The organism is Pseudomonas sp. NPDC085632, assembly GCF_044541255.1.
In the GTDB taxonomy this organism is placed as follows: Bacteria; Pseudomonadota; Gammaproteobacteria; order Pseudomonadales; family Pseudomonadaceae; genus Aquipseudomonas.
Window position 1 is genome coordinate 1 of sequence record NZ_JBITSX010000043.1, and the last position, 54,857, is coordinate 54,857.

Annotated in this window: 51 protein-coding genes; 25 read left to right on the plus strand and 26 right to left on the minus strand. The window is 59.1% G+C overall.

The annotated features are described in order from the left end of the window. Nucleotides 1-265: 265 nt before the first annotated feature. Entirely contained in the window at nt 266-1,465 is a 1,200-nt protein-coding gene (gene tyrS, locus ACIF4X_RS22280) for a tyrosine--tRNA ligase (RefSeq protein ID WP_397483755.1), read from the minus strand. A 212-nt stretch (nt 1,466-1,677) separates the two neighbouring features. On the opposite strand from tyrS, the gene ACIF4X_RS22285 reads away from it, so the two are divergent. Together ACIF4X_RS22285 and ACIF4X_RS22290 are read left to right on the plus strand one after the other, a co-directional pair. Then, nucleotides 1,678-3,096, plus strand: coding sequence for a peptidoglycan DD-metalloendopeptidase family protein (locus ACIF4X_RS22285; RefSeq protein WP_397483756.1), 1,419 nt, complete (start codon nt 1,678-1,680; stop codon nt 3,094-3,096). Between the two features lie 3 nt (nt 3,097-3,099). Beyond that, a complete protein-coding gene (locus tag ACIF4X_RS22290) occupies nt 3,100-4,191 on the plus strand; it encodes an anhydro-N-acetylmuramic acid kinase (RefSeq protein ID WP_397483757.1) in 1,092 nt (363 codons plus the stop codon). Nucleotides 4,192-4,261: 70 nt separating this feature from the next. Here the strand turns inward: ACIF4X_RS22290 and erpA are convergent, their stop codons facing one another. Further along, nucleotides 4,262-4,612 carry an iron-sulfur cluster insertion protein ErpA gene (gene erpA, locus ACIF4X_RS22295; protein WP_003176443.1) on the minus strand — a complete coding sequence of 117 codons (351 nt, stop codon included), beginning with the start codon at nt 4,610-4,612 and terminating at the stop codon, nt 4,262-4,264. A gap of 168 nt (nt 4,613-4,780) precedes the next feature. Further along, on the minus strand, nt 4,781-5,815 hold the full coding sequence (gene argC, locus ACIF4X_RS22300) for an N-acetyl-gamma-glutamyl-phosphate reductase (protein ID WP_034155112.1): 1,035 nt from the start codon (nt 5,813-5,815) through the stop codon (nt 4,781-4,783). 133 nt (nt 5,816-5,948) lie between these two features. Between argC and hemJ the strand changes: the two genes are divergently transcribed. The 5 genes from hemJ (at nt 5,949) to ACIF4X_RS22325 (ending at nt 9,654) form a co-directional block, all read left to right on the plus strand. Further along, a complete protein-coding gene (gene hemJ / locus ACIF4X_RS22305; RefSeq protein WP_397483758.1) occupies nt 5,949-6,377 on the plus strand; it encodes a protoporphyrinogen oxidase HemJ in 429 nt (142 codons plus the stop codon). Nucleotides 6,378-6,410: 33 nt separating this feature from the next. Continuing rightward, a complete protein-coding gene (locus ACIF4X_RS22310) occupies nt 6,411-7,379 on the plus strand; it encodes an NAD(P)H-dependent flavin oxidoreductase (protein ID WP_397483759.1) in 969 nt (322 codons plus the stop codon). A 78-nt stretch (nt 7,380-7,457) separates the two neighbouring features. Continuing rightward, entirely contained in the window at nt 7,458-8,408 is a 951-nt protein-coding gene (locus ACIF4X_RS22315; protein ID WP_397483760.1) for a DUF805 domain-containing protein, read from the plus strand. A 61-nt stretch (nt 8,409-8,469) separates the two neighbouring features. Next, on the plus strand, nt 8,470-9,258 hold the full coding sequence (locus ACIF4X_RS22320) for an SDR family NAD(P)-dependent oxidoreductase (protein ID WP_397483761.1): 789 nt from the start codon (nt 8,470-8,472) through the stop codon (nt 9,256-9,258). Nucleotides 9,259-9,315: 57 nt separating this feature from the next. After that, a complete protein-coding gene (locus ACIF4X_RS22325; protein WP_003228789.1) occupies nt 9,316-9,654 on the plus strand; it encodes a histidine triad nucleotide-binding protein in 339 nt (112 codons plus the stop codon). 66 nt (nt 9,655-9,720) lie between these two features. Here ACIF4X_RS22325 and ACIF4X_RS22330 read toward each other — a convergent pair whose 3' ends face one another. Continuing rightward, on the minus strand, nt 9,721-9,891 hold the full coding sequence (locus ACIF4X_RS22330) for a hypothetical protein (RefSeq protein WP_397483762.1): 171 nt from the start codon (nt 9,889-9,891) through the stop codon (nt 9,721-9,723). Here ACIF4X_RS22330 and coq7 point away from each other — a divergent pair. Beyond that, complete coding sequence (gene coq7 / locus ACIF4X_RS22335; RefSeq protein WP_397483763.1) at nt 9,890-10,537, plus strand: 2-polyprenyl-3-methyl-6-methoxy-1,4-benzoquinone monooxygenase; 648 nt, start codon at nt 9,890-9,892, stop codon at nt 10,535-10,537. The genes ACIF4X_RS22330 and coq7 overlap by 2 nt on opposite strands. Nucleotides 10,538-10,656: 119 nt before the next feature. Here coq7 and speD read toward each other — a convergent pair whose 3' ends face one another. Next, nucleotides 10,657-11,451, minus strand: coding sequence for an adenosylmethionine decarboxylase (gene speD, locus ACIF4X_RS22340; RefSeq protein WP_016983471.1), 795 nt, complete (start codon nt 11,449-11,451; stop codon nt 10,657-10,659). 237 nt (nt 11,452-11,688) lie between these two features. Further along, on the minus strand, nt 11,689-12,111 hold the full coding sequence (locus tag ACIF4X_RS22345; protein WP_003228794.1) for an OsmC family protein: 423 nt from the start codon (nt 12,109-12,111) through the stop codon (nt 11,689-11,691). A gap of 235 nt (nt 12,112-12,346) precedes the next feature. On the opposite strand from ACIF4X_RS22345, the gene crp reads away from it, so the two are divergent. Next, complete coding sequence (crp, locus tag ACIF4X_RS22350; RefSeq protein ID WP_008088598.1) at nt 12,347-12,991, plus strand: cAMP-activated global transcriptional regulator CRP; 645 nt, start codon at nt 12,347-12,349, stop codon at nt 12,989-12,991. 9 nt (nt 12,992-13,000) lie between these two features. Here crp and ACIF4X_RS22355 read toward each other — a convergent pair whose 3' ends face one another. From ACIF4X_RS22355 to ACIF4X_RS22370, 4 genes are all read right to left on the minus strand, one after another. Further along, nucleotides 13,001-13,702 carry a biotin/lipoate A/B protein ligase family protein gene (locus ACIF4X_RS22355; protein ID WP_397483764.1) on the minus strand — a complete coding sequence of 234 codons (702 nt, stop codon included), beginning with the start codon at nt 13,700-13,702 and terminating at the stop codon, nt 13,001-13,003. 98 nt (nt 13,703-13,800) lie between these two features. Next, nucleotides 13,801-14,637, minus strand: a complete 837-nt coding sequence (gene trpC, locus ACIF4X_RS22360; RefSeq protein ID WP_397483765.1) for an indole-3-glycerol phosphate synthase TrpC — start codon at nt 14,635-14,637, stop codon at nt 13,801-13,803. Next, entirely contained in the window at nt 14,634-15,683 is a 1,050-nt protein-coding gene (gene trpD, locus ACIF4X_RS22365; RefSeq protein WP_397483766.1) for an anthranilate phosphoribosyltransferase, read from the minus strand. The genes trpC and trpD overlap by 4 nt, the downstream gene beginning before the upstream one ends. A gap of 9 nt (nt 15,684-15,692) precedes the next feature. Then, nucleotides 15,693-16,286, minus strand: a complete 594-nt coding sequence (locus tag ACIF4X_RS22370) for an aminodeoxychorismate/anthranilate synthase component II (protein ID WP_397483767.1) — start codon at nt 16,284-16,286, stop codon at nt 15,693-15,695. Between the two features lie 407 nt (nt 16,287-16,693). Between ACIF4X_RS22370 and estP the strand changes: the two genes are divergently transcribed. Further along, on the plus strand, nt 16,694-18,601 hold the full coding sequence (gene estP, locus ACIF4X_RS22375) for an esterase EstP (RefSeq protein WP_397483768.1): 1,908 nt from the start codon (nt 16,694-16,696) through the stop codon (nt 18,599-18,601). A gap of 171 nt (nt 18,602-18,772) precedes the next feature. Here estP and trpE read toward each other — a convergent pair whose 3' ends face one another. The 10 genes from trpE to ACIF4X_RS22425 all read right to left on the minus strand — a co-directional run bounded on the left by trpE (nt 18,773) and on the right by ACIF4X_RS22425 (nt 31,443). Next, nucleotides 18,773-20,254 (minus strand): anthranilate synthase component I, encoded by a 1,482-nt coding sequence (gene trpE, locus ACIF4X_RS22380; protein WP_397483769.1) that lies wholly within the window; start codon nt 20,252-20,254, stop codon nt 18,773-18,775. A gap of 71 nt (nt 20,255-20,325) precedes the next feature. Continuing rightward, nucleotides 20,326-21,144 (minus strand): phosphoglycolate phosphatase, encoded by an 819-nt coding sequence (locus ACIF4X_RS22385; protein WP_397483770.1) that lies wholly within the window; start codon nt 21,142-21,144, stop codon nt 20,326-20,328. Further along, entirely contained in the window at nt 21,141-21,815 is a 675-nt protein-coding gene (rpe, locus tag ACIF4X_RS22390; RefSeq protein WP_007918813.1) for a ribulose-phosphate 3-epimerase, read from the minus strand. The genes ACIF4X_RS22385 and rpe overlap by 4 nt, the downstream gene beginning before the upstream one ends. A 113-nt stretch (nt 21,816-21,928) precedes the next feature. Beyond that, a complete protein-coding gene (locus ACIF4X_RS22395; protein ID WP_397483771.1) occupies nt 21,929-23,077 on the minus strand; it encodes an iron-containing alcohol dehydrogenase in 1,149 nt (382 codons plus the stop codon). Between the two features lie 393 nt (nt 23,078-23,470). Then, complete coding sequence (locus ACIF4X_RS22400) at nt 23,471-24,295, minus strand: ABC transporter permease (protein ID WP_064119279.1); 825 nt, start codon at nt 24,293-24,295, stop codon at nt 23,471-23,473. A 12-nt stretch (nt 24,296-24,307) separates the two neighbouring features. Further along, entirely contained in the window at nt 24,308-25,555 is a 1,248-nt protein-coding gene (locus ACIF4X_RS22405; protein WP_077574758.1) for an ABC transporter permease, read from the minus strand. A 196-nt stretch (nt 25,556-25,751) separates the two neighbouring features. Further along, nucleotides 25,752-26,795 (minus strand): ABC transporter substrate-binding protein, encoded by a 1,044-nt coding sequence (locus tag ACIF4X_RS22410; RefSeq protein WP_397483772.1) that lies wholly within the window; start codon nt 26,793-26,795, stop codon nt 25,752-25,754. A 48-nt stretch (nt 26,796-26,843) separates the two neighbouring features. Continuing rightward, nucleotides 26,844-27,968 carry an ABC transporter ATP-binding protein gene (locus tag ACIF4X_RS22415; protein ID WP_397483773.1) on the minus strand — a complete coding sequence of 375 codons (1,125 nt, stop codon included), beginning with the start codon at nt 27,966-27,968 and terminating at the stop codon, nt 26,844-26,846. A 348-nt stretch (nt 27,969-28,316) separates the two neighbouring features. Further along, nucleotides 28,317-28,946 carry a response regulator transcription factor gene (locus ACIF4X_RS22420; RefSeq protein ID WP_038363404.1) on the minus strand — a complete coding sequence of 210 codons (630 nt, stop codon included), beginning with the start codon at nt 28,944-28,946 and terminating at the stop codon, nt 28,317-28,319. 103 nt (nt 28,947-29,049) lie between these two features. Then, nucleotides 29,050-31,443, minus strand: a complete 2,394-nt coding sequence (locus ACIF4X_RS22425; protein ID WP_397483774.1) for a PAS domain S-box protein — start codon at nt 31,441-31,443, stop codon at nt 29,050-29,052. A 73-nt stretch (nt 31,444-31,516) separates the two neighbouring features. On the opposite strand from ACIF4X_RS22425, the gene ACIF4X_RS22430 reads away from it, so the two are divergent. Continuing rightward, on the plus strand, nt 31,517-32,506 hold the full coding sequence (locus ACIF4X_RS22430; protein ID WP_397483775.1) for an alpha/beta hydrolase family protein: 990 nt from the start codon (nt 31,517-31,519) through the stop codon (nt 32,504-32,506). 126 nt (nt 32,507-32,632) lie between these two features. Here the strand turns inward: ACIF4X_RS22430 and ACIF4X_RS22435 are convergent, their stop codons facing one another. Genes ACIF4X_RS22435 through ACIF4X_RS22445 form a run of 3 tightly spaced genes read right to left on the minus strand, consistent with a single transcriptional unit; the run spans nt 32,633 to nt 35,089 of the window. Next, nucleotides 32,633-33,400, minus strand: coding sequence for a TerB family tellurite resistance protein (locus ACIF4X_RS22435; RefSeq protein ID WP_397483776.1), 768 nt, complete (start codon nt 33,398-33,400; stop codon nt 32,633-32,635). Nucleotide 33,401: 1 nt separating this feature from the next. Next, the gene (gene murU / locus ACIF4X_RS22440; protein ID WP_397483777.1) at nt 33,402-34,073 is read right to left on the minus strand and encodes an N-acetylmuramate alpha-1-phosphate uridylyltransferase MurU; all 672 of its coding nucleotides are present in this window, start codon (nt 34,071-34,073) and stop codon (nt 33,402-33,404) included. Then, a complete protein-coding gene (locus ACIF4X_RS22445) occupies nt 34,070-35,089 on the minus strand; it encodes an aminoglycoside phosphotransferase family protein (protein WP_397483778.1) in 1,020 nt (339 codons plus the stop codon). The genes murU and ACIF4X_RS22445 overlap by 4 nt, the downstream gene beginning before the upstream one ends. A 130-nt stretch (nt 35,090-35,219) precedes the next feature. On the opposite strand from ACIF4X_RS22445, the gene ACIF4X_RS22450 reads away from it, so the two are divergent. The 11 genes from ACIF4X_RS22450 (at nt 35,220) to ACIF4X_RS22500 (ending at nt 49,331) form a co-directional block, all read left to right on the plus strand. Further along, entirely contained in the window at nt 35,220-38,036 is a 2,817-nt protein-coding gene (locus ACIF4X_RS22450; protein ID WP_397483779.1) for an LPS-assembly protein LptD, read from the plus strand. After that, the gene (gene surA, locus ACIF4X_RS22455; protein WP_397483780.1) at nt 38,011-39,333 is read left to right on the plus strand and encodes a peptidylprolyl isomerase SurA; all 1,323 of its coding nucleotides are present in this window, start codon (nt 38,011-38,013) and stop codon (nt 39,331-39,333) included. Before ACIF4X_RS22450 ends, surA begins: the two co-directional genes overlap by 26 nt. Beyond that, nucleotides 39,330-40,319: a 4-hydroxythreonine-4-phosphate dehydrogenase PdxA gene (gene pdxA / locus ACIF4X_RS22460; protein ID WP_397483781.1), complete on the plus strand. Its 990-nt coding sequence runs from the start codon at nt 39,330-39,332 to the stop codon at nt 40,317-40,319. The genes surA and pdxA overlap by 4 nt, the downstream gene beginning before the upstream one ends. Next, nucleotides 40,316-41,134 (plus strand): 16S rRNA (adenine(1518)-N(6)/adenine(1519)-N(6))-dimethyltransferase RsmA, encoded by an 819-nt coding sequence (rsmA, locus tag ACIF4X_RS22465; protein ID WP_397483782.1) that lies wholly within the window; start codon nt 40,316-40,318, stop codon nt 41,132-41,134. Before pdxA ends, rsmA begins: the two co-directional genes overlap by 4 nt. A 113-nt stretch (nt 41,135-41,247) precedes the next feature. Further along, a complete protein-coding gene (gene apaG / locus ACIF4X_RS22470) occupies nt 41,248-41,628 on the plus strand; it encodes a Co2+/Mg2+ efflux protein ApaG (protein WP_322845015.1) in 381 nt (126 codons plus the stop codon). After that, nucleotides 41,628-42,509: a symmetrical bis(5'-nucleosyl)-tetraphosphatase gene (locus ACIF4X_RS22475; protein WP_397483783.1), complete on the plus strand. Its 882-nt coding sequence runs from the start codon at nt 41,628-41,630 to the stop codon at nt 42,507-42,509. The genes apaG and ACIF4X_RS22475 overlap by 1 nt, the downstream gene beginning before the upstream one ends. 33 nt (nt 42,510-42,542) lie before the next feature. Continuing rightward, complete coding sequence (gene glpE, locus ACIF4X_RS22480; protein WP_397483784.1) at nt 42,543-42,872, plus strand: thiosulfate sulfurtransferase GlpE; 330 nt, start codon at nt 42,543-42,545, stop codon at nt 42,870-42,872. 297 nt (nt 42,873-43,169) lie between these two features. Continuing rightward, nucleotides 43,170-45,092, plus strand: coding sequence for a PrkA family serine protein kinase (locus tag ACIF4X_RS22485; RefSeq protein ID WP_007910115.1), 1,923 nt, complete (start codon nt 43,170-43,172; stop codon nt 45,090-45,092). A gap of 121 nt (nt 45,093-45,213) precedes the next feature. After that, nucleotides 45,214-46,485 (plus strand): YeaH/YhbH family protein, encoded by a 1,272-nt coding sequence (locus ACIF4X_RS22490; RefSeq protein WP_397483785.1) that lies wholly within the window; start codon nt 45,214-45,216, stop codon nt 46,483-46,485. Then, nucleotides 46,482-48,044 (plus strand): SpoVR family protein, encoded by a 1,563-nt coding sequence (locus tag ACIF4X_RS22495; RefSeq protein WP_397483786.1) that lies wholly within the window; start codon nt 46,482-46,484, stop codon nt 48,042-48,044. The genes ACIF4X_RS22490 and ACIF4X_RS22495 overlap by 4 nt, the downstream gene beginning before the upstream one ends. A gap of 63 nt (nt 48,045-48,107) precedes the next feature. After that, nucleotides 48,108-49,331: a multifunctional CCA addition/repair protein gene (locus ACIF4X_RS22500; protein ID WP_397483787.1), complete on the plus strand. Its 1,224-nt coding sequence runs from the start codon at nt 48,108-48,110 to the stop codon at nt 49,329-49,331. A 91-nt stretch (nt 49,332-49,422) separates the two neighbouring features. Here the strand turns inward: ACIF4X_RS22500 and folK are convergent, their stop codons facing one another. Further along, nucleotides 49,423-49,938, minus strand: a complete 516-nt coding sequence (gene folK, locus ACIF4X_RS22505; RefSeq protein WP_397483788.1) for a 2-amino-4-hydroxy-6-hydroxymethyldihydropteridine diphosphokinase — start codon at nt 49,936-49,938, stop codon at nt 49,423-49,425. After that, nucleotides 49,929-50,285 carry a dihydroneopterin aldolase gene (gene folB / locus ACIF4X_RS22510; RefSeq protein WP_034155079.1) on the minus strand — a complete coding sequence of 119 codons (357 nt, stop codon included), beginning with the start codon at nt 50,283-50,285 and terminating at the stop codon, nt 49,929-49,931. The genes folK and folB overlap by 10 nt, the downstream gene beginning before the upstream one ends. A gap of 74 nt (nt 50,286-50,359) precedes the next feature. On the opposite strand from folB, the gene plsY reads away from it, so the two are divergent. Next, the gene (gene plsY, locus ACIF4X_RS22515; protein WP_242208955.1) at nt 50,360-50,929 is read left to right on the plus strand and encodes a glycerol-3-phosphate 1-O-acyltransferase PlsY; all 570 of its coding nucleotides are present in this window, start codon (nt 50,360-50,362) and stop codon (nt 50,927-50,929) included. Between the two features lie 23 nt (nt 50,930-50,952). Here plsY and tsaD read toward each other — a convergent pair whose 3' ends face one another. Beyond that, complete coding sequence (tsaD, locus tag ACIF4X_RS22520) at nt 50,953-51,978, minus strand: tRNA (adenosine(37)-N6)-threonylcarbamoyltransferase complex transferase subunit TsaD (protein ID WP_397483789.1); 1,026 nt, start codon at nt 51,976-51,978, stop codon at nt 50,953-50,955. 199 nt (nt 51,979-52,177) lie between these two features. Between tsaD and rpsU the strand changes: the two genes are divergently transcribed. Both rpsU and dnaG read left to right on the plus strand, forming a co-directional pair. Continuing rightward, nucleotides 52,178-52,393 carry a 30S ribosomal protein S21 gene (rpsU, locus tag ACIF4X_RS22525; RefSeq protein ID WP_002551877.1) on the plus strand — a complete coding sequence of 72 codons (216 nt, stop codon included), beginning with the start codon at nt 52,178-52,180 and terminating at the stop codon, nt 52,391-52,393. 486 nt (nt 52,394-52,879) lie between these two features. After that, nucleotides 52,880-54,844: a DNA primase gene (dnaG, locus tag ACIF4X_RS22530; protein ID WP_397483790.1), complete on the plus strand. Its 1,965-nt coding sequence runs from the start codon at nt 52,880-52,882 to the stop codon at nt 54,842-54,844. Nucleotides 54,845-54,857 lie beyond the last annotated feature (13 nt).

Here is a 54,857-nt window from a genome sequence, read left to right on the forward strand (position 1 = left end):
ATTTTCAGAAGTTTTCGAAGAATTCTTCAACAACTTCAACCACTTGCGCTTCAGATCTCTCCGAAGCGGGAGGCGAATTCTACAGCGTTACACGCCGCTGTCAACACCTCTTTTTCAACTTCCTTTTGGCTTCGATGAACTGAAGCAACCCGCCGCCGAAACCTACATAACTCTTTGAATCTCAAGGAGTTTTCCGTTTCGACTGCGCCGGAAGTGGGGCGAATTATAGACACCTGAAATTCGCCGTCAACACTTATTTTCAGTATCACTCAGATTTCAGAGTGATACGTGCAAATGCCTTCTTGCCTGCCTGGCAAACGTGGGTCGCACCCAGTACATATATAAAGGAGCGATCAACCACCTCACCATCAATGCGCACACCACCGGACGCCAACAGGTCGCGCGCCGCTGCCGAGTTTTTCACCAGGCCTGCTTTATTAAGGACTGCCGCGATCGGCATGTCTTCAGCGGAAACCAGTTCGACCTCCGGCAGATCATCCGGCAACTCACCATCCTTCATACGGTTACCCGCTGCACGATGAGCATTGGCCGCCGCCTCTTCACCATGGAAGCGCGCAACGATCTCTTCAGCCAGCTTGATTTTGACATCGCGCGGATTGGCGCCCGCCTCTACATCGGCACGCAACGCATTGATCTCATCCATCGAGCGGAAGCTCAGCAGCTCGAAGTAACGCCACATCAATGCATCCGGAATAGAAACCAGCTTGCTGTACATGACGCCCGGCGCCTCCTGGATTCCGACGTAGTTGCCCAACGACTTGGACATCTTCTTCACGCCATCCAGACCTTCAAGCAGCGGCATGGTCAGAATGCACTGCGCTTCCTGGCCATAACCACGCTGCAACTCACGCCCCATCAGCAAGTTGAACTTCTGATCAGTACCGCCCAGCTCAACGTCCGCGCGTAAAGCCACCGAGTCGTAACCCTGAACCAGCGGATAGAGGAACTCGTGAATAGCGATCGGCTGATTGGTGGTGTAGCGTTTGTCGAAGTCATCGCGCTCAAGCATACGAGCAACGGTGTACTGCGAAGTCAGGCGAATGAAATCCGCCGGCCCCATCTGATCCATCCAGGTGGAGTTGAAGGCAACTTCAGTTTTCGCCGGATCAAGAATCTTGAAAACCTGAGTCTTGTAGGTCTCGGCGTTTTCCAGAACCTGCTCGCGAGTCAGCGGAGGACGAGTGGCGCTCTTGCCGCTCGGATCACCGATCATCCCGGTGAAGTCACCTATAAGGAAGATCACCTGATGCCCCAGCTCCTGGAACTGACGCAGCTTATTAATAAGCACGGTATGACCCAGGTGCAGATCCGGGGCGGTCGGATCAAAACCAGCCTTGATACGCAGCGGCTGGCCGCGCTTGAGCTTCTCGATCAGCTCGGACTCGACCAATAGTTCTTCCGCACCACGTTTAATCAGCGCTAGCTGCTCTTCAACCGACTTCATAACAGACCCGCAAGGCTCAGATTCAAAGGGAACCAACCATACAAGATCGCGCACCAATTACAAGTTTTGCCCGGCGCACGGACACCAATCCACAGACGCGCTGTCTGTAGACTTGCTTCAGAGATGATTTGGTTATATTTTATACAGTTATTTCATCTTCATCATGTCATTCATCTTTTCCAATTCATCATTTTTCAAAGTCAAAATTACCTATGACCACAGAACCGTCTAAAGCGCCCCCGCTTTACCCGAAGACCCACCTGCTTGCTGCAAGTGGAATCGCCGCCCTTCTCAGCCTGGCTCTCCTGGTATTCCCTTCCAGTGATGTAGAAGCCAAAAAGACGACCCTGAGCCTTGAACTGGAAAGTCCTGCCGAACAACTGACACAAGATCAAGACGCAGCTGACGCGACTCAAGCCACAAATGAGCCGGTAACTTCGCCGTTTGCTCAAATCGAAAACAGTGACGAAAACACCCCGCAAACCGCCGAAGCAGCACCTGCGCCAGCCGCCGAAAAGCCAAAGTCACCTGGCCACCGTGAAGTCATCGTTGCCAAGGGCGATACGCTGTCGACCCTGTTCGAAAAGGTCGGCCTGCCTGCCGCCTCCGTTCATGAAGTTCTGGCCAGCGACAAGCAAGCTAAACAGTTCAGCCAGCTTAAACACGGCCAGAAACTTGAATTCGAATTGAACCCTGAAGGCCAACTGACCAGTTTGCACAGCAAGGTCAGCGACGTCGAAACCATTACTCTGACCAAGAATGACAAGGGTTATGCCTTCAACCGGGTCACCGCAAAACCCACCGTTCGCACCGCTTACGTGCACGGCGTCATCAATAGCTCGCTTTCGCAATCCGCTGCCCGTGCCGGCCTCTCGCACAGCCTGACCATGGATATGGCCAGCGTCTTTGGTTACGACGTCGACTTCGCCCAGGACATCCGCCAAGGCGACGAATTTGATGTGATCTACGAGCAGAAAGTGGTTAACGGCAAATCGGTTGGCAATGGCCCGATCCTGTCTGCCCGTTTTACCAACCGCGGCAAAACCTACACCGCTGTGCGTTACACCAACAAGCAAGGCAACAGCAGTTACTACACGGCTGACGGCAATAGCATGCGCAAGGCGTTTATCCGTACGCCGGTGGATTTCGCCCGCATCAGCTCGAAGTTCTCAATGGGCCGCAAGCACCCGATCCTCAACAAGATCCGCGCCCACAAAGGCGTCGATTACGCAGCGCCACGCGGTACGCCAATCAAGGCTGCCGGTGACGGTAAAGTGCTGCTGGCCGGACGTCGTGGTGGCTATGGCAATACCGTCATCATTCAGCACGGCAACACCTACCGCACGCTCTACGGCCACATGCAAGGCTTCGCCAAAGGCGTGAAGACTGGCGGTACCGTGAAACAGGGCCAAGTCATCGGCTACATCGGCACCACCGGCCTGTCCACCGGCCCGCACTTGCATTATGAATTCCAGGTCAACGGCGTTCACGTCGACCCACTGGGGCAGAAGCTGCCGATGGCTGACCCGATAGCCAAGGCCGAACGCGCTCGCTTCCTCGCACAGAGCCAACCGCTGATGGCACGCATGGATCAAGAGAAGGCCACCATGCTGGCTTCGAGCAAGCGTTAAGTCATGGCCCTGTATATCGGCGTAATGTCCGGAACCAGCCTCGACGGTCTGGACATTGCCCTGATCGAACAGACCTCGGCGATCAACTTGATCGCCACGCACTACATTCCCATGCCTGAGTCCCTGCGCGCCGAGCTGCTCGGCTTGTGCGTCAGCGGTCCTGACGAAATCGCCCGATCGGCGATTGCCCAGCAGAACTGGGTAAAGCTCGCTGCGCAGGGCATTCACACCCTCCTCGCTCAGCAACAACTCAAACCCCAAGACATTCGAGCAATTGGCAGCCACGGCCAGACCATTCGCCACGAACCGGCGCGCGGTTTCACCGTGCAGATCGGCAACCCGGCCCTGCTGACCGAACTGACCGAGATCACTGTCGTCAGCGACTTCCGCAGCCGCGATGTCGCAGCCGGCGGCCAAGGTGCTCCGTTGGTTCCTGCGTTTCATGAAGCTTTGTTCGAAGAGCGTACCGGCAACCAGGCCGTCTTGAATGTCGGCGGTTTCAGCAATTTGAGTCTGATAGAGCCGACCAAGCCTGTAGCCGGTTTCGACTGCGGCCCAGGGAATGTGCTGATGGACGCCTGGATTCAGCAGCAGCGTGGTGAAAACTACGATCGTAATGGCGACTGGGCAAAAACCGGTTCGGTAGAACCGACGTTGCTGGAAGCACTGCTCAGCGATCCGTTCTTCGTTACCAAGGGCCCAAAAAGTACCGGCCGCGAGGTGTTCAACCTGGCCTGGCTGGAGCAACATCTGTCACGGCTCCCAGCCTTCGCTGCGGAAAACGTGCAGGCCACATTGCTTGAGCTGACCGCGCTGACCATCGTCGAGTCGCTGCACAGCGCTCAATCCGATACCCAAGAGTTGTTGGTCTGCGGCGGCGGTGCACACAACAGCACACTGATGAAACGCTTGGCCGACCTGCTACCCGACACGACGGTAGCCAGCACCAAGACCCATGGCGTTGATCCGGACTGGGTAGAAGCCATGGCGTTCGCATGGCTGGCCCATTGCTGCCTCGAAGGGATCGCCGCCAACCGCCCAAGCGTCACAGGCGCACACGGTCTACGGGTACTCGGCGCCATCTATCCAGCCTGATTAACTCGCACACAGCAAAACGCCGCAGAACCGTAAGGCTCTGCGGCGTTTTGTTGTCTGTAACGAGCGATCAGATCGAGAACGAAGACCCGCAACCACACGTCGTGGTGGCGTTCGGGTTCTTGATCACGAAACGCGAACCTTCCAGACCTTCCTGGTAGTCCACTTCAGCACCGGCCAGGTACTGAAAGCTCATTGGATCAACCACCAGACTCACGCCTTCGCGCTCGACGATGGTGTCGTCATCGGCCACATCTTCATCGAAGGTGAAACCGTACTGAAAACCTGAACAACCGCCGCCCGTAACGAATACGCGCAGCTTCAAGCGATCATTCCCCTCTTCATCGACCAGGCTCTTCACCTTGTGCGCAGCACCGTGGGTGAATTGCAAAGCCGTGGGGGTGAAGGATTCGACGCTCATGCTGACTATCTCCCGGCGTTACGCCGCCATAATGCGTGATGACGCGCATTATCCGCTTGTCCGAGAAAATCGGTCAACTATTGTTACGGTATATCAATAAAGCCGACGAGCTGTTCAGAATGTAAAAAGGCCCGTTTAACGGGCCTTTTTGCTATGCAGCTTAAAGTGTTACGGCAGCATACCGGCGTGGGACAAACCGAAGCGCTCGTCCAGACCGAACAGGATGTTCATGTTTTGCACAGCTTGGCCCGACGCGCCTTTGACCAGGTTGTCGATCACCGAAAGCACCACCACCAGATCGCCATCCTGCGGACGGTGAACGGCGATACGGCAAACGTTGGCGCCACGCACGCTACGGGTTTCCGGATGGCTGCCGGCAGGCATTACATCGACGAACGGTTCGTTGGCGTAACGCTTTTCGAACAACGCCTGCAGATCCACCGAACGATCAACCACGGTCGCGTAAAGCGTGGAGTGAATGCCACGAATCATCGGGGTCAGGTGCGGAACGAAAGTCAGACCAACGTCCTTGCCCGCTGCGCGACGCAAACCCTGGCGTATTTCCGGCAGGTGACGGTGACCTTTTACCGCATAGGCCTTCATGCTTTCCGATGTTTCGGAGTACAGAGAGCCGACAGCCGCACCGCGACCGGCACCACTAACACCGGATTTGCAGTCGGCGATCAGACGCGAAGTGTCCGCCAGACCAGCTTCCAGCAACGGCAGAAAACCCAGCTGCGTCGCAGTCGGATAGCAACCCGGCACGGCGATCAGGCGAGCTTTCTTGATCTGCTCGCGATTGACTTCCGGCAGACCGTAAACCGCTTCGTCCAGCAACTCCGGCGCGCCGTGCGGCTGACCGTACCACTTGGCCCACTCTTCAGCGTCTTGCAGGCGGAAGTCGGCCGACAGGTCGATGACCTTGGTGCCCGCCGCCAGCAATTCGCCGGCCAAAGCGTGAGCGACACCGTGCGGGGTGGCGAAGAACACCACGTCGCAAGCGCCCAAGGTCTTGATGTCCGGCACGCTGAAGGCCAGGCCGTCGTAGTGACCGCGCAGGTTCGGGTACATATCAGCCACGGCCAGACCGGCCTCGGATCGGGAAGTGATCACAACCACTTCTGCCTGCGGATGCTGCGCCAACAGACGCAGCAGTTCGACACCGGTGTAACCCGTGCCGCCGACGATACCGACCTTGACCATAACCTGCCCTCAAAGAACCTACTGGAAAGCCGTCGATAATAGGGACCGCGCGCGCCTGCGACAACCGTCAAGGTGACGTGTGGACGCTCAAGCCTCTACTATCCGGCTTACCGTGAATTAGGGAATAACTAAAATGCTCTATCTGTGGATCAAAGCGTTTCACATTGTCAGTGTCGTTTGCTGGTTTGCCGGGCTGTTTTATTTGCCGCGACTGTTCGTTTATCACGCGCAGAGCGACGACACGATCAGCAAAGAGCGCTTCAGCCTCATGGAGCGCAAGCTATACCGCGGCATCATGGGTCCGGCGATGATCGCCACGCTGATCTTCGGCGGCTGGCTGATCTATCTCAACCCGGGCATCTTCAGCATGGGCGGCTGGATTCACGCCAAGCTGACCCTGGTCGTGTTGCTGATCGGCTACCACCACATGTGCGGCGCTCAGGTAAAACGTTTTGCCCGTGGCGAAAACACCCGCAGCCATGTCTTTTATCGCTGGTTCAATGAAGTGCCGGTTCTGATATTGCTGGCTATCGTAATTCTGGTTGTGGTCAAGCCGTTCTAACTTCAACAACTACAGATCTTTGGGGTATCCATAATGTCGCTGCCCGCTTTGCTCGAACAACGTCTGCGTCTGCCTGTAGTCGCGGCGCCGATGTTTCTGATATCCAATCCTGAGCTGGTGCTCGCCTGCTGCCGCAATGGCGTGGTCGGTAGCTTCCCGGCACTGAACCAGCGCGAAAGCAGCGGGTTCAAGGCCTGGCTGGAACAGATCGAAGCGGGACTGGCGACACTGGATAACCCGGCGCCGTACGCGGTGAACCTGATCGTGCACAACAGCAACCCGCGCTTGCAGGCGGATCTGAACATCTGCGTCGAGCACAAAGTGCCAATCGTCATCACCAGCCTCGGCGCGGTGAAGGAACTGGTCGACGCGGTACACAGCTATGGCGGCCTGGTCTTCCATGACGTCACCACTCGCCGGCATGCCGAGAAAGCGGCCGAGGCCGGTGTCGACGGCTTGATCGCCGTTGCAGCCGGCGCCGGGGGCCATGCCGGGACCTGGAGTCCATTCGCGCTGATCGCAGAGATTCGCCAGTTCTTCGATAAAACCCTGCTGCTTGCAGGATGTCTTAACCACGGTCATGAGATTCTCGCCGCGCAATTGCTCGGCGCGGATTTGGCCTACTTCGGTACGCGATTTATCGGTACCACAGAAAGTCATGCGCCTGACGCCTACAAGGAGATGCTGCTGACAGCCAAGGCTGCAGACATCATCCATACTCCAGCGGTGTCGGGAGTACCGGCGAGTTTTATGCGCCAGAGTCTAGAGGCGGCCGGCTTCGATATGGCGGCTTTGCAAGGCAAAGGCGAAGTGAATTTTGGTGACAAGCTCAAGCCGATCAGTGATGAAGCCAAAGCCTGGAAAACCGTTTGGTCCGCCGGTCAAGGCGTAGGGCAGATCAATGATCTGCCGAGCGTGGATCATTTGATCGCACGACTGGACGCCGAGTATCGCCAGGCACAGGAACGCGCGGCACAGTTGCCGAAACGCTGGCCACGCTGAGAAAAATCAGGCCAGCCCCAATGGACTGGCTTTACACTGCTGATCTTTCAATCCATTCGCGACAAGGATGCCTCGGCCATGAGCGAACCCCGTTACAAGATCGTGTTCGACGGTGCTCTACAGCCCGGTGTCGATATCACCACTGCCAAACTCAATCTGGCGGATCTGTTCAAAAGCGATGTGACTGCCATTGAGCGTCTTTTTAACGGCAGCGTCGTCGCGCTCAAGCGCGAACTCTCCCACAGTGATGCTCAAACATACCTGCAGGCACTGAACAAAACCGGGATCGCTGCGCGAATCGAAACGGAAACAGCCATTGAGCTGAATCTGGCCGATGTTCATGAGCATGCGCCGGTTGTCGCGGAACCTGACTCTCCATATGCGCCCCCTCGTGCCAGCGTCGGTGAGAGTCTGCCGGCGTTCGCCACGCTCAAGCCGTTCAGCGTCGAAGGTCGAATCGGACGCCTACGTTTTCTGGCGTGGACGATGGTGCTGAGCCTGGTGACCTTGCCCATTGTCGGCGTATTCGCCCTGCTGGCTCTTGGGCTGGTCAGCGGTGATTCCACTACCGGCCTGATCATCGGCGGGATCTTCGCCTTCTTCCTGTTTATCGCTTTCCTGATTGTCAGCATTCTGTTCAGCGTTCAACGCCTGCACGACATCGGTTGGTCGGGTTGGCTCTGGCTGCTGAACCTGGTGCCTTTCGTGGGCAGTTTCTTTCCGCTGGTGATCATGGCCGTACCGGGCAACACCGGCGCCAATCGCTATGGCCCTCCCCCACCGCCCAACAGCACCGCAGTGAAAGTGCTGTGTTCACTGTGGATCGTGTTCTTCGCGCTGATTTTTGCAGGTGGAATGCTGGGCGGGATCTCGGCGATCCAGCAGGAATACGAAAGCAACCTGGAAAGCAGCTACGAAAGTGGCTCGGTGACCACCGATGAAGTCGAAGTAGAAGTCGAATCACCCGTGGATTCCGCCGACGAAGCCGCCGAAGCGGCGCAGGCCCCTGTAGACTCTGCGAAAGAATGAACAGCGCTCCCCGCCGTGACACCCGCGTCGCTGGCGCGGAGCTGTTGCGATGGAGAATTGCATGACCCGTTACGCTCTGATCACTGGCGCTTCCAGCGGCATTGGCCTGGCCATGGCCGAAGCGCTGGCCCGGCGCGGCCGCAGTTTGATTCTTGTGGCTCGACAGCGTGATCAGCTGGAAAGTATTGCGATCGAGTTGACCCAGCGCTTCGGCGTCGAGGTGTTGTTCCGCGCCTGCGACCTGGGCGAGCCGCTGCGCTTGTCCGGCTTCTTGCTGGAGCTGGAAGAAGGCGACCGGCAGATCGACTTGCTGGTGAATTGCGCGGGCATTGGCACCTGCGGCCCGTTTCTCGCGCAGGACTGGATGACCGAGCAGGACCTGATCGAAGTGAACATCCTCGCCCTCACCCGCCTGTGCCACGCGATCGGCAACAGCATGGCGCTGCAGGGTGGCGGGCAGATTCTCAACGTTGCTTCGGTGGCCGCGTTCAATCCCGGCCCGTGGATGAGCACTTATTACGCCAGCAAGGCCTATGTTCTGCACTTCTCCGAAGCCTTGCGAGTAGAGCTCAAACAGAGTGCAGTGAAGGTTTCGGTGCTTTGCCCCGGCCCGACGCGTACGGCTTTTTTCCGCACGGCGCAACTCAACAGCGACAAACTCAAAGACAGCAAACTGCTGATGAGCCCAGAGGAAGTTGCGCTATACACCGTGCGTGCCCTCGACAAGAACCGGGCGATCATCATCCCGGGGCGCCGCAACCGCTGGCTAGCCTTTTTGCCGCGACTTGGTTCGCGCTGGCTTAATCGCACCATTGTCGGCATGGTCAACAAAGCCTATTGCCCGCGCTGAAGAATCCGGACTCAACGCGGTACACTCGATTCAGCCCAAACAACGGAGAAAACAGCAGTGGATACTCTGTTCACCAAGATCATCAACCGGGAGATCCCGGCCAAGATCATTTACGAAGACGACCAGGTTCTGGCGTTTCACGACATCGCCCCTCAGGCACCGGTGCATTTCCTGGTGATCCCGAAGAAACCGGTGCGCACCCTCAATGACCTGACCGAAGACGACAAGGCACTGGCCGGGCATATTCTGTTCACTGCGCAGCGTCTGGCGCTGGAGCTGGGTTGCGAAGAAGGTTTCCGCGTGGTGATGAACTGCAATGAAAAGGGCGGCCAGACGGTCTATCACATTCATATGCACGTACTCGGTCAGCGCCAGATGAACTGGCCACCGGGTTAAAATTCACCGAGCAGTCCTGCGCTTTGTCACCTGTAGGAGCTGCCGAAGGCTGCGATCTTTTGATCTTTAGAGAATTAACACCAGGATCAAAAGATCGTAGCCTTCGGCAGCTCCTACATAAAGCAGATCAAACAGATCAAGCAGATCAAGCAGATCAAGCGCGGCATGACCCAGCGCAAACCTTCCCCGGCCGATTCGGTTAAACTGGTCGCCGAGATTCTTCCCGGAGGTCAGCATGACTACCCAACGTCACTACTCGCCGATTGACCGTCTTCTGCTGCAAGCCGATGCCGCGATGCGTACCCTGCTGCCCTTCAGCGGCCAGCCGTACCGTCCGTCGCCAGCCATTCTGCAGCCGGAGACGCAGATGAGCGATGAAGACACCCGCCACGTCGCCGGCCTGATGCGCATCAATCACACCGGTGAAGTCTGCGCCCAGGCGCTGTATCAGGGGCAGGCGCTGACCGCCAAGCTACCGCAAGTGCGCGCGGCCATGGAGCACGCAGCCGAAGAAGAGATTGATCACCTGGTCTGGTGCGAACAGCGCATTCATCAGTTGGGCAGCCATACCAGCGTTTTGAATCCACTGTTTTATGGGATGTCGTTCGGGATCGGCGCGGTGGCCGGATTGATCAGCGACAAGGTCAGCCTCGGGTTTGTCGCGGCAACCGAGCATCAGGTGTGCAAGCATCTGAACGAACACCTGGAACAGTTGCCGGCGGAGGATGAGAAGTCCCGGGCGATTCTCGAGCAGATGCGCATTGATGAAGAGCATCATGCGGAGAGTGCATTGGAGGCTGGCGGTTTCCGTTTTCCGGCGCCGGTGAAGTTCGGGATGAGTATTCTGGCCAAGGTGATGACCAAGAGTACTTATCGGATTTGAGGGTTGTATTGCCAGAAAGGGCCCCATCGCTGGCAAGCCAGCTCCCACAGGGGTCTTTGTTTCAGGCATGAAAAAGGCGACCGTCGTGAGACAGTCGCCTTTTTTTGTACCCGGGAATCTTAGGTAGGCATGTTGCGCGCGTAGAAGATTTCGAGCATTTCGTGTTTCACCCGGTCGGTCACCTGAGCGCGTTGCTCGGGAGACAGGTTGCTGGTGGCGTCGCCGAACAGGTAGTTATCCAGTTCGAAGTTCTTCAGCAGCATTTTGGTGTGGAACAGATTTTCCTGGTACACGTTCACGTCGGTCATCTGGTACGCGTCGCGAGTGTCTTCGGAGAGGTAGTTCTGGATCGAATTGATCTCGTGGTCGATGAAGTGCTTGTTGCCTTCAACGTCACGGGTGAAGCCGCGCACACGGTAATCCACAGTCACGATGTCCGAATCGAACTGGTGAATGAGGAAATTGAGCGCTTTCAGCGGTGAGATGACACCACAAGTCGACACGTCGATGTCCACACGGAAGGTTGCAATACCGTCGTCCGGATGGATTTCCGGGTAGGTGTGCACCGTGATATGACTCTTGTCGAGGTGGGCCAGGATAATTTCGGGCAACGGGCCCGGCGACTCTTCGATCTGGCTTTCAGTCGGGGTTACCGGCTCTTCAGAAATCAGAATCGTGACGCTGGCGCCCTGAGGTTCATAGTCCTGACTGGCAATGTTCAGGATGTTGGCACCAATGATCTCGACAACTTCTGTGAGAATCTGCGTCAGGCGTTTCGCGTTGTACTCTTGATTGATGTACTCGACGTAGGCCTGCTGGTCTTGCGGGGTTTCCGCGTAGCAGATGTCATAGATGTTGAAGCTCAAGGTCTTTGTCAGGTTATTGAACCCGTGGAGCTTGAGTTTGCTTTTCACCGTTAAAAACTCTCTATGTATGCGGCGCAGCCGCGTGATCAAGCATGCCCGTCAAGTGCGAACGACGCACCTGCGTAGGACGGTTAACACCTCTTCGCGATGGCGATTTTGGTTATCTGTTCAGGCGGATGACCTGTCGGCTGACCGATCACTGCCCTGAAAAAAGTGGCGCATTATGCAGACGTCAGCGGGGGATCGCCAGAGTCTGCACTGCTTTTATGATAGTTGAATGTCGGTTCAACCGAGTTCGACGATCTCGTAATCGTGGGTGATTGCCACGCCAGCGGCGCCGAGCATGATCGAGGCCGAGCAATACTTCTCGGCGGACAGCTCGATCGCGCGCTTGACCTGGGCTTCTTTCAGACCACGACCCTTGACCACGAAATGCATGTGGATCTTGGTAAACACCTTCGGATCTTCGGTCGCGCGCTCGGCTTCGAGGAAGGCTTCGCAGCTTTCAACGGCCTGACGGGACTTCTTCAGAATGCTGACCACGTCGAAGTTGCTGCAACCGCCCACGCCCAGCAGGAGCATTTCCATCGGGCGAACACCCAGATTACGGCCACCGGCGTCCGGCGGACCGTCCATCACCACGACATGACCGCTACCGGATTCGCCGAGGAACATGGCTTCGCCAGCCCATTGGATGCGTGCCTTCATCGCCCAGACTCCACTGTAAAAAAGGGTCGCCAGCTTAGCACAGGGCTTTGCCCGGACAGCGAGCGACGTTCCTAGGACAGATGCTTCTGTGCTGTAGGTAATTTCTCGAATTTGCGACGAAGTGTCTGTTAAGCTGGCGCCAATTCGCTGGCGCCCATGCCGGCTGTGTAGCGACCGCCTTCAGCGCCTCATAAAAAAATCAAACATCACCGTGCAGTCTTTTCGGGATACAACCATGGTTGCTATTACCCCCACACCCAAAATCAAGAACCTCGACAAGCTGTTGATGCATTGCCAGCGCCGTCGCCATGCGGCCAAAAGCAATATCATCTGTGCGGGCGATCGCTCGGACACGCTGTACTTCATCATCAAGGGCTCGGTGACGATCCTGATCGAGGATGACGACGGCCGCGAGATGATCATCGCTTACCTCAACGCTGGAGATTTCTTTGGTGAGCTGGGCCTGTTCGAGCAAGCGGGTCAAGAACAGGAACGCAGCGCTTGGGTGCGGGCCAAGGTCGAATGCGAAACGGCGGAAATCAGCTACGCCAAGTTCCGCGAACTGTCGCAGCAAGATCCGGACATTCTTTACGTCCTCAGCGGACAAATCGCACAACGTCTGCGCAACACCACGCGCAAGGTTGGCGATCTGGCGTTCTTCGATGTCACCGGTCGAGTTGCGCGTTGTCTGCTGGAACTGTGCAAACAACCCGATGCGATGACCCACCCTGACGGTATGCAGATCAAGGTGACCCGTCAGGAAATCGGCCGGATTGTCGGTTGCTCGCGGGAGATGGTCGGTCGCGTGCTCAAGGATCTTGAGGAACGCAACCTGGTCGATGTGAAAGGCAAGACCATGGTGGTCTTCGGTACGCGGTAAGCCCGAATATCAGGCGCTGTACATCTGCGCCAGCATCAGACGAAACAGCTCATCGAGACGCGCCAAGGCCTGTGGCGCGTTGAATTTTTCATGCAGGGCAATGTGGCTTTCAGCCCGCACACGTTGCTCCAGGCCGCACGCTTCGTTGAAGCGATTGACCGCCGCAACCATCGACTCGCGCTCGTTATCCATCAGCATCGCACCGTGCACCAGACCGACCGGACGCTGTCCGCCCTGACTCTGGCGCCAGCGCTGGGCGGTGCCGACCATTTTGCGTCCATCGAGATTGACGTTGAAGCGGCCGTCGCAGAATGCTCCGTCGATTTCGCCCAGCGATGATGTGCCACCCAACTCGTCCAGCAACTGACAGATCGGATCGCAGAGACGGTGGTAGCCGGTTTCTATGCGGTTCAAATCACCTTCGCTGCGTGGTGGTGCGTAAACCAGGGCGATATTGATCGTGGCGGCGGATTGCGGGACGGGTTCGCCGCCGGTTTCACGCAGCAGGACCGGCCAACCGGCGGCAGCGGAGACTTCGCAGGCGTGGTCGAAAGCGGGCAAGCGATTGAGGCGGCGTGGCATGACCAGGGCGCGATCGCTGGGTTGCCAGAACAGCAGGCCGAATTCTGAGTCGCCGGCGCAGACCGAGGCCAGCAAATCCTGTTCGGCCTGCAGGCCGGCTTCGATGGTCAGGGGGATTGGCAGCGACATGGAGGGCTCCGGCAGATTTGGAATCTTTAGGGAATTGACTGGCCTCTTCGCGGGCAAGCCCGCTCCCACAGGGGACGCGGGCGCCTGCAAAGACTTGATCAGTCGAGGGTCGAACCGCTGATCGAAGTGCCACGCTCCGGAAAGAACAGGCGCTGCAGCTCAGTGCCCGGATTCTCCGCACGCATGAACGCTTCGCCGACCAGGAACGAATACACGTCGCTGATTTCCATCAGCTCGACATCAGCGCGATTGAGAATGCCGCTCTCGGTAATCACCAGACGATCGCGCGGGATGCGCGGCAGGAGGTCTAGGGTGGTTTCCAGGCTGACATCAAAGGTGTGCAGGTTACGGTTGTTGACCCCCACCAGCGGCGTGTCGAGGGTTTTCAAGGCGCGCTCCAGCTCATCGCCATCATGTACTTCGACCAGCACATCGAGACCGACGCTTTTGGCGACGGCGGCCAGCTCGGCCATTTTCACGTCATCCAGTGCGGAGACGATCAACAGCACGCAGTCGGCGCCCAGCGCACGGGCTTCGACGATCTGGTACGGATCAATCATGAAGTCCTTGCGGATCACCGGCAGTTTGCACGCGGCACGGGCCTGTTGCAGGTAGGCATCAGCGCCCTGGAAGTAGTCGATATCGGTCAGTACGGAAAGACAGGTCGCCCCACCCTTCTCGTAGCTTTTGGCGATGTCGGCGGGAACGAAGTCCTCGCGAATCACGCCTTTGCTCGGCGAGGCCTTTTTGATTTCGGCGATCACCGCAGGCTGCTTCTTCTTGGCTTGTGCCAGCAATGCCTGGGCAAAACCACGAGGTGCATCGGCCGCCTTGGCCAGACTTTCCAGCTCGCTCAGGCTGACGCGAGCGCTACGCTCGGCGACTTCCTGAACTTTGCGCGCCAGAATGTTTTCCAGAACCGTCGGTACACTCATCCTTCATTCTCCACTCTGAATACCGCGGTAAAGGCACCCAGCTCCTCGAGTTTTTCCCGAGCGAGGCCGGTGTGCAGCGCGTCGTGCGCAAGCTCGACACCCTGTTTCAAACTGCTGGCCACGTCGGCGGCGTAAAGCGCAGCACCGGCGTTGAGCACAATCATTTCGGCGGCTTTCTGGCCGTTTTCGGTTTTGCGCTTGCCGAGGGCATCGCGGATCAGCGCCAGCGAGGCGTCCGGGCCGTCGACCGACAGGCCGTGCAGGCTCTGGCTCTTCATGCCGAGGTCTTCCGGCTCGACCCAATATTCAGTGATTTCATTGTTTTTCAGCTCGGCAACGAAGGTCGGTGCGGCGAGACTGAACTCGTCCAGGCCGTCCTTCGAATGCACCACCAGCACATGTTTGCTGCCCAGACGCTGCAAGACTTCGGCCAATGGCCGGCACAGTGCCTGGGTGAATACGCCCACCACCTGATGTTTCACACCGGCCGGATTCGTAAGCGGGCCGAGCATGTTGAACAGCGTACGCAGGCCGAGATCGCGGCGCGGGCCGGCGGCGTACTTCATGGCTTTGTGGTGGGTCTGGGCGAACATGAAACCGATGCCGACGTTGTCGATGCAACGCGCAACCTGCACCGGCGTCAGGTTCAGATAGATGCCGGCCGCTTCCAACAGGTCGGCGCTGCCGCTTTTGCCCGAGACCGCGCGGTTACCGTGCTTGGCCACGGTACAACCGGCAGCGGCAACAACAAACGAAGAAGCAGTCGATACGTTGAAGATGTTCGCGCCGTCACCGCCGGTACCGACCACATCGACCACGCCGTCGAGGGTCTTGAGTTCAACCTGATCGGCCAGTTCACGCATCACCGACACGGCGCCGACGATTTCGTCGATGCTCTCACTCTTCATGCGCATGGCCATCATGAACGCGCCGATCTGCGCGTCAGAGCATTGGCCAGTCATGATTTCGCGCATCACGTCGCGCATTTCATCAGTGCTGAGGTCGAGGTGATCGACGATACGGCTCAGGGCTGTCTTGATATTCATGGGAAGTCCTTAGCGCGTGCCGCCGGTTTGTTTGAGGAAGTTGGCAAACAGTTCATGGCCCTGCTCAGTCAGGATCGACTCGGGATGGAACTGTACGCCCTCAATGTTCAGGGTCTTGTGACGCAGGCCCATGATTTCGTCGACCGAACCGTCGTCGTGTTGTGTCCACGCGGTCAGCTCGAGGCAATCAGGCAACGTATCGTGCTTGACGATCAGCGAGTGGTAGCGGGTAACGGTCAGCGGATGATTCAGACCTTGGAAAACGCCCTTGTCCTCGTGAAATACCGGACTAGTCTTACCGTGCATGACCTGACGCGCACGCACTACGTCGCCGCCAAAGGCCTGACCGATCGACTGGTGGCCGAGGCAGACGCCGAGGATCGGCAGTTTGCCGGCGAAGTGCTTGATGGCTTCAATGGAGATGCCGGCTTCGGTCGGCGTGCACGGGCCTGGGGAAACCACGATGCGCTCAGGTTTGAGCGCTTCGATTTCGGCGATGTTCAGTTCGTCGTTGCGCACGACTTTGACTTCGGCACCCAGCTCGCCGAGGTACTGCACAACGTTGTAAGTAAAGGAGTCGTAGTTGTCGATCATCAGCAACATGGCGTTTCGAACCTCTTGAATTCTGATTTGAAAACAGCCTTCAGATGACTTGCCCGCAGGGCGCTGCACGATGTCGGACGCAGGTAGACGCGTCGGCACAGCGGCATTTCAAACGGCAAGGAAGGCAAAGCGATACAGATCCGGCGGGGCCGGCAGAAAAGATTCAGGCGCGCCAACGCCAGCGGGCGTGTGCCTTGATGACTTGATCCAGAAGTTTGCTGGTGATCAACACGGGGAAGGTCTCGTTCATACGTTCCGGCACAGTAACTTAGCTGGGCGGGGCGTGCAATATGGCCGGGGCTTTGGGGAATAAATCCAGGGGAGGATTCGCGACCGATGGCAAAACGCCGGGAGTTTTTGGTACTGTCGTTTCGTTCACCTACAACAATAAATAAACGGACTTGCTCATGATCAAACAGACGTTGTTTGTACCGCTGGCTGGCTGTCTGCTCGCACTGGCTTGTGCTCAGGCCAATGCTGCACCCAATCCCTATTCGAGTTTCATTGTTTTCGGCGACAGCCTGAACGATGCCGGGACCTTTGCCGACACGGGTGGCCCGGCCGGCGCCACTCAGCGTTACACCAACCGGACGGGGCCGGTATATCTGGATGGCAGCGGTGAGCTGCGCTCGCTGAACTCCACGCAGTTGCTCGGCGGGCGCCTTGGCTTCACAGCGGATCAGACCGCATCGTCCAGCTCGGCGGTGCGCGCCAACGAAGGTTTGCCGGACGGCAACAACTGGGCGGTCGGCGGTTATCGCACCGACCAGATCCTCGACTCGATCACCACGCAATCCGCGACCGGTGAACGCACGCGTGCCGGTTACCTGCCCTCGAACGGCTTCCGCGCCGACCCGAATGCACTGTATTACATCTCCGGCGGCGGTAACGACTTCCTGCAAGGTCGTATTCTCAGCCTGCCGCAAGCCAACGCCGCCGCCGATCGACTGGCCGACAGTGTGCAGACCCTGCAAACCGCCGGCGCCAAATACGTGATGGTCTGGCTGTTGCCTGACGTCGGCCTGACGCCGGCCATCAACGGTACGCCGCTGCAAGCCTTCAGCAGTCAACTCGCCACGCAGTTCAACAGCCAGTTGGTCACACGCCTGCAAGGCATCAATGCCGAAATCATTCCGCTGAACATTCCGGTGCTGCTGTCGGAAGTGTTTGCCGACCCGGGGCGTTTTGGCCTCGCAACCGATCAGAACCTGACCGCGACCTGCTTCAGTGGCAGTAGCTGCACCGAGAACGCCCGTTACGGGATCAACAGTGCAACGCCAGATCCGAGCAAGCTGATCTACAACGACGGCGTGCACCCGACCGAGGCCGGGCAAAAGCTGATCTCCGACTACGCCTATTCCCTGCTCGCTGCACCGTGGGAATTGACGCTGCTGCCGGAAATGGCCCACGCCACGCTGCGCGCGCACCAAGATGAACTGCGCAACCAATGGCAGGCGGACTGGGAAAACTGGCAAGCGGTCGGCCAATGGCGCGCCATTGTTTCGGCGGGCGGCCAACATCTGGATGTCGACAGCCAAAGCAGTGGCGTCAGCGCCGATGGCAGCGGTTACAACCTCAACGTCGGCGGCAGCTATCGTTTGAATGAAGCGTGGCGCGTCGGTGTGGCGGGCGGTTTCTACCGGCAGAACCTGGAGGCCGGACATAACGATTCGGACTACAAACTCAACAGTTACATGGCCACGGCGTTTGCCCAGTTCCAGCAGAATCGCTGGTGGGCTGACGCGGCGTTGACCGGCGGCAAACTCGACTACGACAACCTCAAGCGCAAGTTTGATCTGGGCGTGAGCGAAGGCGCGGAAAAAGGCGACACCGACGGCAGCCTCTGGGCGTTCAGCGCCCGCGTCGGTTACGACATCGCCCAGCCGGGCAGCGAGTGGCACCTGTCTCCATTCGTCAGTGCCGACTATGCCAGCGTTGATGTCGACGGCTACTCAGAGAAGAGCAATCGCGCCACAGCGCTGACCTTCGATGATCAGACCCGCGACTCGAAACGCCTCGGGCTGGGCTTGCAAGGCAAGTACAACATCACTGCGCAGACTCAAGTGTTTGGTGAGTACGCTCACGAGCGGGAGTACGAGGATGACGTGCAGAAGGTCAACATCGCGCTCAATACCTTGCCGGCGAATGACTTCAAACTTGAAGGCTATACGCCACAGAGTCATTTGAATCGCTTGAGTCTGGGCGTCAGCCACAAACTGACGGCTGATCTGGCGCTGCGCGGCGGGTATTCGTTGCGCAAGGATGATGATTTTACCCAGCAAGGCGTTAACGTCGGGGTTGTGTTGGACTTCTAAACCGCAGGCAAAAAAAAGCGGCGCCCTCACAGGCGCCGCTTTTTTATGGCTGAACACAAATCAAATGTAGGAGTGAGCCTGCTCGCGATTGCGGTGCTTCAGTCAACGAATCTGTTGAATGTTAATCCGCTATCGCGAGCAGGCTCACTCCTACAGGGGGTTTGCGTTGGCTCAGCTTTCCGGGGTTTGCTCGGCCAGGGCCACGGCGCGGAACATCGCACGGCGTTTGTTCAGGGTTTCTTCCCATTCCAGCGCAGGCACCGAGTCGGCAACGATGCCGCCACCGGCCTGCACGTGCAGTTCGCCGTTCTTGATCACCGCCGTACGAATCGCAATCGCGGTGTCCATGTTGCCGTTCCAGGCGAAGTAACCGACCGCACCGCCATATACACCACGCTTGACCGGTTCCAGCTCGTCGATGATTTCCATCGCGCGAATCTTCGGTGCGCCCGACAAGGTACCCGCCGGCAGAATCGCTCGCAGCGCGTCCATTGCCGTCAGCCCGGCTTTCAACTGGCCGGTGACGTTGGACACGATGTGCATCACATTGGAATAACGCTCGATGACCATTTTCTCGGTGAGTTTCACCGAACCGATTTCCGAGACGCGACCGGTGTCGTTGCGGCCCAGATCGATCAGCATCAAGTGCTCGGCAATCTCCTTGTCGTCCGACAGCAGGTCTTCTTCCAGCGCCACGTCCGCTTCTTCGGTCGCGCCACGTGGGCGCGTGCCGGCAATCGGGCGCACGGTGATCAGGTTGTCTTCAACGCGCACCAGCACTTCCGGCGAACTGCCAACGACGTGGAAGTCGCCGAAGTTGAAGAAGTACATGTACGGCGTCGGGTTGAAGCAACGCAGCGCGCGATACAGATCGATGGGTGCAGCCTTGAAGTCGATCGACATGCGCTGCGACGGCACGACCTGCATGCAGTCACCGGCAAGGATGTACTCCTTGATGGTATCGACGGCTTTTTCGTAATCGTCCTGAGTGAAACTCGAACGAAACACCGGATCAGCCGCTTGCTGCTTGCTGAAGTCCAGGCCACGGCGCGGGGTGATCGGCTGGCGCAGTTGCTCCAGCAGTTCCTGCAAACGTGCCTGACCTTGTTCAAAGGCATCGGCCTCGGAAGGGTCGGCCAACACGATCGCGTGCATCTTGCCGGCAAGGTTATCGAACACCACAACAGCGTCAGACACCATCAGCAGAATGTCCGGCACGCCCAGTGGATCCGGGTTCGGGCACTTGCCCAGACGCTTCTCGACATAACGCACGCAGTCGTAACCGAAGTAACCGACCAGACCACCGTTGAATCGCGGCAGACCGGCAATGGTCGGCACGTTGTAGCGCGCTTTGAAGGTTTCGACGAAGGCCAGTGGGTCTTCGACGTCGTGGCTCTCAGTCTCTACGCCATCGACGGTGATGCTCACGTGATGGTCGTGAACGCGCATGACTGTGCGGCACGGCAGACCGATGATCGAGTAACGGCCCCACTTCTCGCCGCCCTGCACCGATTCGAGCAGGTAGGAGTTGGGCTGATCGGCCAGTTTCAGGTAGATCGACAACGGCGTGTCGAAGTCGGCCAGGGTTTCGCAGGCCAACGGAATGCGGTTGTAGCCGTCAGCGGCCAAGCGCAGGAATTCTTCGCGGATCATAAGGTGCCTCGTGGTGTGAGGGGCAAATCAGTCAGGTATGCAAACGCGCCGGCAGGCCGGCCAGGAACAAGTCAGGCGCGCCAACGCCAGCGGGCCAGGGCCTTGATGACTTTCATCCAGAGTTTGCGAGTGACCACCACGATGGCGTTTCCAGAATGGGATTGAGCAGCGTCGGGCAACGTTATCTCAGCGGCGGAACCTAGGCAACCGGGAATTAGCTTGCGCAGATCGTCGATCACCAGCGCCGGCGATTCTTCGGCAATCGGTCGGCCATGGTTGTAACCGTAACTCAGCGCCACGCATTTGACCCCCGCCGCTTTCGCCGCCAGCACGTCGCTGCGCGAGTCGCCGACGAACAACGATTGCGAGGCCGGGATGTTGGCCATTTTCATCACGAAGAACAGCGCCGCCGGATCAGGCTTCTTCTGCGGCAAGGTATCGCCGCCGATGATCCACTTGAAGTAGCGGCCGATCTTCATCTGATCCAGCAGCGGCGCGACGAAGCGCTCCGGCTTGTTGGTGATCAGCGCCATGGCCACGCCCTGCTTTTGCAGCCACTTGAGAGTATCGCGCACGCCGGGGTAAACCACGGTCAGCGCATGGCTGGCACCGTAGGCTTGCATGAACACTTCCAGCGCATGCTCGGCCTCGACGTCATCTACCGCCGAATGATCAATGCCACCGGCCAACGCGCGGCGCACCAATACCGGCGCGCCGTTGCCCACCCACTCGCGCACCGCTTCGACGCCCGCCGGTTGGCGGCCAAGTGAGAGCAGCATGTTGTCCACCGCGACTGCCAGGTCCGGAACCGAGTCGATCAGCGTGCCATCCAGATCGAACATCACCAGCCGTGGCAGTTTTCCCGGGAACAGCTGCTCAAACCCGCTCATGGGCGAGCCAGCGCCAGTTCGGAGCGCATCTTGTCGATGACTTCCTGATAGTTCGGCGCATTGAAGATTGCCGAGCCGGCGACAAACGTGTCAGCGCCAGCGGCCGCGATTTCGCGGATGTTGTTGACGTTGACGCCGCCGTCGATTTCCAGACGGATGTCACGGCCCGAGGCATCGATGATCGCCCGCGCTTCGCGCAGTTTGTCGAGGGTGCCGGGAATGAATTTCTGCCCGCCGAAGCCTGGGTTGACGCTCATCAGCAAGACCATGTCGACCTTGTCGATCACGTACTTGAGCACGTCCAGCGGGGTCGCCGGGTTGAACACCAGACCGGATTTGCAGCCGCCTTCACGGATCAGCTGCAGCGAGCGATCAACGTGCAACGTGGCTTCCGGGTGGAAGGTGATGTAAGTCGCGCCGGCTTCGATGAAGTCGCCGACGATGCGATCCACCGGGCTGACCATCAGGTGCGCGTCGATTGGCGCGGTGACGCCGTACTTGCGCAACGCCGCGCAGACCATCGGGCCGATGGTCAGGTTGGGTACGTAGTGGTTGTCCATGACGTCGAAGTGGACGAAGTCGGCGCCAGCGGCCAGAACATTGTCCACTTCCTCGCCGAGGCGGGCGAAGTCGGCGGAGAGAATCGACGGAGCAATTACGAAGGGCTGCATGACGCACCTTTTCTGAGCTAAATCACGATGGCGCGCATTGTATACCTCAAGTTTCCAAGCGCGCACCGTGACCGCGATGATTGGGTTATGCCATGACGGAGACCGACGCTGACTCAATACGCCGCGCGGTAGATCTTCTCGATGTCCACGGCGCTGAGTTTGCGCGGGTTGTTGCGCATCAGGCGCTCGATCCCCGCCGCCTCCACCGCCATCGCCGGGATTGCCTCTTCCGGTACGCCGAAACTACGCAGCCCGGCAGGGATTTCCACCGCCGCGCACAAGTCGGTCATGGCCTGCACGGCTTTGTCCGCCGCTTCGGCGGCACTCAGATGAGCGGTCTTCATGCCCATGGCTTCGGCAATATCCTGCATGCGTTCGACGCAGGCCATCTTGTTCCAGGTCATGACATACGGCAGCAGCAAGGCATTGCTGACGCCATGGGCAATGTTGAAGCGACCGCCCAGCGGATACGCCAGCGCATGCACCGCGCCGACCCCGGCATTGCCGAACGCCATGCCAGCCATCAGGCTGGCGGTAGCCATGTCTTCGCGGGCTTGCAGGTTGGCGCCATTGGCGTAGGCCTTGGGCAGGGCTTTGGCGATCAGCTTGATGGCGCCGATGGCCAGGGAGTCGGTGATCGGCGAGGCGTTCACCGACAGATAGGATTCGATGGCGTGCACCAGTGCGTCGACGCCACTGGCGGCGGTGACGCTGCGTGGGCAGGTCAAGGTCATCTGCGGGCTGACCAGCGCGACGTCCGGCAATAAATAGTCGCTGACGATGCCTTTCTTCAGCTGCGCGACTTTGTCCGAGAGGATCGCCACGTTGGTCACCTCGGAACCGGTGCCGGCGGTGGTCGGGATGGCGATCAGCGGCGGGCCTTTGCGCGGCACCTGGTCGACGCCGAACAGGTCTTCCAGTGCACCGTGATATCCCGCGTATGCAGCGACACTCTTGGCGATATCGATGGCACTGCCACCACCGAGACCAATCAAGCCGTCATGACCGCCGTCGCGGTAAACGCGCATGCAATCTTCGACGATGGCGATTTCCGGGTCGGGCAGTACGCGGTCGAAAATCTCGTAGTCGCGGCCACCCAGTTGCACCAGCGCCAGCTCTACCGTGCCGGATTTGACCAGGGCGGCGTCAGTGACGATCAGTGGGTTGTCGATGTCCAGGCGGGTAAGTTCGGCGGCCAGTTGCTCGATGGCCGCGGCGCCGGTGATCAGTTTGTGAGCGATTTTGAACTGGGACAGACTCATCGTGCGCAGCCTCTTATAGATGTGGGAGCTGGGCACAAGATTAGCTGGGGATTTGGGGTTGTCTGCTATTCAGGTGGTGAATGGTTGATCGGTTAGAAAATCAAGAGCCCCTCACCCTAGCCCTCTCCCGGAGGGAGAGGGGACTGATCGAGGTGAATGTGAGAGGTACACCGACTTGAGATACCGAGTCGAACTCAGGTTTTGAAAAGCACAACGATCTGCTCCCTTCCCCCACGAAGGTAAAAAGACTGACCGAGGTGTACTCTCGAAATACACCAACCTGGATTACCGAGTCGAACTCAGGCTTTGAAAACCATGAAGATCTGCTCCCTTTCCCCCTCGCCCCCTTGGGGGAGAGGGCTGGGGTGAGGGGGTAAGCTCTTGATCTGGCCCTTAAACCTGAGCAGTCCGCAGTTTTTCGCTGCGCCCGCGTAGCCATTCCAGGGTCAGCAGCAGGATGACCGAGAAGGCGATCAGCAAGGTCGCCGCAGCGGCAATCGTCGGGCTGAGGTTCTCACGAATCCCGCTGAACATCTGCCGAGGCAATGTCGCCTGTTCAGGCCCGGCAAGAAACAACGTCACCACCACCTCATCAAACGAAGTCGCAAACGCAAACAGCGCCCCGGAAATCACCCCCGGCGCAATCAGCGGCAAGGTCACCCGACGAAACGCCGTCAACGGCGATGCACCAAGACTCGCGGCGGCACGCACCAGATTATGGTTAAACCCCTGCAACGTCGCCGACACCGTGATGATCACAAACGGCACACCCAGCACCGCATGCACGACGATCAATGAGAAGAAGCTGTTGCCCAATCCCAACGGCGCAAAAAACAGATAACTCGCCACCCCGATGATCACCACTGGCACCACCATCGGCGAAATCACCAGCGCCATCACCAGCGCTTTGCCGGGGAAGTCACCGCGCGTCAGACCAATCGCCGCCAGCGTACCGAAGATCATCGCCAGCACCGTGGCCGCCGGGGCGACGATGATGCTGTTCTTCAGGGCGCGCATCCATTCCGCCGAGGCGAAGAAATCCTGATACCAGTGCAGCGAAAAGCCCTGCAGCGGATACACCAGAAAACTCCCCGAGTTGAACGACAGCGGAATGATCACCAGCACCGGCAGAATCAGGAACAACAGAATCAGGCCGCAGAGAATCCGCAGGCTGTAGAACCACACCCGTTCGATGGGCGACATATAAGGACTCAGCATCTCGAATTCCCCTTAGCTCAGGCGCAGGCGACTGGCGCCGACCAGCCAGCTGTAAATCAGATAAAGCACCACGGTCGCCAGCAGCAACAGCCCGCCCAGTGCGGTGGCCATGCCCCAGTTGATGCTGGTGTTGGTGTAGAAGGCGACGAAGTAGCTGACCATTTGATCGTTCGGGCTGCCGAGCAGCGCCGGGGTGATGTAGTAGCCGATGGCGAGGATGAACACCAACAGGCAACCGGCGCCGACACCGGCGTAAGTCTGCGGGAAGTACACCCGCCAGAAACTGGCGAACGGGTGGCAACCGAGGGAAATGGCGGCACGCATGTAGGTCGGCGAGATGCCCTTCATCACGCTGTAGATCGGCAGGATCATGAACGGCAGCAGGATGTGCACCATCGAGATGTACACGCCGGTGCGGTTGAACACCAGTTCCAGCGGCTTATCGATGATGCCCATGGCCATCAGACCACTGTTGATCAATCCGCCGGATTGCAGGAGCACGATCCACGCGGCGACGCGCACCAGAATCGACGTCCAGAACGGCAGCAGCACCAGAATCATCAGCAGGTTGCTTTGCCGCGATGGCAGGTTCGCCAGCAGGTAGGCCAGTGGGTAAGCCAGCAGCAGGCAGATCACGGTGATCACCAGGCCCATCCAGAACGTGCGGGCGAAGATGTCGAGGTAGATCGCCTGATCCGGGGTGGCCGGGGCGATTTCGCCGAGGTCGTCGATGCGGTGATCGACCGCTGCCAGCAAATAGTAAGGGGTGATGCTGCTGGTGTTGCGTTTGACCGCTTGCCAGTAGGCCGGGTCGCCCCAACGTTCGTCGAGACCTTCCAGCGCTTCTTTATAAGAGGCCGGTTCGCTGGCGAAGGGCAGCGCTCGGGCGGTTTTGGTCAGCAGGCTGCGATAGCCGGCCAACTCCATGTTCAAGCGCTTGGACAGATCGCCCAGCGTCTGGTTTTTGCGTGCTTCGGCGAGGTCTTCGCCGGCAGCTTTATAGACCGGTTCAGCGGGCAGGCCGCGACCGTCCCAACTGGCAATGGCCGCCACGGTGCGCGGCATGCCGCCGACCACTTCGGGGTTGCCGACGCTTTTGTAGAGCAGCGCCACGATCGGCACCAGAAACACCAGCAACAGAAACAGCACCAACGGCGCGATCAGCGCTTGAGCCTTCCAGCGGTTGACCCGCTCGGCGCGCTTGAGCTTCTGCTTCAAGGTGGGGCTGTTGCCCTCGTTCAGGGGAACGGCGATGGCCATGACGTACTCCGCAAATCTTTGATCGTTACAGAGGTGGTGAACCACCTCGAACTTTAGCTACTGATCGTTCCCACGCTCTGCGTGGTAACGCATCCAGTGACGCTCTGCGTCGCAGGGACGCGGAGCGTCCCGGGCGGCATTCCCACGCAGAGCGTGGGAACGATCATCCGCAAAGGCGTCGGCCCGTATGCTCGGGTTACTTCGCAGCCCAGGAGTTGAAGCGCTGCTCCAGTTGCTCGCCGTTGTCAGCCCAGAAGCTGACGTCGATCTGCACCTGGTTGGCGATGTTTTCCGGGGTGGTCGGCATGTCTTTCAGGACATCCTTGGCCAGCAGCGGCACAGCCTGGGTGTTGGCCGGGCCGTAGGCGATGTTTTCCGAATAAGTCTTCTGCTGCTGCGGCTGCACGGAGTAGGCGATGAATTTCTTCGCCGCTTCCGCGCGCTTGGCGTCCAGACCTTTCGGGATAGCCCAGGCGTCGAAGTCGTAGATGCCGCCGTTCCACACCACTTTCAGGTTGGATTCTTTCTGCACCGCCGCGATGCGACCGTTGTAGGCCGAGCTCATCACCACGTCACCGGAAGCGAGGTATTGCGGCGGTTGTGCGCCGGCTTCCCACCACTGGATGTTCGGTTTCAGCTCATCAAGTTTCTTGAACGCCCGATCTTGACCACCCTTGCTGGCCAGTTCCTTGTAGACGTCTTTCGGCGCCACGCCATCGGCCATCAAGGCAAATTCAAGGGTGTACTTGGCGCCTTTGCGCAGGCCACGCTTGCCCGGGAATTTCTGGGTGTCCCAGAAATCCGCCCAGCTGGTCGGTGCGGTTTTCAGCTTGTCGGCGTTGTAAGCCAGTACGGTCGACCAAACGAAGAAGCCCACGCCGCACGGCTGAATCGCGCCTTTGACGTAGTCTTCGGTCTTGCCGAACAGTGCCGGGTCGAGTTGCTCGAACATGTCTTCGTCGCAGCCACGGGACAGCTCTGGCGATTCAACTTCGACCAGATCCCACGACACGCTCTTGGTGTCGACCATGGCTTTGACCTTGGCCATTTCGCCGTTGTATTCGCCAGCGATGATCTTGCCGTTGCCCGCCGCTTCCCACGGTGCGTAGAAGGCTTTGACTTGCGCCGCCTTGTTCGCCCCGCCAAACGACACCACGGTCAAATCGGGGCCTGCGGCCATTGCGCTTGCCGCACCCATCAGGCCCAGGGTCAGGGCGGTGAACTTCAGGGATCTCAACATTTATTGTTCTCTCCACGTGCAGGGTTGGTGTTGGTATTGCCGGGGCGATCAGTTCGCCTCTAAAAGCGGGTCAAGCGCACGAACGTGCTCGACCTGCCAGCCAAGCGGAACCACGTCACCGACGGCGAGCGCGGGATCGAGCTCGGCAATCGGTTGTTTCACGAAGAAGTCGGTCTTGCCGCAGACTTCCAGGCGCACCCGGACGTGGTCGCCCAGATAGATGAATTCCGCCACCCTCCCTGAGAAGCGGTTGACGCATTGATCGCTCGAACCGTTGAGGCTGACGCGCTCCGGACGGATCGACAGGGTCACCGGTTCGCCGGTCTGACCGACGTTGACCGCCAGCGCCTCGACCTTTTCGCCACGGCCCAACTCGACCACGCAACGCTCGCCGCTCTGGCTGAGCAGACGGCCGTTGAGGCGGTTGTTCTCACCGATGAAGTTGGCGACGAAGGTGTTTTTCGGTTCTTCGTAGAGGCTGCGCGGCGGCGCGATCTGCTGGATTTCGCCTTGATGGAATACCGCAACGCGGTCGGACATGGTCAGCGCTTCACCCTGATCGTGGGTCACGTAGACCACGGTCACGCCGAGGCGCTGGTGCAGGTGTTTGATCTCCATCTGCATGTGTTCACGCAGTTGTTTGTCGAGGGCGCCGAGGGGCTCGTCCATCAGCACCAGCTGGGGTTCGAACACCAGCGCGCGGGCCAACGCCACACGTTGCTGCTGACCGCCTGACAACTGCGCCGGGTAGCGCGAGGCGAACGCGTCGAGCTGAACCATGCTGAGGACTTTTTTCACGCGGTCGCTGACGTCGCTTTTGTTCAGACCACGGACGGTCAGCGGGAACGCGAGGTTCTCAGCCACGGTCATGTGCGGGAACAACGCGTAGTTCTGGAACACCATGCCGATGTCACGTTTGTGCGGCGGTACGTTATTGATCGAGCGCCCGGCCAGCAGGATTTCGCCAGCGGTCGGTGTTTCGAAACCGGCGAGCATCATCAGGCTGGTGGTCTTGCCGGAACCGGACGGCCCGAGCAGGGTGAGAAATTCGCCTTTGCGAATGTCCAGGTTGAGGTCTTTGACGATCAGGTTCTCGCCGTCGTAGCTCTTCTGCACTCCACGAAAGCTGACCAGCACATCGCTGGCCCCTGCGTTTGTATCGACCTGGCTCATACCCACACCTTTGTTGTTGATGACTGCTTGTGGATTAAGCCTAGTGGCTGCTGACAGGCACGCAAATCGGGGCGCAGGAGAGAATCGCCTCAGCCGGATGGAAGGTTGGGGGTAGGGATTGCCCTACAAGGATGGCGCTGATGGATAAGGCAGTGGCGAGGGTTGAGCTGCGAGCCGCAAGCAACGGCAAAAGCACTTGTCGCTAATGGATATGCCTACATTCTCAGGCTAAACAGAGAACCCTGTGGGAGCTGGCTTGCCAGCGATAGCGGTGGTTCAGCCTGCATGGATGTGACCGACATTCCATCATCGCTGGCAAGCCAGCTCCCACAGGGTTTAGTGGTGTATCTAGAGAAGTTTGTGTTCCATCGCGTATTTGACCAGTTCGGCCAGCGAGGTGATGTTGAGTTTCTGCATCAGTCGCGCCTTGTGGGTACTGATGGTCTTGCTGCTCAGGGCCAGTTGCTGGGCGATGTCGTTGACGTTGGCGCCTTGGGCGAGGCGTTCGAACACCGAGAATTCGCGCTCGGAAAGTAGAGAGTGCAAAGGCCGCGCATCGGTCAGGCCGACTTCGAAAACCATTCTGTCAGCAAGATCCGGATCGATGTAACGCCCCCCCGCCGCGACTTTGCGAATGGCGGTGAGCAACAGCGCCGGATCGCTGTCCTTGGTCGCATACCCGGCCGCGCCGACCTTCAGCGCCCGCGCGGCCATCTGCGCTTCGTCGTGCATCGACAGCACCAGAATCGCCGGCGGATTGTTCAGTGCCCGGATGCGCGGAATTGCTTCGAGGCCATTGACCCCGGGCATGGAGATGTCGAGCAGCACCACTTCGCACGGAATATGGCGCAGGGTCTCGAGCAATTGTTCGCCATTGCTCGCCTCGCCCACCACTTGCAGGTCCTTGGCCAGGCCGATCAATTGCTTGATGCCTTCGCGGACGATGGTGTGGTCTTCGGCTACCAGTACACGGATCACTTGCCTCTCCTCGATATTTGCATTGACGCTAAAAGATCGCAGCCTGCGGCAGCTCCTACATTGAACGCATTCCCCTGTAGGAGCTGCCGAAGGCTGCGATCTTTTAGCGATCCAGCGGCACCCACACTTTAAGACTGGTGCCCTCCCCCGGCTCACTCTCCAGCACCAGCCGCCCGCCCATGATCAGCACTCGCTCACGCATGCCGACCAAACCAAACGAAGTCGGCCGACCGGCAGCGGCGACAAATCCTACGCCATCATCACTGACCGTCAGACACAATTCATCGCCTTCCAGCGCCAGCGTCAGTTCCACAGTATGCGCCTGAGCATGGCGCATCACATTGGTCAGCGCCTCCTGCAGAATCCGGAACAGGCCAATCGCCTTGGCATCGCTGAGCGCCGGCAGATTGTCCGGCACCTGCACCAGACACGGAATCTGCGTACGCGCCTCAAATCGGCGCGCCTGCCATTCGATCGCCGACGCAATTCCGGCATCGAGAATCGGTGGGCGCAACGCCGTCGCCACATCACGCACCAACTGAAACAACTGGGCGATCAGACGCTTCATGCTGTTCAACCGTTCGTTCAGGCCGGAATCGAGTTGCGCGTAGGCCAATTCGCACATCGATGTCTCCAGTTTCAGCACCGTAAGCATCTGCCCTAACTCATCGTGAACCTCGCGGGCAATTCGCGCCTTCTCTTCTTCACGCACGCTCTCAAGGTGCGCCGACAGTTCGCGCAGTTGCTCGCGCGAGGCCGCCAGCTCCAGCTCGATACGCTTGCTCTCGGTGATGTCCCAGACGATGCCGTCCCAAACGTAGGCGCCATCCTCCAGTTGTCGGGTAATCGCCTTGATCTCGGCCCAGCGCTGCTCGCCCTGACGTGTGAGGATTCGGCCCTGCCACGACCAGTCGCTGTCAGTGTCCAGCGCCTGATCCTGGGTTTGGTGATAACCGGCCTTGTCGTCTGGGTGCACCAGACTACGCAGCCCCATGTCGCGATGCGCGAGAGTGGCCGGCGCATAGCCAACCAGACTTTCGCTGCCCTCACTGATGTAGGCAAAGTCGATCTGCCCGGTCACTGGCGCCCGCTCCAGACGGAACACCAGCCCCGGCACGTTGGCGGCAATGCCCTGCAACCGCGCCTCGCTTTCCTGCAACGCCGCCAGTGCACGGCGACGTTCGGTCACGTCGGTGAGGTAAACCACCAGGTATTCGCTGTCGCGAAAGCGCAGAAAACTCAGCGATACATCCGCTGGCAAAACACGGCCGTCGGCGCGCACGCAACTGGTTTCGAAACTCAGCGGCCCTTCTTCGCTGGCCCGCGCGCGCTTCCACAGATTGAGCCAGCGATCCATGTGCAAACCGGGCTCAAAGTCGATCAGCGGGCGCTCGATCAACCCGCCCGAGGGATAACCGAGCATGATTTCCGCCGCGCGATTGGCGTAGCGCACATGGCTGTCCCAGTTGACCCAAAGGATGCCGACGGTGCTTTGGTCGATGGAGAACTGCGTCAACCGCAGCGCTTGTTCGTTGGCCGCGCGCATGGCGATGTCTTCCCGGGCGGCCAGCAATCGCTGTTCGAGGCTGTGCTGTTGGCGACGCTGCCAGAATACGATCGCCACACAACTGAGCAGCATCACTGCAAACAACAAGCTGAGGTTTTGCCAGAACCCCGGCGACTCCGAGAGTCGCGGATATTTCGCTTGCAGCCATTGGTTGTGTAACTGCTCCAGATCCTTGGCCGGGATTGCACGCAGCGCATTTTGAATGATGCCGGCCAACTCTGGCCAATCGCGGCGCGAGCCGACGCGCAGCAGTTGTGGCAGGCCGATATCGCCGACCACCACCAGCCCGGCGAACTCAGGCTCCACCGACAGGCGCCCGAGCTGCGCTTCATCGACCACGGCGTAGGCGGCCTGCTGACTCAACAGCAACTGCAACGCCTGACGCTCCAGTGGTACACCTTGCAGATTCAGATGGGGGTAGTTGCCACGCAGGTAATCAGCCGTGCTGCTGGGCATGCGCACGGCGACGCGGACCTGACTGTCGAGCTTCTCCAGATCGACCACACCACTGGCCTTCTGGTCGCTGACCACCAGTTGCGGCACGCGCATGTACGGATCGGAGAACTGCCACAGACGCAGGGCACTCGGGGTTTGACTCAGGCCCGGAGCAATATCGATCTCGCCCTCGCGCATGGCGGCCTCCAATTGCGCGAGATCCTGAAAATTGCGCCAGCTCAGTTCGACATTGAGCACCTTGGCCAACAACTTCATCAGTTCGACGTTGGCCCCGGACAGCCGCTGCAAACGCCGGTCGTATTGAGCATAGGGCGCCTGCAACACCAGACCAACGCGCAATTCATTGTGTTGCGCCAGCCATTGCTGCTGGCCCGCCGACAACTGTGCAAGATGAGACGGCGGCGCAGGCGCCGCCCAGCCCATCAAGGGAAACCACAAACAGCCGATAACCCACAGGCAGCAAAATCGCTTCATTGAAGTCTCATACACTGACAAATTCTGACCAACCCATTAGGCTGCCGGGATACTTTCTGGCCTGGAATAACCGATGCCCTCTGTCTACCGCCTGGCAATGCCAGCATTGTGCCTGTCGCTGATCCTGCCTTGTGCGTTTTCCGTCGAAGCCGCCGATCCGGCGCCCGCCGCCACGGCGGAAAAACCTGCCGAAGCAAAACCGGCCGAACGCCAGCCACTGCTTGAGCGTAGTCAGGAAGAGGCCGCCGCACTGGAACGTAAAGTCCCGACGCAAGAACAACAACAGTTGCAGGCCGGCAGCGACACCTTTCTCGCCCTGTGGAAACCGGCCAACACCGCCGAGCCCAAAGGCGCGGTGATCATCATCCCCGGCGCCGGCGAAACCGCCGACTGGCCGCAGGCAATCGGCCCATTGCGACGCAAACTGCCAGATGCGAAGTGGAGCAGCCTGAGTATCACGCTGCCCGACCTGCAAAGCGATGCCATTGCTCCGCGCGTGGTCGAGGCACCCGCTGTGCCGAAAGCCCCGGAGTCCGGGAGCAAGGACTCCACCACCGCGCAACCGATCGAGCAAGCCGCTGGCGGTGAAGCCGAAGTCGCGGATCAGGTGGTCGCCGAAACCATTGAAGAGCAGTCCAAGGCTGACGCCGAACGCATCTTCGCGCGCATCGACGCGGCGATTGCGTACGCCGAACAGCAGAGCGCGCGCAGCATTGTCGTGCTCGGACACGGCACCGGTGCTTATTGGGCTGCGCGTTATCTGAGCGAAAAACAAACGGCGCAGGTGGAAAAATTCGTCATGGTCGATGCGCAGATGCCAGCCAAGGCCAAACCGCCACTGGCCGAACTGACGCCGACTCTGAAACTGCCGACCGCGGATATTTTCTATATGGACAAGCCACTGGACCGCAATGCTGCGCTTGAGCGTATGCAGGCGAGCAAGCGCTTGAAGACCTCGGCGTTCAGCCAGGTCGCGCTCAAGGCCCTGCCGGATAACAAGGCTGAACAGGAACAGTTGTTCCGCCGGGTGCGTGGCTGGCTGAATCCGCAGAACTCGGACTGACCGAATAAGACCGAGGCGCCTTCATTCGCGAGCAAGCTCGCCCCCACAATGGATTGTGTACGCAGATCCAATGTGGGAGCGAGCTTGCTCGCGAAGGGGCCATCACTGGCAACACAGCTCTAACGGTTAGCGAAAATCCCGCCGCTCACGGATCAACGTGTAGGCATTGTGCAACTCACGGGTTTTTTCGGTGGCTTCACGCACCTGCACGGGCGTCGCCCCCGTACCGGCAATCTTGTCCGGATGATGACGACTGAGCAGGCGCCGATAGGCTCGCTTGATCTGTGCCGGTTCACTGGACGCCGACACGCCCAATAAACGCATCGCCTCCTGATAACTCACTGCAGCACTGACGATCGGTCGCTTGCCTGGCTCGTAATCGCTGGCCAATGCCTGCACCTGATGCGTTGTCCACCCCAGCCACTTGCCCCATTGAGCCAGCAATTCACGCTCACTGACACCCGCACGACCATCGGCCCAGACCATCCGCCAACAGGCGCGCAACACGCCTTCGGCGGCGTGCGGCTGCGCACTCAGGCGCCGTAGATAACCGCGCAGGTTGTCGCTGCCGGACTTGCCGCGATTGAACGCGGCAATCGCCCGACGCGTCGCCGGCTCGCTCATTTCCAGCGCACGCATTTCGTTACGCGCCTGCTGGATATGCCCGTCAGTGACCCGACCGTCACTTTTGGCCAGACGACCGAGTAGCACAAACAACAATTCGTCGTTGCGCAACATCGGCCGACCGCCGAGTTTTTCCCGCAAATGCCCCCAGCTTTGCAGGTGCAGGCGCCGATCCAGCGCCTGCCCCAACAATGCCCCAAGCATGGCCCCCGGAATGCTCGCGATCGCAAAACCCGCTCCGGCTCCAATCAGAGTCCCTGGCCACAACATGTCAGCGACTCGCTTCTATCAAGGTTTCAGCTTCGGCCAGACGCTCGTGCGTACCGACATCCACCCAGTGACCTTTCAGACGCTCGCCGGTGACTTCGCCAGACGCCATGGCGTTACGCAGCAGCGGCGCCAGTTTGAAGGCGCCGTCGTTGCAACCGTCGAACAGTTGAGGATGAAGCACCGCGATGCCGCTGTAGGTCAGGGTCGCAGCGTCCGACTGACCGTCGTGCACCTTGCCGTCGACCAGTGTGAAATCACCGTTCGGGTGATGCGCCGGATTGTCGGCCAGTACCAGATGCGCGAGCCCGTTGATCGGCTGATGCAACACGCTGAAGTCGTAATCGGTCCAGATATCACCGTTCACCACCAGAAAGGCATCATCGCCGAGCAGTGGCAGCGCACGGAAAATCCCGCCGCCGGTTTCCAGTGGCTCACCTTCCGGCGAGTACTGAATGCTCACACCAAATTGCGCACCGTCGCCCAAGTAATCTTCGATCTGCTGACCGAGCCAGGCGTGGTTGATCACGATCTCGTTGAACCCGGCCGCTGCTAGGGCGCGCAGGTGGTATTCGATCAGGGGAACACCGCCGGCACGTACCAGTGGTTTCGGCGTAGTCAGGGTCAGGGGGCGCATGCGCTCGCCTTTGCCTGCCGCCAGAATCATTGCCTTCATGCTATTGCTCCACCCCGCAGGCTGGTGAACAGCGCTTGCAGTTCTGCCAATTCAGCACGACGCGCAATCACCGCCTCTATATAAGAGAAGAAACGCGGTACGTCGGACAGATAGCGCGGCTTGCCATCACGATGACAAATGCGCGCGAAGATGCCGATGACTTTCAGGTGGCGCTGTACGCCCATCAGGTCGCTGGCGCGCAGGAAGTCTTCGAAGTCCGGCTGCACCGGGATGTTCAGTGCCGAGGCTTGTTGCCAATAACTTTCCAGCCAGCCGCGCACACGCGCTTCAGGCCAACTGAGAAAGGCATCCTTGAACAGGCAGGTCACGTCGTAGGTCACCGGGCCGTAGACCGCATCCTGGAAATCCAGCACGCCCGGGTTCGGCTCGCTGAGCATCAGGTTGCGCGGCATGTAGTCGCGGTGCACCAGTACTTTGGGCTGGGCGAGCGCGCTGTCGATCAGCAGCTCACTGACCTGCTGCCACTGCTGTTGCTGGGTCGAATCGAATTCGACACCGAGTTCACGCTTCACATACCACTCGGGGAACAGTTCCAGCTCACGACGCAGCAACGCAACGTCGTAGCTTGGCAACGGTGCAACCATCGGCAACTGCTGAAAAGCCAGCAGCGCTTGCAGGGCATCGCTGAACAATTGTTCGGCATTTTCGCCATCGATCACGTCGAGATAGGTCTTCTTACCCAGGTCATTGAGCAAAAGAAATCCACGCTCGAGGTCTTCGGCATAAATTTTCGGCACATTTATTCCGGATTTCGCCAGCAAAAAAGCGATATCCACGAACGGTTTGCAGTTTTCCTGCGGCGGCGGAGCGTCCATCACGACAAAGCTTTTGCCCTCGCCTTCCCAACGGAAGTAGCGGCGGAAACTCGCGTCGCTGCTGGCCGCGGTCAACGTGGCCGGGGGGACAGGGCCCCAGCCTTGATCTGCAAACAGGATTGCCAACTGCTCATCGAGCCAAACTTTCAGGTGTTGCAAGCGTACATCTTGGTCAGGCATTGCAAGGGTCTCCGACGGCGCTAGCCGTCAAGCGGGTCATGCTTTATTATCCAGCATCTTTTTCAGACCATCGAGAGGCGTGCGGCCCACACCGCGGGCCGAGGGCCCGCAGGAAGCCCGGACGCGTATGATGGCATTGAAATCCCCCGCGTTTCGTAAAAAATTTCCGTTGTTGGTAACCGGCAGTCTGCTGGCTATGCAACCTCTGGCCAGTCAATTCGTTGTTGCCGCCGAGCAGTATGACTGCTCCGTCTCGGCTTCGGGTGGTTGGGCCTGTGCGCCCAAATCAACCGCTGCTGCGTTGCCGCCGCGCCCGGTGCATGACGGCAGTGCCGTCAGCGCTACCGGCGAAGCCGCGACCGAGAACGGTTCGGTCGCCGACACAGCCCCTAAAACGGCGCTGGTCACCGAAGCCAAAGGCCGCGGTCTGAAATCCCGTAGCGAAGACTTCAGTCACCTCGACTGGGTTCCGCGCGAGAAGCTCACCGCCGCCCAATTGGCCGAGACCGGGCCTTACTGCTCTGGTGCCTATATCGAACCGATTCGTCCTGGCATGAATGACAAGACGAATAAAAGCGATGCACCGACCTTTATCGGCGCAAAAGCCTCGCGCTATAACACCGATGATCAAGTCGGTACGCTGGCCGGCGATGTCGTCCTGCGTCAGGGCAGCATGCAGGTTGAATCCGACGAGGCCAGCCTGTATCAGGCCGAGAGCCGCGCCGAACTCAATGGCGATGTGCGCATCCGCGACAACGGCGCGCTGATCGTTGGCGACCACGCCGACGTGCAACTCGACACCGGTGAAGCCAAAGTCGACAACGCCGAATACGTGATGCACAAATCGCGCATTCGCGGTAACGCGCTGTACGCCAAGCGCGCCGAGAACGCGATCATTCGCTTGAAGGACGGCACGTACACCACGTGCGAACCGAACAGCAATGCCTGGCAGCTCAAGGGCAACAACATCACCTTGAACCCGGCCACCGGTTTCGGTACCGCGACCAACGTGACGCTGCGCGTCAAAGACATTCCGATTCTGTACACGCCGTACATCTATTTCCCGATCGACGATCGCCGTCAGTCGGGCTTCCTGCCGCCGACCATCGGCAGCGGCAGCGATACCGGCTTCATGCTGGTGACGCCGTACTACTTCAACCTGGCACCGAACTACGACGCCACGTTGTACCCGCGTTACATGAGCAAGCGTGGCATGTTGGTGGAAGGTGAGTTCCGTTACCTGACCAAGTCGAGTGAAGGTCAGTTCGGTGCGGCGTATCTGAACGATGACGATACCGAGCGCAGCAAGCAGACCGACTACGAAAAAACCCGCTACATGTATAACTGGCAGCACAAGGGTGGTCTCGACTCCCGTGTGCTCACCGAGGTCGATTACACCAAGATCAGCGATCCTTATTACTTCCAGGATCTGCAGACCGATCAGATTGGCGTGAAATCCAGCGACTACGTGAATCAACAGGGCTCGGTGACTTACCGTGGCGACAGCTACACCGCACGGTTGAATGCTCAGCAGTACCAGTTGGCTACCGTTTCGAACATCACGCCGTATGGCCGTCTGCCGCAGATCACCTTCAATGGTCAGCTGCCGTACCATCCGGAAGGTTTGAATTTCGATTACGAGACCGAGTTGGTGCGGTTTGATCGTGACCTGAAAACAGGCACTTTCACTCAGGAAGACGGCGTCACGACAGAGCCTCGTCTGGACAACAACATTCAAGGCCTGGATCGCGCGAACGGCGACCGTCTGAATCTGAAGCCAGGTGTCAGCCTGCCGATGAACTGGACCTACGGCTTCCTGAAGCCGTCGCTCAAGTATCAGTACACCCAGTATCAGCTGGATCTGGACGGTACCGGGAAGTCGCAGATCGTTGCTCAGCAAAATGCAGCAGCGGCAGCAGGTACCGACTATGTTGGCGGCAAGTTCGGCAGCAACCAGAACCGCGGCGTGCCAATCGCCAGCATCGACAGTGGCCTGTACTTCGACCGCAACACGTCGTTCTTCGGCAAAAATTATCGTCAGACGCTGGAACCCCGACTGTTCTACCTCTATGTACCTGAAGAAAATCAGGAAGACATCCCTGTTTTCGACACCAGCGAATACACCTTCAACTACACCTCGCTGTTCCGTGACAATCGCTTCTCCGGCTCCGACCGTGTCGGCGACGAGAACAAACTGTCTCTGGGCGTGACCAGCCGCTGGATCGAAGACGACGGTTTCGAACGTCAACGCATCAGCGTCGGTCAGGCGCTGTACTTCAAGGATCGTGAAGTTCAACTGCCGGGCATCGATGCAAAAACCCGTGATGACGCGAAATCCAACGTTTCGCCATACGCACTGGAATACGAATACCGCTGGAACCGCGATTGGCGCACCACGGCCGACTACAACTGGGACCCGGACAGCCGCAGCCCGCGTTCCGGCAGCGCGATGTTCCACTACCAGCCTGAAGACAACCCGAACAAGGTCATCAACGCCGGTTATCGCTATCGCAATGACCAGGTTCGTTATGACCAGAACACCGGTAAATGGTCGGTGGGCGGTGGTGACTACGGCACACCAGGCACGCCTGGCTACGTGAAGGACTACTACAAGATCCAGCAGCATGACTTCTCGGTCATCTGGCCGATCGTTCCGCAGTGGAACGCGATCAGCCGCTGGCAGTATGACTACAACCGTAACCGTACCCTGGAAGCCTTCGGTGGCTTCGAGTACGACAACTGCTGCTGGAAACTGCGCCTGATCAACCGTTACTGGGTTTCCTATGACGAGTTCAGCCAGGAAGCTCCGCAAAACGAAAAAGGCGACCATGGCGTCTTCCTCCAAATTGTTCTGAAGGGACTCGGCGGCCTCACCGGCGCCAAGGTAGAGAGCTTCCTCGACAAAGGCATTCAAGGTTATCGTGAACGTGAAGACCAAGCTTTCTGATTGTCTGCGCCCGCTGATGCTGGGCGCGCTGTTCCTGGGTACTGCGGCTAACGCTGCAGTTCAATCCATCGACAAAGTGGTAGCGATCGTCGACAACGACGTGGTCATGCAGAGTCAACTGGACCAGCGCGTCCACGAAGTTCAGCAGACCATCGCCAAGCGTGGCGGCGGCCTGCCGCCTCCCGGCGTACTGGATCAACAGGTGCTCGAACGCCTGATCGTCGAAAACCTGCAACTGCAGATCGGCGAACGCTCCGGCATCCGCATCACCGACGAAGAGCTGAACCAGGCAGTCGGCACCATTGCCCAGCGTAACAACATGACGGTTGAGCAGTTCCGTGCCGCCCTGGCTCACGACGGTCTGAACTATGACGACGCCCGTGACCAGATCAAGCGCGAGATGGTCATCAGCCGTGTACGTCAGCGTCGCGTGGCAGAGCGCATTCAGGTCTCCGAGCAGGAAGTGAAGAACTTCCTCGCGTCCGACCTCGGCAAAATGCAACTGTCCGAAGAGCTGCACCTGGCCAACATCCTGATCCCGACGCCGGAAAGCGCCAACTCTGACGCCATTCAGAGCGCTGCCCGTCAGGCCATGGAGGTTTACCAGCAACTCAAGCAAGGCGCTGACTTCGGCCAGATGGCCGTTGCCAAGTCCGGCAGCGACAACGCGCTGGAAGGCGGCGACATGGGATGGCGTAAAGCCGCGCAACTGCCACCGCCGTTCGACCGCGAGCTGAGCAGCATGGCCGTCGGCGACATCACTCAACCTGCACGCACACCGGGTGGTTTCATCATCCTCAAGCTGCTGGCAAAACGGGGTGGCGAAGCGCAGATGCGCGATGAAGTGCATGTACGTCATATTCTGGTCAAGCCGAGCCCGATTCGCGACGAAGCGAAGACCAAGGCGCTGGTTCAATCGCTGTACGAGCGTATTCTGGCCGGTGAAGATTTCGCCACTCTGGCCAAAAGCTACTCCGAAGACCCGGGCTCGGCGCTTAACGGCGGCGACCTGAACTGGATCGACCCGAACGCACTGGTTCCGGAATTCCGCGAAGTGATGGCCAAGACCCCACAAGGTCAGCTGTCCAAGCCGTTCCAGACCCAATACGGCTGGCACGTTCTGGAAGTCCTTGGCCGTCGCGCCACCGACAGCACCGAACAGGCCCGCGAGCAGCAAGCCATGACCGTACTGCGTAACCGCAAATACGACGAAGAGCTGCAAACCTGGCTGCGTCAGATCCGTGACGAAGCGTACGTTGAGATCAAACTCCCTGGTGCAGACCAGGCAGCGCAGTGAAACCCCAGCGTTTCGCGCTGACACCCGGCGAACCAGCCGGCATCGGTCCCGACCTGTGCCTGCTGCTCGCCTCGCAAGCCCAGCCACATCCCCTGATTGCCATCACCAGCCGCGACCTGCTCAAAGAGCGGGCCGTGCAACTGGGGCTGGCTGTCAACTTGCTGGACGTCGCACCGGATCACTGGCCGGACGCTCCGGCGCCCGCCGACAGCCTGTACGTCTGGGATACACCGCTGAGCGCCCCCGTGGTTGCCGGGCAACTGGACAAGGCCAACGCTGCGTTCGTTCTCGAAACCCTGACCCGTGCCGGCAACGGTTGCCTCAACGGCGACTTCGCCGGAATGATCACCGCCCCTGTGCACAAGGGTGTGATTAACGAATCGGGGATCGCTTTTTCCGGGCACACGGAATTCCTCGCAGACCTGACTCATACCGCCCAAGTGGTGATGATGCTCGCCACGCGGGGTTTGCGCGTGGCACTGGTCACCACCCATCTGCCCCTGCGCGACATCGCCGATGCGATCACGTCAGAGCGGCTGGAACGGGTCACACGGATTCTGCACAGCGACCTGCAACACAAATTCGGCATCGCCCAGCCACGCATCCTGGTCTGCGGGCTCAACCCGCACGCCGGTGAAGGCGGACACCTGGGCCATGAAGAAATCGACATCATTGAACCAACATTAGAGCGCCTGCGCGGCGAGGGCATGGATCTTCGTGGCCCACTGCCTGCCGACACTCTGTTTACCCCCAAATATCTGGAGCACTGCGATGCAGTGCTGGCGATGTACCACGACCAGGGTTTGCCTGTGCTCAAGTACAAAGGCTTCGGCGCTGCCGTCAACGTGACCCTTGGCTTGCCGATCATCCGCACCTCGGTCGACCACGGCACCGCCCTGGATCTGGCCGGCAGCGGCAAGATCGACACCGGCAGCCTGCAAGTCGCCCTGGAAACCGCCTACCAGATGGCCGAGACCCGTTTATGACCGAGCAATACCAACACAAGGCGCGCAAACGCTTTGGCCAGAACTTCCTGCACGATGCCGGCGTCATCGACCGCATCCTGCGCTCCATCAGCGCCAAGCCTGCAGACCGCCTGCTGGAAATCGGCCCGGGCCAGGGCGCATTGACCGCCGGCCTGCTTAACTCCGGCGCGCAACTCGACGTGGTGGAACTGGACAAGGACCTGATCCCGATCCTCAACCAGCAGTTTGCCGGCAAAAGCAATTTCAACCTGCATCAGGGCGATGCACTGAAGTTCGACTTCAACTCCCTGAATGCCGCGCCGAACAGCCTGCGCGTAGTCGGCAACCTGCCGTACAACATCTCGACGCCGCTGATTTTTCACCTGCTGAACAACGCCGGCATCATTCGCGACATGCACTTCATGCTGCAGAAAGAAGTGGTCGAGCGTCTGGCCGCAGGCCCTGGTGGTGGTGACTGGGGTCGTCTGTCGATCATGGTTCAGTACCACTGCCGCGTAGAGCACCTGTTCAACGTTGGCCCGGGCGCGTTCAACCCGCCGCCGAAGGTCGACTCGGCGATCGTCCGTCTGGTACCGCACGCCGTACTGCCGCACCCGGCCAAGGATCACAAGTTGCTGGAGCGCGTTGTGCGTGAAGCGTTCAACCAACGCCGCAAAACCCTGCGCAACACCCTCAAGCAATTGCTCAGCAACGCTGAAATCGAAGCCGCCGGCGTCGATGGCAGCCTGCGTCCCGAGCAACTGGATCTGGCCGCGTTCGTACGCCTGGCCGACCAGCTCGCCATTCAGGTCCCGGCCTCCCCCGCCGCTGACTGATAAACGATGAACGCTATCGGGCAGGACGCCACTCTGGTTTACTGCCCGATACTTGCCTAGACTGATTCCCCATCAGCTACGCCCCGCGTTCCGCTTCGTTTAAGGCCCTTTGCATGTCCGATTCCCGTTACCAGGTCGATGTCAGCGTCGTTACCCGCTATCTGGCAGACCAATCGCAACCCGAGCACGACCGCTTCGCCTTCGCCTACACCATCACCGTGCAGAACAATGGCGCAATCCCGGCCAAGCTCCTTTCGCGGCACTGGGTGATCACCGATGGTGATGGCCATGTCGAGGAAGTACGCGGCGCCGGCGTCGTGGGTCAGCAACCGTTGATCGATGCCGGGCAAAGCCACACCTACAGCAGCGGCACAGTGATGACCACCAAGGTCGGCACCATGCAGGGCACCTACGAAATGGTCGCCGACGATGGCAAACATTTCGACGCCATCATCAAACCTTTCCGTCTGGCGGTGCCCGGAGCCTTGCACTGATGGCAACGTATGCCGTCGGCGACCTGCAAGGCTGCCTCGAGCCGCTCAAATGCCTGCTCAGGCAAGTCGCGTTCGATCCGAAACTCGACCGCTTATGGTTGGTCGGCGATCTAGTCAACCGTGGCCCGCAGTCGCTGGAAACCCTGCGCTTTCTATATGGCATGCGTGAATCGCTGGTCTGCGTGCTCGGTAACCACGACCTGCATCTGCTGGCTGCGGCTAAAAATATCGAGCGTTTGAAGAAGTCCGACACGCTGCGCGAGATTCTCGAAGCGCCGGACTGCGCCGAATTGCTTGAATGGGTGCGCCTGCAAAAGCTGATGCACTACGACGAGCAGCGTGACGTCGCCATGGTCCATGCCGGCATTCCACCGCAATGGTCACTGCGTCGCGCGTTGAAGTGCGCTACCGAAGTCGAAGCCGCCCTGCGTGATGACAATCTGTTCCCCGCCTACCTCGACGGCATGTACGGCAACGACCCGGCGAAATGGGACAACGACCTTAAAGGCGTTACCCGCCTGCGTGTCATCACCAACTATTTCACCCGTATGCGTTTCTGCACCGCCGACGGCAAGCTCGACCTCAAGAGCAAGGAAGGCCTCGACACCGCGCCACCGGGTTACAAACCGTGGTTCCAGCACAAAGAGCGCAAAACCCGTGGCCTGAGGATCATCTTCGGTCACTGGGCAGCACTGGAAGGCAATATCCATGAGCCAGGCATCTCGGCGCTGGACACCGGTTGTGTCTGGGGCGGCAGCCTGACCCTGATGAACGTCGACAGCGGTGAACGCCTGTCGTGTAAATGCGATGAACACGGCGGCCTCGCCCCGACCTTCGCACCACTTATCCCCGAAACTTCGCCAGTCAACGCACCGCGTTAGACTGCGCATTCAGCCGAGCAACAGGAACCCGCCATGAGCGATTTCAAACGAATCCCCCCGGAGCAGGCCCAGGCCCTGCGTGAACAAGGCGCCGTGGTCGTCGACGTCCGCGACCCGGCGACTTTTGCCGCCCTGCACATCAGCGGCTCGAAGCATCTGGACAATCATTCCCTGCACGCCTTCATTCAAGGCGCCGACCTCGATGCACCGACCGTTGTTGTCTGCTACCACGGCAATTCCAGCCAGGGCGCCGCAGCCTACCTGATCAGCCAGGGTTTCTCCGACGTCTACAGCATGGATGGCGGCTTCGAGTTGTGGCGTACGACTTATCCTGCGGAAACTGTCCAAGGCACCGCCGAATAATTTTTTTGTCACGCGCAGGCCCCGGCTGCCGTGGGCCTGCGCGGGCAGACGAACGGTCCTGCCACAACTAATTACGTATCTCGCCTTTACCTCCCGAATTCCCAACTATCCTTAAGCCCAGGCCATCCAAATCAGGGGAGAGCCGGTACACCGGCGCACGGGTCATCGGGAGTGACTTTCACGATTGTCGATCGTGGAAGTGTTCTGGGGGGTAAACAAACAGCTGCCACCGCGGCTGCTTGCCAGCATCGACTGAGTGATCCGGCGTCGGCTCCACGTATCGAGCGAGGTGACGTCATGAGTATCTTTAGCCACTTCCAACAACGCTTCGAGTCCACACGCCAGGAAGAACTCTCGCTGCAAGAGTACCTGGAGCTGTGCAAGAAGGACCGTAGCGCCTACGTTTCCGCCGCCGAGCGTCTATTGCTGGCCATCGGTGAGCCGGAACTGCTCGACACCTCGACCAATTCGAGGCTGTCACGCATCTTCTCCAACAAGGTGATCCGTCGCTATCCGGCCTTTGAAGACTTCCACGGGATGGAAGAATGCATCGACCAGATCGTCTCGTATTTCCGCCACGCCGCCCAAGGCCTGGAAGAGAAGAAACAAATCCTCTACCTGCTCGGCCCCGTTGGTGGCGGTAAATCGTCCCTGGCCGAGAAGCTGAAACAACTGATCGAAAAAGTGCCCTTCTATGCGATCAAGGGTTCGCCGGTATTCGAATCGCCATTGGGTCTGTTCAACGCCACCGAAGATGGCGCGATCCTCGAGGAAGACTTCGGCATTCCACGACGCTACCTGAACACCATCATGTCGCCCTGGGCGACCAAACGCCTGGCCGAATTCGGTGGAGACATCAGCCAGTTCCGCGTGGTCAAACTGTACCCGTCGATCCTTAATCAGATCGCCGTGGCCAAGACCGAACCGGGCGACGAGAACAACCAGGACATTTCCGCGCTGGTCGGTAAAGTCGACATCCGTAAACTTGAGGAATACCCACAGAACGACGCCGACGCCTACAGCTACTCCGGTGCGCTGTGCCGGGCCAACCAGGGCCTGATGGAATTCGTCGAAATGTTCAAGGCACCGATCAAGGTGCTGCACCCGTTGCTGACCGCCACTCAGGAAGGCAACTACAACAGTACCGAAGGCCTCGGTGCGATTCCGTTCACCGGGATCCTGCTCGCTCACTCCAACGAATCGGAGTGGCACACCTTCCGCAACAACAAGAACAACGAAGCGTTCATCGACCGGATTTACATCGTCAAAGTACCTTACTGCCTGCGCGTCAGCGACGAAGTGAAGATCTACGACAAACTGTTGTTCAACAGCTCCCTGGCCAAGGCGCATTGCGCGCCGGACACGTTGAAAATGCTCGCGCAGTTCACGGTGCTGTCACGCCTCAAGGAGCCGGAAAACTCCAACATTTACTCGAAGATGCGCGTCTACGACGGCGAAAACCTCAAGGACACCGATCCAAAGGCCAAGTCGATTCAGGAATACCGCGACTCGGCAGGTGTCGACGAAGGCATGAACGGTCTGTCGACCCGCTTCGCCTTCAAGATCCTGTCCAAGGTGTTCAACTTCGATCCGCATGAAATCGCCGCCAACCCGGTGCACCTGCTCTATGTACTTGAGCAACAGATCGAACAGGAACAGTTCCAGGCTGAAACCCGCGAGCGCTATCTGCGCTACCTGAAAGAGTACCTGGCACCTCGTTATATCGAGTTCATCGGCAAGGAGATCCAGACCGCTTACCTCGAGTCTTACAGCGAGTACGGCCAGAACATCTTCGACCGCTACGTGCTCTACGCGGATTTCTGGATTCAGGATCAGGAATACCGCGATCCGGAAACCGGCGAAATCCTCAATCGCGTCGCCCTGAACGAAGAACTGGAGAAAATCGAAAAACCGGCCGGCATCAGCAATCCGAAGGATTTCCGCAACGAAATCGTCAACTTCGTCCTGCGCGCGCGGGCCAACAACAACGGCAAGAATCCGACCTGGCTCAGCTACGAAAAACTGCGGGTGGTCATCGAGAAGAAAATGTTCTCCAACACCGAAGATCTGCTGCCAGTCATCAGCTTCAACGCCAAGGCCAGCAAGGAGGATCAGCAAAAGCACAACGACTTCGTCACTCGAATGGTCGAACGCGGCTACACCGACAAACAGGTACGGCTTCTTTCCGAATGGTACCTACGGGTACGGAAGTCGCAGTGAAGCAGCTGCAAGCTTCTAGCTACGAGCTGCAAGAACAAAGCGCGTAACCCACTGATGCCCGGGAACCTGCTTTTACTTGCAGCTTGAGGCTCACAACTTGAAGCTGCCCGGAGGGCTTCCTATGAGTTATGTGATCGACCGACGTCTGAATGGCAAGAACAAGAGCACGGTGAACCGCCAGCGTTTTCTGCGGCGTTACCGTGACCACATCAAGAAGGCTGTCGAAGAGGCGGTCAGCCGGCGTTCCATTACCGATATGGAACACGGCGAACAGATCAGCATTCCCGGTCGCGACATCGACGAACCGGTGCTTCACCACGGCCGCGGCGGCAAGCAGACCGTGGTTCATCCTGGCAACAAGGAATTCACTGCCGGCGAACACATCGCCCGGCCACCGGGCGGTGGCGGCGGACGCGGTCCGGGCAAGGCCGGCAATTCCGGCGAGGGCATGGACGAATTCGTCTTCCAGATTACGCAGGAAGAGTTTCTCGAGTTCATGTTCGAAGATCTCGAGCTGCCCAATCTGGTCAAGCGCAACCTCAGCGGTACTGACACCTTTAAAACCGTGCGCGCGGGGATCAGCAACGAAGGCAACCCGTCACGGATCAACATCATCCGCACCCTGCGCTCGGCCCACGCACGGCGCATCGCGCTGTCTGGCAGCAGTCGCGCGAAACTGCGTGAAGTCAAAGAAGAACTTGAACGTCTGAGACGCGAAGAACCGGACAACTTCGGCGATATTCAGGAACTCGAGGCCGAAGTCGAAAAACTCAGCGCGCGCATCCATCGTGTGCCGTTCCTCGACACGTTCGACTTGAAGTACAACCTGCTGATCAAACAGCCCAACCCCAGCTCGAAAGCGGTGATGTTCTGCCTGATGGACGTCTCCGGCTCCATGACCCAGGCGACCAAGGACATCGCCAAACGCTTTTTCATCCTGTTGTACCTGTTCCTGAAACGGAACTACGACAAGATCGACGTGGTGTTCATCCGCCACCACACCAGTGCCCGGGAAGTCGATGAAGAGGAGTTTTTCTACTCGCGGGAAACCGGCGGCACCATCGTTTCCAGCGCCCTGAAACTGATGCAGGAGATCATGGCCGAGCGTTATCCGAGCAACGAGTGGAACATCTACGCGGCCCAGGCTTCCGATGGCGACAACTGGAACGACGACTCGCCGATCTGCCGCGATATCCTGATCAACCAGATCATGCCGTTTGTGCAGTACTACACTTACGTGGAGATCACCCCGCGCGAACATCAGGCCTTGTGGTACGAGTACGAACGCATCGCCGACGCCTTCTCTGACACTTTTGCCCAGCAGCAACTGGTCTCGGCCGGGGATATCTACCCGGTCTTCCGTGAACTCTTCCAGCGCAGGTTAGTGACATGACCGCCAAAGAGCAGAAGCGCCAACCCATTTCCACCGGCTCCGAATGGACGTTCGAGCTGATTCAGACCTACGACCGCGAAATCGCCCGGATCGCGGCTCGCTATGCGCTGGATACCTATCCCAACCAGATCGAAGTGATCACTGCCGAGCAAATGATGGACGCCTATGCCTCGGTGGGCATGCCGCTGGGTTACCACCATTGGTCCTACGGCAAACACTTCCTCAGCACCGAAAAGTCCTACAGCCGTGGGCAGATGGGCCTGGCCTACGAAATCGTGATCAACTCCGATCCGTGCATTGCTTACCTGATGGAAGAGAACACTATCTGCATGCAGGCGCTGGTGGTGGCCCATGCGTGCTATGGCCACAACAGTTTCTTCAAGGGCAACTACCTGTTCCGCACCTGGACCGACGCCAGTTCGATCATTGATTACCTGGTGTTCGCCAAGCAGTACATCATGCAGTGCGAGGAACGCCACGGCATCGACGCGGTGGAAGACCTGCTCGACTCCTGCCATGCCTTGATGAACTACGGCGTCGACCGCTACAAACGTCCGTATCCGATTTCCGCCGAAGAGGAACGCCGGCGGCAGAAAGATCGCGAAGAACACATGCAAAAACAGATCAATGATCTGTGGCGCACTATCCCCAAAGGCGCGGACAAGTACAGCGACAGGGACAACGCACGCTTCCCCGCCGAGCCGCAGGAAAACATCCTGTACTTCATTGAGAAACACGCGCCGCTGCTGGAACCGTGGCAGCGCGAGATCGTACGGATCGTGCGCAAGATCGCCCAGTACTTTTATCCACAGCGCCAGACCCAAGTAATGAACGAAGGCTGGGCGACGTTCTGGCACTACACGCTGATGAACGATCTGTACGACGAAGGGCTGGTCACCGATGGCTTCATGATGGAATTCCTCACCTCACACACCAGCGTGGTGTTTCAGCCAGGATTCGACAGCCCGTACTACAACGGCATCAACCCCTACGCGCTGGGCTTTGCGATGTATCGCGACATCCGGCGCATGTGTGAAGAACCTACCGAAGAGGACTATCGCTGGTTCCCGGAAATCGCCGGGACCGACTGGCTGTCGACCATCAAGTTCGCCATGAGTAGCTTCAAGGATGAGAGCTTTATCCTGCAGTACCTGTCACCGAAAGTGATCCGCGACCTGAAACTGTTCAGCATCCTCGATGACGATCAGAAGGACGACCTGCTGGTGCCAGCCATCCACGACGAACCCGGTTACCGAATCATCCGCGAAACACTCGCCGCGCAGTACAACCTCGGCAACCGCGAACCCAACGTGCAGATCTACAGCATCGATCGGCGCGGCGACCGCTCACTGACCTTGCGCCACCAGCAGCACGACCGCAAACCGCTGGGCGACTCCACCGACGAGGTGCTCAAACACCTGCATCGCTTGTGGGGCTTCGATATTCATCTGGAAACCCTGCAAGGCGACCAGATCATGAAAACCCATCACGTTCCGCCACGCAGCGAACACAGCGAAGGGGATTACGGTCGACTGGATCTGGCCGTCATTCATCTTTGATCCGCTAGCGGCCTCCGAAAGTCTGACGCAAGGGTTATCCTGTCGGGCTAACGGAGGTTTTTTATGCAGATTTTCAAGGTTGGCGGCGCGGTTCGTGATCGCTTGCTGGGCAAGCCAGTCACCGACATCGATTGGGTGGTGGTCGGTGCCACCACAGAAGAAATGCTCGCCAAGGGTTATCGGCCGGTCGGCGCGGATTTTCCGGTATTTCTTCACCCCAAAAGCGGCGAGGAATACGCCCTCGCCCGCACCGAACGCAAAAGCGGTCGCGGTTACGGCGGCTTCACCTTTCACGCCAGCCCTGAAGTGACGCTTGAAGAGGACCTGATTCGCCGCGACCTGACCATCAACGCCATGGCCGAGGACGATCAGCATAATCTGACTGATCCGTACCATGGCCAGCGCGATCTGCAAGCCCGAATTCTGCGCCATGTATCTCCGGCGTTCGCCGAAGATCCCCTCCGTGTATTGCGCGTTGCCCGCTTCGCCGCGCGCTACGCCGAACTCGGTTTCACGGTCGCGCCAGAAACCCTGGAACTGATGCGTCAGCTCAGCGAGTCCGGTGAACTGGAGGCGCTGACCGCCGAACGCAGCTGGAAAGAAATCTCCCGTGCGCTGCTGGAAGATCAACCGCAGGTGTTCATTCAGGTGCTGCGCGACTGCGGCGCGCTGAAGGTGCTGATGCCGGAAGTCGATGCTCTTTTTGGGGTGCCACAACCGGAAGCCCATCATCCAGAAATCGACACTGGCCTGCATACACTCAGCGTGCTGGAGCAATCTGCGCTGCACAAACAACCGTTGACCGTGCGCTGGGCTTGCCTGCTGCACGATCTCGGCAAAGGTTTGACCCCGAAAGAAGAATGGCCGCGACACATCGCCCATGAGCACACGGGGCTGAAGCTGATCAAAGCGGTCAACGAGCGCTTCAAGGCGCCGAAGGATTGCCAGGAACTGGCACTACTGGTCGGCAAATACCACACCCATTGCCACCGGGCGCTGGAGCTGAAGGCTTCGACATTGCTGGAGCTGCTGCAGAGTTTTGATGTCTATCGCCGGCCACAGCGGTTTGAGGAGTTTATCGTCGCGTGCGAAATGGACGCCCGAGGCCGCAAAGGGCTGGAGCAGAGAAGTTATCCACAGGCGGATTATCTGCGTGGCGCTGCCAAGGTTGCGCGGGAAGTCGCGGTGAAGCCGTTGCTGGAGAAGGGATTCAAGGGCCCGGAACTGGGCGAAGCACTGAAGCGTGAACGACTGAGGGCGTTGAAGGCTTACAAGGAAAACAGCTAAAGCAAGATCAAAAGATCGCAGCCTGCGGCAGCTCCTACACGGGAATATGCGTTTCTCTGTAGGAGTTGCCGCAGCCTGCGATCTTTTGCTTTTAAAGATTCTGCGGGGTCAACTGCGCACCACGCCATTCGAACGCAACCGGCGCTAAAACCTGATCAATCTGCGCCTCGGCCCACAGCGTCGCAAAGCTTTTTCCCACACCCGGATGCACGCGATCCGGCGCAATCAGCGACAACGGCCACAACACAAAAGCATTTTTCAGAATCTCGGCACGCGGCAAAATCAATCCGTCGAAATTTCCCGCCAGTTCGCCATACAACAGCACGTCGATATCCAGTGGCAAACCCTTGCGATCCGGCGCGTAGCGGCCATTATCCGCCTCGATGAACTTCAAGCGCCGATCCAGTTCCATCAATGGCAGGTCGGTATAGGCCGACACCACAAAGTTGAAGAACGGCCCGCTCTTGATCCCTACCGGTTGGCTCTCGAACACCGCCGAACAGCGGATATCCACCAGGAACGTCGCCAAAGCATCGAGCCCGGCGCGCAAATGGGTTTCGCGCTCGATATTGCTACCGAGCCCTAGGTAGACCTGAGTCAGCGACATCCGCGCTCGATCTCCACACCCACGCCACCTTTCGCAGCCGGTACAGCGCCTGGCTTGGTCAATTTCAGGCGAACCCAGGTAATCTTGAATTCATTCATCAGCACCTCGACCAGACGCTCGGCAAACGTCTCGACCAACTGGAACTGCGCCTGCTCGGCAAAAGCCTGAATTCGCGTAGAAACGCTGGCGTAGTCGAGCGCCAGGGTCAGGTCGTCACCGGCGGCGGCCGGGCGATTGTCCCAGGCGAAGCTCAGATCAAGTCGCAGGCACTGTCGGATGCCGCGCTCCCAGTCGTAGGCACCGATGACGGTGTCGACTTCCAGGCCCTCGATAAACACTCTGTCCAAGCACTTCTCTCCGCTGCACGACAAGGGCGCAATGCGCCGTTAGAATCAGGGCGTCCTCGCCCGGAATAGTTAGCATGTTTTGGTTACTGGCGACTTTCGCCTACCTGCTCGGCTCGCTGTCCTTCGCCATCTTGCTCAGCCGCCTGACCGGAAATCCGGATCCGCGAATGAGTGGCTCGGGCAATGCCGGCGCCACCAACATGCTGCGCCTGGCCGGCCGCAAACTCGCGATCCTGACCCTGCTGGGTGATCTGTGCAAAGGCCTGGTGCCGGTGCTGATCGCCTCGGCTGCAGGCCTTTCGCTGCAGGATCAGGCATGGATCGGCGTGTGCGCCGTGATCGGTCACCTGTTCCCGCTGTACTTTCGCTTTCGTGGCGGCAAGGGCGTCGCCACCGCCGCCGGCATGCTGCTCGGCCTGTATCCCCCCGCCGCGCTGCTGGCAGTATGCGCCTGGTTGCTGACGTTTTACCTGACCCGCACCAGTTCGCTTGCCGCGCTGATCGCCACGCCACTGACCCTGCCACTGCTGGCCTGGCAGGAACCGGAGGCGCTGTTGCCGATGAGCGCACTGACCTTGCTGATCGTCTGGCGCCACCGCGGCAATCTACGCGACCTGTTTGCCGGGCGCGAACGGCATTTTTAAATAGCGCCCATGAGCGCCTCTCATCACAACGGCGACAATTGCTCCATTGGCCAGCGCGCCTGCACGCTGATCGCCAGACTTTCCTGCTGACCGGCCTGCAGGCGCTGGCAACCGGCAAACGCGATCATCGCGCCGTTGTCGGTGCAAAACTCCGGGCGGGCGTAAAACACGTCACCCTTCATGTCGCCGAGCATCTTCTCCAACGAAACACGCAAGGCCTTGTTGGCACTGACGCCGCCAGCGATCACCAGACGCTTCATGCCCGCCTGTTTCAGGGCACGCTTGCACTTGATGGTCAAAGTCTCCACCACGGCCTGCTGGAACGCCAGCGCGATGTCGCAACGGGCTTGCTCGTTGTCGTCCCCGGCGTTGACGCACTGCTGCCAGGCGTTGAGAGCAGACGTTTTCAGACCACTGAAGCTGAATTGCAGGCCCGGGCGATCGCACATCGGACGCGGAAAGGTGAAACGTCCTGCGACGCCCTTCTCGGCCAGTTTGGCGATTTCCGGTCCGCCCGGATAATTGAGGCCCATCATCTTTGCAGTCTTGTCGAACGCTTCGCCGGCGGCATCATCGAGCGTCTCGCCAAGCAGGCTGTATTGACCGATGCCATCGACCTGAACCAGCTGCGTATGACCACCGGAGACCAACAAAGCGACGAACGGAAATTCCGGCGGTTTTGGCTCCAGCATCGGCGCCAGCAAATGCCCTTCCATGTGGTGCACGCCGAGCGCAGGAATGCCCCAGGCAAAGGCCAGCGCCTGAGCGCAGGAAGCACCGACCAGCAACGCGCCAACCAGCCCGGGACCCGCGGTATAGGCGATCGCATCGATCTCGGTCGGCACACAGTCAGCCTCGGCCAACACCTGACGAATCAAGGGCAGCATGCGCTTGACGTGGTCACGCGAGGCGAGCTCCGGCACCACGCCGCCATAGGCGCGGTGCAGGTCGATCTGGCTGAATAATGCATCGGCCAGCAAGCCGCGTTCACTGTCATATAATGCGACGCCGGTTTCGTCGCAGGAGGTTTCTAATCCCAGTACTAGCATGGGTTTGCGCCTTGTTTAGGCTGAATTCGAAGGCGCGCATAATAGTCGCCACGTGATGCCCCGACCAGCGGTTTTCGATCAGAGGCTTTGCATTCCGAGCGATGAGGGGTTAACATCCGCAACCCTTAAAAACCGACGTCTTCAAGTGCTCTTTTGCCGCGAGGATGTTGACCCCGGTAATGAATGAAGGTAGCTCTGGATGCCAGCCGTCAAAGTTAAAGAGAACGAACCCTTCGACGTAGCTCTGCGTCGTTTCAAGCGCTCCTGCGAAAAAGCCGGTGTACTGGCTGAAGTTCGTAGCCGCGAATTTTACGAGAAGCCAACTTCTGAGCGTAAGCGCAAAGCAGCAGCCGCTGTTAAGCGTCACGCCAAGAAAGTTCAGCGCGAACAGCGCCGCGCCGTTCGTCTGTACTAATATACAGACGTTCGTTGCAAGCTTCTTTGCCTAAGCCCGGCTCTCAGCCGGGCTAATGGCATTTGCGTAAAACGCTTGATGCTTCACCGTCGAAGCCGCACATGCGACCAAGACGAATCTGCTTCACACGTCAGACCTGGCTCTTTTGCCAGCGGTGCACGTCTTTTCTGACGAGCCTTTCAAGGCTACTGACGAGCACACCCACTGATTCCTCTTACGACGATCAGCCCAAGGCACCTGCATGCGTGCCCGCTTTATTGAGCTATCCGAGGCCCTTAACCGGCCGTCAGCGGATTCAGCGCAACACTTTCAAATAGTCGAAGACTGATGAGTACTAACGTCAGGGTATTTTCGGCAGATACACTTCCCGACAGCGATTACGCAGACGACACCGGTCGAGCCGCCTATTTTGCGCGCTTCAAACAACGACCCGCGTCCGCCAGCCTGACGCATCGGACTTATTACAGCGCAGACGACGAGAACGCCATGGCCGGGCTGATTCCCCAGAGCTTCATTGACGACCTGCTGAACCGCACCGACATCGTCGATGTGGTCAGTTCGCGCGTGCAATTGAAGAAGGCCGGCAAGAACTACACCGCCTGTTGCCCGTTCCACAAAGAGAAAACCCCGTCTTTCAGCGTCAGCCCCGACAAGCAGTTCTACTATTGCTTCGGCTGCGGTGCCGGCGGTAACGCCCTCGGCTTTCTCATGGATCACGACAACCTGGATTTCCCCCAGGCCGTTGAAGATCTGGCGAAAGCCGCCGGCATGGAAATCCCCCGCGAAGAAAGCGGCCGCCCGCACAAACCCCGCCAGCCGACCGATTCGCCGCTGTATCCGCTGCTCACCGCTGCAGCCGATTTTTATCGTCAGGCACTCAAGAGCCATCCTTCGCGCAAAGCCGCAGTGGATTACCTCAAGGGCCGCGGACTGACTGGCGAAATCGCGCGGGATTTCGGGCTCGGCTTCGCGCCGCCCGGCTGGGACAACCTGTTCAAGCACTTGAGCAGCGACACCCTGCAGCAGAAGGCCATGATCGACGCCGGCCTGTTGATCGAGAACGCCGAAACCGGCAAACGCTATGACCGCTTCCGCGATCGCGTGATGTTCCCGATCCGCGACACCCGCGGCCGCATCATCGCATTCGGTGGCCGCGTACTCGGCGACGACAAACCGAAATACCTGAACTCACCGGAAACCCCGGTTTTCCATAAAGGTCAGGAACTCTACGGCCTTTATGAAGCGCGCAAGAACAACCGCAACCTCGACGAAATCATCGTCGTCGAAGGCTATATGGACGTCATCGCACTCGCCCAGCAAGGCCTGAAAAATGCCGTCGCAACGCTGGGCACTGCGACCAGCGAAGAACATTTGAAGCGCCTGTTTCGCGTCGTGCCCAACGTATTGTTCTGCTTCGACGGCGACCAGGCCGGCCGCAACGCCGCGTGGCGCGCCCTTGAAGCAACGCTATCGAGCCTGCAGGACGGCCGCCGTGCCCGCTTTCTGTTTCTGCCCGAAGGCGAAGACCCGGACACTCTGGTGCGCGCCGAAGGCACTGACGCGTTCAAGGCGCGAATCAATCAGCACGCACAGCCGTTGGCGGATTATTTCTTCCAGCAACTGACCGAAGAAGCCGATCCGCGCTCGCTCGAAGGCAAGGCGCACATGGCCACCCTCGCGGCCCCGCTGATCGACAAAGTACCAGGCGCCAACCTGCGCATCCTGATGCGTCAACGCCTGACCGAAATTACCGGCCTGAGCAGCGAGACCGTCAGTCAGCTCGCACAAAGCGCGCCGCAGGAAGCGCCGCCCGCCTACGATCCGGGCATCAATTACGACGCAATGCCGGACTACAGCGACTACCATCAGCCGCAGGCACAGGACATGTATGTGCCGCAGCAGGAATGGACGCCGAAGAAACCCGGCGCCGGCGGCAAGAAATGGGACAAGAAGCCTTGGGACAAGAACGGCAAGCGTGGCGGTGATCGCGATCAGCAACGCCCGCGCACGCCGATTGGTGTCGAGTCGCCGACCCTGACCGCCCTGCGCACCCTGCTTCATCACCCGCAACTGGCCGAGCGCGTCGAAGATGCCGGGCACATTGCAGACGAGAATCAGACCAACGCCCAGCTCCTTGTGGCGCTGCTCGAAGCCGTACAGAAGAATCCCAAGCTAAACTCATTTCAGTTGATCGCGCGATGGCACGGCACTGAACAGGGTCGCTTGCTCAAGGCACTGGCAGAAAAGGAATGGCTGATTGACGGAGATAACCTTGAACAACAGTTTTTCGACACCATTACTAGCTTGTCAGCCCGCCAACGCGAGCGAAATCTGGAACAGTTGCTCAGGAAAGCGCGTCAAAGCGAACTGAGTATTGAAGAGAAAAATCAACTGCGCGACCTTCTAAGTCGCAATGTTTCCGCATCAAACCCGACCTCAACTGGCGCGTGAGGTCATAGCTAAG

Excerpts from the sequence above, each read along its gene's own strand:
- tyrS (WP_397483755.1), bottom strand. The coding sequence starts at position 1,465 with ATGAAGTCGGTTGAAGAGCAGCTAGCGCTGATTAAACGTGGTGCGGAA.
- ACIF4X_RS22285 (WP_397483756.1), top strand. The coding sequence starts at position 1,678 with ATGACCACAGAACCGTCTAAAGCGCCCCCGCTTTACCCGAAGACCCAC.
- ACIF4X_RS22290 (WP_397483757.1), top strand. The coding sequence starts at position 3,100 with ATGGCCCTGTATATCGGCGTAATGTCCGGAACCAGCCTCGACGGTCTG.
- erpA (WP_003176443.1), bottom strand. The coding sequence starts at position 4,612 with ATGAGCGTCGAATCCTTCACCCCCACGGCTTTGCAATTCACCCACGGT.
- argC (WP_034155112.1), bottom strand. The coding sequence starts at position 5,815 with ATGGTCAAGGTCGGTATCGTCGGCGGCACGGGTTACACCGGTGTCGAA.
- hemJ (WP_397483758.1), top strand. The coding sequence starts at position 5,949 with ATGCTCTATCTGTGGATCAAAGCGTTTCACATTGTCAGTGTCGTTTGC.
- ACIF4X_RS22310 (WP_397483759.1), top strand. The coding sequence starts at position 6,411 with ATGTCGCTGCCCGCTTTGCTCGAACAACGTCTGCGTCTGCCTGTAGTC.
- ACIF4X_RS22315 (WP_397483760.1), top strand. The coding sequence starts at position 7,458 with ATGAGCGAACCCCGTTACAAGATCGTGTTCGACGGTGCTCTACAGCCC.
- ACIF4X_RS22320 (WP_397483761.1), top strand. The coding sequence starts at position 8,470 with ATGACCCGTTACGCTCTGATCACTGGCGCTTCCAGCGGCATTGGCCTG.
- coq7 (WP_397483763.1), top strand. The coding sequence starts at position 9,890 with ATGACTACCCAACGTCACTACTCGCCGATTGACCGTCTTCTGCTGCAA.
- ACIF4X_RS22330 (WP_397483762.1), bottom strand. The coding sequence starts at position 9,891 with ATGCTGACCTCCGGGAAGAATCTCGGCGACCAGTTTAACCGAATCGGC.
- ACIF4X_RS22345 (WP_003228794.1), bottom strand. The coding sequence starts at position 12,111 with ATGAAGGCACGCATCCAATGGGCTGGCGAAGCCATGTTCCTCGGCGAA.
- crp (WP_008088598.1), top strand. The coding sequence starts at position 12,347 with ATGGTTGCTATTACCCCCACACCCAAAATCAAGAACCTCGACAAGCTG.
- ACIF4X_RS22355 (WP_397483764.1), bottom strand. The coding sequence starts at position 13,702 with ATGTCGCTGCCAATCCCCCTGACCATCGAAGCCGGCCTGCAGGCCGAA.
- trpC (WP_397483765.1), bottom strand. The coding sequence starts at position 14,637 with ATGAGTGTACCGACGGTTCTGGAAAACATTCTGGCGCGCAAAGTTCAG.
- trpD (WP_397483766.1), bottom strand. The coding sequence starts at position 15,683 with ATGAATATCAAGACAGCCCTGAGCCGTATCGTCGATCACCTCGACCTC.
- ACIF4X_RS22370 (WP_397483767.1), bottom strand. The coding sequence starts at position 16,286 with ATGTTGCTGATGATCGACAACTACGACTCCTTTACTTACAACGTTGTG.
- estP (WP_397483768.1), top strand. The coding sequence starts at position 16,694 with ATGATCAAACAGACGTTGTTTGTACCGCTGGCTGGCTGTCTGCTCGCA.
- trpE (WP_397483769.1), bottom strand. The coding sequence starts at position 20,254 with ATGATCCGCGAAGAATTCCTGCGCTTGGCCGCTGACGGCTACAACCGC.
- ACIF4X_RS22385 (WP_397483770.1), bottom strand. The coding sequence starts at position 21,144 with ATGAGCGGGTTTGAGCAGCTGTTCCCGGGAAAACTGCCACGGCTGGTG.
- rpe (WP_007918813.1), bottom strand. The coding sequence starts at position 21,815 with ATGCAGCCCTTCGTAATTGCTCCGTCGATTCTCTCCGCCGACTTCGCC.
- ACIF4X_RS22395 (WP_397483771.1), bottom strand. The coding sequence starts at position 23,077 with ATGAGTCTGTCCCAGTTCAAAATCGCTCACAAACTGATCACCGGCGCC.
- ACIF4X_RS22400 (WP_064119279.1), bottom strand. The coding sequence starts at position 24,295 with ATGCTGAGTCCTTATATGTCGCCCATCGAACGGGTGTGGTTCTACAGC.
- ACIF4X_RS22405 (WP_077574758.1), bottom strand. The coding sequence starts at position 25,555 with ATGGCCATCGCCGTTCCCCTGAACGAGGGCAACAGCCCCACCTTGAAG.
- ACIF4X_RS22410 (WP_397483772.1), bottom strand. The coding sequence starts at position 26,795 with ATGTTGAGATCCCTGAAGTTCACCGCCCTGACCCTGGGCCTGATGGGT.
- ACIF4X_RS22415 (WP_397483773.1), bottom strand. The coding sequence starts at position 27,968 with ATGAGCCAGGTCGATACAAACGCAGGGGCCAGCGATGTGCTGGTCAGC.
- ACIF4X_RS22425 (WP_397483774.1), bottom strand. The coding sequence starts at position 31,443 with ATGAAGCGATTTTGCTGCCTGTGGGTTATCGGCTGTTTGTGGTTTCCC.
- ACIF4X_RS22430 (WP_397483775.1), top strand. The coding sequence starts at position 31,517 with ATGCCCTCTGTCTACCGCCTGGCAATGCCAGCATTGTGCCTGTCGCTG.
- ACIF4X_RS22435 (WP_397483776.1), bottom strand. The coding sequence starts at position 33,400 with ATGTTGTGGCCAGGGACTCTGATTGGAGCCGGAGCGGGTTTTGCGATC.
- murU (WP_397483777.1), bottom strand. The coding sequence starts at position 34,073 with ATGAAGGCAATGATTCTGGCGGCAGGCAAAGGCGAGCGCATGCGCCCC.
- ACIF4X_RS22445 (WP_397483778.1), bottom strand. The coding sequence starts at position 35,089 with ATGCCTGACCAAGATGTACGCTTGCAACACCTGAAAGTTTGGCTCGAT.
- ACIF4X_RS22450 (WP_397483779.1), top strand. The coding sequence starts at position 35,220 with ATGGCATTGAAATCCCCCGCGTTTCGTAAAAAATTTCCGTTGTTGGTA.
- rsmA (WP_397483782.1), top strand. The coding sequence starts at position 40,316 with ATGACCGAGCAATACCAACACAAGGCGCGCAAACGCTTTGGCCAGAAC.
- apaG (WP_322845015.1), top strand. The coding sequence starts at position 41,248 with ATGTCCGATTCCCGTTACCAGGTCGATGTCAGCGTCGTTACCCGCTAT.
- ACIF4X_RS22475 (WP_397483783.1), top strand. The coding sequence starts at position 41,628 with ATGGCAACGTATGCCGTCGGCGACCTGCAAGGCTGCCTCGAGCCGCTC.
- glpE (WP_397483784.1), top strand. The coding sequence starts at position 42,543 with ATGAGCGATTTCAAACGAATCCCCCCGGAGCAGGCCCAGGCCCTGCGT.
- ACIF4X_RS22485 (WP_007910115.1), top strand. The coding sequence starts at position 43,170 with ATGAGTATCTTTAGCCACTTCCAACAACGCTTCGAGTCCACACGCCAG.
- ACIF4X_RS22490 (WP_397483785.1), top strand. The coding sequence starts at position 45,214 with ATGAGTTATGTGATCGACCGACGTCTGAATGGCAAGAACAAGAGCACG.
- ACIF4X_RS22495 (WP_397483786.1), top strand. The coding sequence starts at position 46,482 with ATGACCGCCAAAGAGCAGAAGCGCCAACCCATTTCCACCGGCTCCGAA.
- ACIF4X_RS22500 (WP_397483787.1), top strand. The coding sequence starts at position 48,108 with ATGCAGATTTTCAAGGTTGGCGGCGCGGTTCGTGATCGCTTGCTGGGC.
- folK (WP_397483788.1), bottom strand. The coding sequence starts at position 49,938 with ATGTCGCTGACTCAGGTCTACCTAGGGCTCGGTAGCAATATCGAGCGC.
- plsY (WP_242208955.1), top strand. The coding sequence starts at position 50,360 with ATGTTTTGGTTACTGGCGACTTTCGCCTACCTGCTCGGCTCGCTGTCC.
- tsaD (WP_397483789.1), bottom strand. The coding sequence starts at position 51,978 with ATGCTAGTACTGGGATTAGAAACCTCCTGCGACGAAACCGGCGTCGCA.
- rpsU (WP_002551877.1), top strand. The coding sequence starts at position 52,178 with ATGCCAGCCGTCAAAGTTAAAGAGAACGAACCCTTCGACGTAGCTCTG.
- dnaG (WP_397483790.1), top strand. The coding sequence starts at position 52,880 with ATGGCCGGGCTGATTCCCCAGAGCTTCATTGACGACCTGCTGAACCGC.